Below are 41623 nucleotides of genomic sequence, written 5' to 3' on the forward strand. Positions count from 1 at the left end.
GCGAGCCTGCTCGCGAAGGCGGCCTGCCGGCCGACCTGAATCTGGCGGATGTACCTCGACCCTGTGGGAGCGAGCCTGCTCGCGAAGGCGGCCTGCCGGCCGACCTGAATCTGGCGGATGTACCTCGGCCCTGTGGGAGCGGGCTTGCTCGCGAAGGCGGCCTGCCGGCCGACCCGAATCTGGCGGATGTACCTCGACCCTGTGGGAGCGAGCTTGCTCGCGAAGGCGGCCTGCCGGCCGACCTGAATCTGGCAGATGTACCTCGACCCTGTGGGAGCGGGCTTGCTCGCGAAGGCGGCCTGCCGGCCGACCTGAATCTGGCGGATGTACCTCGGCCCTGTGGGAGCGGGCTTGCTCGCGAAGGCGGCCTACCGGCCGACCTGAATCTGGCGGATGTACCTCGACCCTGTGGGAGCGGGTTTGCTCGCGAAGGCGGCCTGCCGGCCGACCTGAATCTGGCGGATGTACCTCGACCCTGTGGGAGCGAGCTTGCTCGCGATGACGTCCTTCCAGCCAACACATTCCTGTGTAGTTTTCCTCAAATCCCCGGGAAATCTCCGACACGCTTTTCAGGTTGTCCGTCGGAAGCGCGATCTCTAGCCTTTGTCGGTCACTGCAAATTCAGTGATCGGGTTTGGTCGCCCGGGTTTAGAATGGCGCACAGTGCCGCGCGAGCGGCATTTTTGTGCTTGCTTAATGGCGAGCCGTGCGTGGGAGGGCCCAGGCCCTGCCGGGTTTCCATTCCCTGGTCGACCAACCTGCGTACAGTTCGCCACCCTTCTGCTTGGTCGCAGTGATGGCGAACTCCAATCCAAGAATGGAGCTTCACCATGATCAAACCCACCCCAAATCCCCCCAAACAATCTGTCCCCCGCAAACCCAGCACGATGTTCGTCATCGCTCCGGACATCGACACCGATACCCTGCTGGCCCACGCCTGTGAATCACTGGCGTCGGCGAGTGTGATGGCGAGTGATTTCGCGGGGTTTCTGCAGGGCTCGCAGCGCAATACGATGCTGGGGATTGCGCAGGTGATCATGCTGGGTGAGCTGGCGGTGAATCGGGCGCTGGATAATCTCGATCCGCAGGATTAGTGGACAAAGGCCCGACCCAGGGCCGTGAAGCCCGGGCCGGCCAGGACGATCAACAACGCCGGGAAGAGAAACAGCATCATCACGACGGACATCTTGGCGGACATCTTGGAGATGTATTCCTGCAGGCGCGTCAGGCGCCGGTCGTCGAGCAACTGTTTGAGCGCCAGCAGGGACTTCATCGCGCCGCCACCCTGATGGATCAATTGTTGAAGGATCACGCAGGTGTCGGTGAACTCGTCTACCGCAAGCAAGCGGGTGGTCTTGTTCAGCTCTTCGCCCAGTTCCAGGCCTGAATCGACGCGGGTCAGAATCAGGCGCAGTTCATGGGTCAGGGCGGGCAACAACTGCCTGCCCTCCTGGCTCAGTACACGCAGGGATTGCTCCACCGCCATGCCCGATTCGAACAGGGTGCGCAGCAGCGCGATGAAGGTCGAGGTTTCAGTGGCCAGTTGTTTTTGCCGACGCTGTGCAGCGGCGGCCAGCCAGCGCTTGGGCAACAGATAGCCCATGCAGGTGGCGAGCATCGGGGCGATCCAGTGGTTCTCCACATTCGGGTAGAACAGCCCCTGAATCAACAGGCACAAGGACAGCGCCAGCACCGGCACGCCCACCTGCAAGGCGGCGAACAGTGAGCGTTGGCGTACGCTGCGCCAGCCCAGGCGGTTGAGCAGGGTCTGGGTTTCGTTGTCCATCTTGACCGACTGTTGCCCCAGGCGACTGGCGCCCAGGGCTTGCAGCAGTTGGGTTAGGTGGCTATCACCCGGCGCCTTGCCATCGAGTCGCTGGGCCACCTGGCGTGCCCGTCGGCTTTGTTCTAGCAAAGCGCTGAGCAACAACAGTGCAGCCCCGAAAAGCAGCAGTGCGCTCATCAGCAAGAGCATCTTCATAGTCATAGGCTACGCAACATGCGCCAAAGCGCCAGGCAACCGATCACCTGAAATCCGAAGGCACTCGCCAGCATGGTTTGCCCCGAGCTGTCGTGCCACATGGAAAGCAGGTAGGTCGGATTGGTGAGTAGGAAATAGCCTGCGACCGAGACCGGCAGCAGGGCCAGGACCACGGCAGTGATACGGGTTTCGCCGGTCATGGCCTTCAACTGGCGTGCCGCTTGCTCGCGTTCGCGGATCATCTTGATCAGGTTTTCCAGCAGCTCACTGGCGTTGCCGCCGTAACGGTGGTTGACCTTCAAGCCGAGTGCGAGCAGGCGCAGTTCATCTTTTTCGTACAGCTCGGCGAAGTCCGAAGCGGCGTCTGCCAGGTTGACCCCCAGTTGCACATTGCGTTGAATCCGGCCCATGGCATTTTTCAGTGGGTCTTCGGCCGCATCGATGGCGCCGAGGACGGCATCGGCCAGGGTCCGCCCGGACTTCAGGCTGCGCACGGCATGGTCGAGCACCATCGGCAGCTGTTCGATCATGCGACTGAGGCGACGCTGGTAACGCCAGCTGACGAACAGTCGTAACGCCACCGGAGGCACCAGCAGCACCAGCAGCGCGCCGATCCAGCCACCCAGGGCAATTCCCAGCAGCACCCCGAGTATCCAGAACACCAGCCATTGACCCAGGCGTTCGGTGGGGCGTCCGAGTCCGGCGCGCAGGAACGCGCGCTCAAGGCCCGCCCATGACGACTTCTGCTCGACCCGCAGCAGTTGCCCCTGGCTCAGGCGTCCCAGAATCCGTTCGTTGCCGGTCTGGCGCAAGCCGTTATAGAGCAGGCGCAGCGCCAGGCCGAGAAAGATCAGGCAAACGAGGATGAGCAGCGCCGGTTTGAGCATGCCGTGGCCTCAATACGCCGAGGGAGACAGCGCCGAGTCCCGGCGCAGTTTGTCGCCAGCCGGGTTCACAGCTTCGCGCAGGAAACCAAACCCGGTGTGGCGGTCGAAACGGAACAGCGTGTTGGTGACATACACGTCGTCGCGCACACCCACGACTTCCACCACTTCGCTGACGCAGCGGCGGCCGTCGGGCATGCGCGTGAGCTGGATGACCACGTCGAGCGCCGCGCAGATCATCTGCCGCAGGGTGCGCTCGGCGATGCTGCGGCCGGTCAGGCCCACCAGGGTCTCCAGGCGCAGCAAAGCATCCTGGGCATTGTTGGCGTGTACGGTACTCATCGAGCCGTCGTGGCCGGTGTTCATCGCGGTCAACACATCGACCACTTCGACGCCGCGAATCTCGCCGAGGATGATCCGGTCCGGGCGCATCCGCAGGGCGTTGCGAATAAGGTCGCTGGCTTTTACTTCGCCATGGCCTTCGGCATTCGGTGGACGGGTTTCCAGGCGCACGACGTGAGGGTGGCCCAGTTGCAGTTCGGCGACATCTTCGATGGTGACCAGGCGTTCCTGAGGGTTGATCAACTGGCTGAGAATGTTCAGCAGCGTGGTCTTGCCGGTGCCGGTGCCGCCGCTGATCAGGATGTTGCAACGTTTGCCCACGGCTTCCTGAATGAATTCGAAGATCGCGTGATCGATGGTTTGCATCGCCACCAGGTCAGAGCTTTTGAGCATGTCTTGGCGGAACTTGCGGATCGACAGGCACGGACCATCGAGGGCTATCGGCGGAATGATGGCGTTGACCCGGCTGCCGTCCGGCAGGCGCGCGTCGACCATGGGCGAAGACTCGTCGAGCCGTCGGCCCAGGGGCGCGAGAATTCGTTGCATGACACGTTCGACGTGGTGCGAATCGATAAAACGCAAGTCACTCAGATGCAGCAAGCCTTCGCGTTCGACAAATACCCGGTGTGGACCGTTGACCAGAATCTCGGTCACCGCCGGGTCGCGCAGCAGTACTTCCAACGGGCCGAAACCGGTGAGTTCGTCGACGATCTCCTCGGCCAGACGCTCCATCTCATAGCGGGAAATCGCCAGGTGCAAGCGCGCGATGTACTCGGCCACCTTGTCGATCACGAATTGCGACAGCGCCTGGCGCGTGCCTTCCAGCAGGTTTTTCCCCGACTCTTCGATGGCGTCGATGATGTAGCGATGCAGCACCAGTTTCAGACCTTCGTGGTCGGTATTGCCGACCGCGCCGCGATGGGGGGAGCCGAAGAGTTTTTCACTGCTCATTGTGCGCCCCTCAAGCGGTTGAACCAGCCGGTCTTGGGTTTGACCAGGCCTTCGGAGTGCCTGGCCAGGCGCTCGCCGAGTGCGCGCAGACTCTGGGTGAGACCCTCGCGCGGGGCCAGTTCGAACAAGGTGAGGCCCTGGTTCTTGGCGTTGAGCCGCACTTCCGGGCTGTAGGCGAGGGTGGCGATGATCTCCAGGCCAAACGTCTTGCCCAGGGTATCGGAGTCCGGTGCGACGTTGCGCAGGTAGCGGTCCACGAGCAATTTGGCGTGATCGAGCTTCATGCCTTTTTCGCGCCACAAGTTGAGCACCGTGAGGTTGCGGCGGCAGTCGAGCACGTTCTGATCGGTGTACCACAGCAGTTTGTCGCAATGGCTGACGAAGGTGCGCAGCGCTTCACTGTCGGGTTGGCCGGTGAGGTTTACCACGATGTGCTGGAAGTGTTGGCGCAGGGCGCTGAGCAACATGTACAGCTCGGCGGCACTGGTGTGCTCCAGCGGTTCATCGCCAGTGGCGTAGGCGAGGATGCGCAGCCCGGCTTCGCAACTGGTGAAGGCGCTGTCGATCAGCGTCGCGTCCAGGCGTCGCAAGTGGCGCAATGCGTCGCCGAAATGAAACGAGCTTTCAAGGCCCAGCAGCGCCAGGCTATCGCCCCGGGGCAGTCCAAGGTCCAGCAGCAGCGTGTGCTGTCCGCTTTTTTGCACCACTTGCGCCATGTGCGTGGCCAGTAACGCGCCGTCGGCGCTGCTCTGCACGCCATACAGCACGGTCAGGCGGCCCAGGTGCGTGTTCGGCGCGACAGCGGGCAGGCGTTTGCTCAGGCGTCGCACCAGCCCCGCGACTTCACTTGAGCGTGAACCATAGGCCACGAAATCCCTGGCCCCGGCGCGCATCGCATTGAGTACAAGCTGGTTGTCCATGCCGTCGCCCAGCGCGACGATCGCCAGCATCGGCTTGGCTTCCAGCGCGCCTTCGATCAGCGCGCTTTGGGTGACCACGTGGTCGCGGTCCAGGCCGATGAACACCAGGCTGGCGCAGGTCACGTCCACCAGTGCCAACAGTTCGTCGAGGCTGCCGCCACCGGCGCTGACCACCTGGCCCAAGGGCGCAAGGGCGCCTTGCAGCCATTCCAGGTCGGTGCTGTTACGCGTGATCGCGAGGAAGGTTTGACTCAGGTTCTGGCTCATTGCGATAACTCGCTACGTGATATCGCACTTGCCGGCAGGCCGCCGGGCAAAGTGGCCCGGATCAAGCCGTTGAACAATGGCGTAAGAGGTCTGCGCATGGAAAGGCATCCTTGCTCGACTCAGGGTGTTTGTTGAGTGATCTCGTTACCGCGAATGACTTCCACGCTCTGCTTGCGCGGCGCGGCGCCAGGGCTGGTCGTGACAGGTTTGGGTGGCCCGGTCATGGCCAACTGGCTGAATTGCAACAACTCGCGGTTGGCATTGGCCAGGTTGGCGGCAGAGTTGCTTTCGCCGGCCCAGTAGCGCGCCAGGCGTTTCTCATCGGCGCTGCGCACGGCCAGGCGCAGCACGCCGGCCTGGGTCGCGAGCATCAGGCGGCTCACCAGTTGTTCAGGAACGGCGAGCAACACGGTCCTGGCTGCGGCGCGCGATTGATCCTGTTTGAGTTTTTCCTCGGCGTTGCGTGCCGGGCTGGAAGGCTGGCCGTCGTTGGTCAACCCCAACTGTTCGCCGACCCCGAGCACCCGCAAGGCCGGCACCACGAGTTGGGCCGTTGGCTGCGGATTGAGGGTGTCCATGCGCAGGAACAGCAATACATCGACATAGTCGCCCGGCGTCAGTTGCCCGCCGACAATGACCACTTCGTCCGTGGCGACCGCCAGGGCGCGTTCATTGGGGCGGATCATCCGCGACAGCTTGCTGCCGGCTTCGAAGCTTTCGTCGTTGAGCCAGCTGCCGGCGCTGAGGGCGCGCCAAGGGGTGCGGCCAATCGCCTGGTCGAGGCTGGTCAGGCTGCCGGCCGGGGCGGTGTGCAATTGTTCCAGCACGACATCGGCGGCGGTGATCGGCGTATAGGGCGCGACATCGTTGACCAGCACGACCACGGGATGGCGGGTCGGGTCATTTGTCGACAGTGGCGCCTGCGCGATGGCCAGCGGTGCATTGACGGTGGATTGGGCAACGACCTCGGGGGCCGGTTGACGACTCAATGTGAGTCCCCAGTAACCGGTAATGATGGCGCCGACCAGAAACAATCCGGCGAGACCCAGAGTGACACGGCTGTTCATGAAGGCTCTCCCTTTCCTGCTGCGCAAACCCCGTCAATTCCAACGAGACAACTTCGCAATCAGGCAGCTATGAACATGGAACTATTTTGCTATTTGACCGTAGCGCAGGTAGAGCAAAATGCCATTAGCGCGGGGGAAAATATCTAACGAAAGTACAAAGTTGCGAAAAAACGACCCGTTTTTGACGTCAACGAAACGGTTAATACTTTAGTGTTAATGCGTATTTACAGTTGTTGGGCCGCGGAATGCCGACAATGCTGGTGCTGGCACTGGGGAATCATGTTGCGTCCGTGCAACACCCGTCGTCGTCCAGGAGAAATGTCATGTCTTTTTCCAAGCTTGTCGAGAAGGTCAAATCCGGGGTCGCTTTTTACAAGGGCCTGGCCAAGGATACCGAGGGTGCGTCCGGTATCGAGTACGCGATCATTGCCGCCATGGTCGCGGTGGTGCTCGCCGGTTTCAGCCCGGGTGTCCAGAGCGCCATCACGGCCACGTTCAACACTATTCAAGCGGCGCTGTGACAAGGAAGTCGACAATTTGCTGTCGCTTCACAGGGTTTCTAACGCCAGCGCTTCGTCCATTGCAGGTGTCACCTCATGAACGCTCATGCTCAGCCACGCCAACAGCTGCTTCTGGTGGATGACGAAGAGGACGCATTGCTTGAGTTGGCGGAGCTGCTGGAGGGTGAGGGGTTCAATTGTTTTACCGCCACTTCGGTCAAGCTTGCGCTGCAGCATCTGACCCGGCACCCCGACATCGCTTTGGTGATCACTGATTTGCGCATGCCGGAGGAGAGCGGCATGTCGTTGATCAGGCGCTTGCGCGAGCATACGTCTCGCGAACATTTGCCGGTGATTGTGATGTCGGGGCATGCGGGCATGGATGATGTCAGTGATATGTTGCGCTTGCAGGTGCTGGATCTTTTTCGCAAGCCGATTTATCACGTGCGGTTGTTGGAGACGTTGAATAATCTGTTTCCGTTGCCGCAGGTTTATTTGGTCAAGGGGTGATTGGGTGACCTCTGGGTTGAGTACATATCCGGTTCTTCGGTAACGGCGACTTATGGTTTCGCCCTTACGGCGAGTCCCTTTTGTCAAACGACACAAAAGGAACCAAAAAGTCTCGCCCCTTACGTACGGCCCCTCGCTGAGGCTCGGGGTTCCTTCGCTGCGGTATTCATCCGGGGGCATTGCCCTCCGGTCGGCTTCGCTTCGACCTACATGCAATGAGTTCGACTGCGTCGAACGGCGCTGCGCGCCCATCCCCGGATGAACACCTCCGCTCAGCCTGCCGAGGGGGCGGGTGGATCAAGATCAAGAGCTGCAGGCGAGCTAACGCTCGGCCTGATGAGTGGTGAGAAGCGGCGCGGTGTGGGCTGCTCTGCTTTTGCTCTTCTGTGGGAGCGAGCCTGCTCGCGAAGGCGGCTTGAAAGTCGACCTGAACCTGGCGGATGTACCTCGACCCTGTGAGAGCGGGCTTGCTCGCGAAGGCGGCCTGCCGGCCGGCCTGATTATCTGGATGTACGCAGCCCGGCGAGAGCAAGCCCTCGCCACAAACATCGGCCTTGTCAGGCCACCGGCCGCCAGTACCCGACCATGTGCTCCAGCTCTCCGACACCCACCAACTCAAACTCCCCGCTCGCCCCCGGCTCGCTGGCGAGCAACGTCACCTCACTGGGCAGCCGTACCGGCTTCTTGAACTGCACTGCGATCTCGACGTTCGCCACAGGCAGATGCCCGGCCAGTGCCGCCAGTGTGCGCGCCTTGTTCCACAGGCCGTGGGCGATGGCGGTCGGGAAGCCGAAGAGTCGGGCGCTGGCCGCGCTCAGGTGGATCGGGTTGTAGTCGCCGGACACCTTGGCGTATTGCCGACCGATGTCGGAGGGCGCTTTCCAGTGCTCGACTTCGTTCATGTCCAGATTCGTTACCAGGTTCTCCTCAAGCGGTTCGCCCTCGAGTTTGACGCCGCGGCAGAGCATCCGGCTTTGTGCCTCCCACAGCGACCCCAGTTGATCGTCGAGGGTGGTCAGCAAATCGAACGTCGCGCCTTTGGCGTGGGGTTGCAGGTTCTGCACCTGCACGCTGACACGCGCCCGATTCACCCCGCCCATGGGGCGCAGCACGCGAATTCGATTGCTCAGGTGAATCAGGCCCAGCAGCGGGAACGGGAAGTCCCTGGCCGTGAGCAATTGCATCTGCAAGGCAAAGCCGAGGATATGCGGATAGGTCGGCGGCAGCAGGCCGTTGTCGGCGAAGCCACAGACCGTGCGATAGGCCGCCAGGCGTTTGGGATCGACGTCGACCCAGCAGCGCAAACCCGAATCGGGCAGGGTGGTGCCGGTGATTTTTCGCCGTGTCGCCGCTCGAGCGTACAACCCCGGGAGGCTGGGTTCGCGGTTGAGAGTGTGCCAGTCGGTGATCATCCTCAAGCCCCCAGAACGCTTTGCCCGCATACGCGCAACGCTTGCCCGGTGAATGCGCCGGTACCCGGTTGCGCGAGCCAGGCCACGGCTTCGGCGACGTCCTGTGGCAGGCCGCCCTGGCCGAGGGAGCTCATGCGCCGTCCGGCTTCGCGCAGGCCGAAGGGTATGTGCGCGGTCATTTGCGTTTCGATGAATCCGGGTGCCACGGCGTTGATGCTGATGCCGCGCTCGGTGAGCAGCGACGCCCAGGCTTGTGCCAGGCCAATGAGCCCGGCCTTGCTCGCTGCGTAGTTGGTTTGCCCGCGATTGCCGGCGATACCGCTGATGGAGGCCAGCAGAATCACCCGGGCGTTGTCGTGCAGGGTGTTGCTATCGAGCAGGGCTTTGGTCAGCACTTGCGGTGCGTTGAGGTTGACGGCCAGTACGGCGTCCCAGAAGTCCGGGGTCATGTTGGCCAGGGTTTTATCGCGGGTGATGCCGGCGTTGTGCACCACGATGTCGAGGCCGTCGGGCAACTGTTCGATCAACTGCGCGGCGGCGTCTTCGGCGCAGATGTCGAGGCTGATGCTCCGCCCGCCGAGGCGTGCGGCGAGGGCATCAAGGTCGGTTTTGGCCGCCGGCACGTCGAGCAGGATGACGTCGGCACCGTCACGGGCCAGGGTTTCGGCGATGGCGGCACCAATGCCGCGTGCTGCGCCGGTAACCAGTGCCTTGCGCCCGGCGAGCGGGCGCGTCCAGTCGCTGACGGGCGTCGAGCACGGATTCAGGCGAATGACCTGCCCGGACACGAAGGCGCTTTTCGGCGAGAGGAAAAACCGCAGCGGACCTTCCAGTTGCGCCTCGGCCCCTTTGCCGACATAGATCAATTGCAGGGTGCCACCGCTGCGCAGTTCCTTGGCCAGGGAACGGCTGAAACCTTCCAGGGCACGTTGCGCACTGGCGGCGAAGGGGTCACGCAGGGTTTGCGGATCGCGTCCGAGAATCACCAGGTGCGCACAGTGATCGAGGTTCTTCATCAACGGCTGGAAGAACTCGCGCAGTTGCATGAGCTGATCGGTGTGCAGCAGGTCACTGGCGTCGAACACCACGGCCTTGAGTTTCGGTCCGTGGCCGGGAATCCAGGCCGTGGCCATCGAAGGCTCGGTGCCGTAGCTGTAGATCGCGTCGGTCAGGCGGTTGGCGAAAGCGCTGACGTGTTCCGCCAATGGCCCGCCGCCGATCAGCAGCGCACCTTCCACGGGCCGCAGCCGGCCTGCCTGCCAGCGCTCCAGTCGAGTCGGTGTCGGCAACCCCAGGGCACCAACCAGGCGATGGCCGATGGACGAATTGGCGAAGTCGATATAGCGGTCAGACATGGAACGCGCTCCGAAAGCTGGGGTTCAAAGTGTGGACCATGAATGGCGATCAGTCGTTCGATCCACGAGATAAGGCCTACGCTTGGTTACATTGTAGGAGCGAGCTTGCTCGCGATGGCGGTTTATCAGGCATACAAAATTTGACTGACAGACCGCCATCGCGAGCAAGCTCGCTCCCACAGGGGACCTTGCTCACATTTAAAATTTTCCAGAGGCTTTATATGACCCAGCTGCGCCGCGTCGCGATCATCGGCGGTAACCGGATTCCTTTCGCCCGCTCCAACGGCCCCTACGCCACGGCCAGTAACCAGGTGATGCTCACCGCTACCCTCGAAGGCCTGATCGAGCGTTACAATCTGCATGGCCAGCGCATCGGCGAAGTGGTCGCCGGCGCCGTGCTCAAGTTGGCGCGGGACATGAACCTCACACGCGAGTGCGTGCTCGGCTCGCGGTTGTCGCCCGCTACCCCGGCCTATGACATCCAGCAGGCGTGCGGCACCGGGCTGGAAGCGGCGTTGCTGGTGGCGAATAAGATTGCCCTGGGCCAGATCGATTGCGGCATCGCCGGTGGCGTGGACACCACCTCGGATGCACCGATCAGCGTCAGCGAAGGGCTGCGCAAAATCCTCCTGCAAGCCAATCGCGCGAAAACCACCGGCGACAAACTGAAGACCTTCCTGCAATTGCGCCCCAAACATCTGATCCCCGAGTTCCCGCGCAACGGTGAGCCGCGCACGGGGTTGTCCATGGGGCAGCACTGCGAGCTGATGGCCCAGACCTGGAACATCCCTCGCGAAGCCCAGGACCAATTGGCGCTCGAAAGCCATCAGAAACTGGCGGCGTCCTACGCCGAAGGCTGGCACAACGACCTGATGACGCCGTTCCTGGGGCTCACCCGCGACAACAACCTGCGCCCGGATTCGACCCTGGAAAAGCTCGCGGCACTCAAGCCGGCCTACGAGAAAAGCGCCAAGGGCACCCTGACCGCGGGCAACTCCACGCCGCTGACCGACGGGGCGTCACTGGTGCTGCTGGGCAGCGAGGAATGGGCGAAGGCGCGAGGGTTGCCGATTCTTGCCTACTGGCGCGACGGCGAGGCGGCGGCGGTGGATTTCGTCAACGGTGCCGAAGGGTTGTTGATGGCGCCGGTCTACGCCGTGCCGCGCTTGCTCGCGCGCAATGGCCTGACCCTGCAGGACTTCGACTACTACGAAATCCACGAAGCCTTCGCCGCGCAAGTACTGTGCACATTGAAGGCCTGGGAGGATCCGCAGTACTGCAAAACCCGTCTCGGGCTCGATGCACCGTTGGGCTCGATTGACCGCAGTCGGCTCAACGTCAAGGGCAGTTCACTGGCGGCGGGGCATCCGTTTGCCGCCACGGGCGGGCGCATCGTCGCCAACCTGGCGAAGTTGCTGGATGTGGCGGGCAAGGGGCGGGGGCTGATTTCGATTTGCGCGGCGGGCGGGCAGGGGGTGACCGCGATCATCGAACGCTGAGTTAAAACAACTGTGGGAGCGGGCTTGCTCGCGATGAGGCCATCAGCTTCAACATCTATGTTGCCTGATATACCGCCATCGCGAGCAAGCTCGCTCCCACAGGGTTTGGGGGTGTGCCGGCTGATCAGGTACGGAACCTGCGCACCAACCCGTCCAGCTCGTTCGACAGCCCGGCCAGGCTCTGGGAGTCCAGGCGTGCCGAGTTGGCCAGTTCCGCCACCAGTTGCGCATCGCCATGGATCTGGCTGATGTGCCGGTTGATGTCTTCGGCCACTTGATGCTGCTGTTCCGCTGCCGTGGCGATCTGGGTGTTCATGTCGCGGATCACGTCCACCGACTCGCGAATCTGCCCGAAGCTGTTGCGCGCCTCACCGATGCGCGTCACCGATTGCTGGGACACTTCAAGGCTGGCGTGCATCTGTTGGGTCACCTGGCTGGTGCGTTTGGCCAGGTTGCCCAGCAGTCCGTCGATCTCCGCCGTGGAGTCGGCCGTGCGCTTGGCCAGGGCCCGCACTTCGTCGGCCACCACGGCAAAGCCGCGTCCCTGTTCACCGGCCCGTGCCGCTTCGATTGCGGCGTTCAGCGCCAGCAGGTTGGTCTGTTCGGCGATCGACCGGATGGTCCCGAGGATCGACTGAATGTCATTGCTGTCACGCTCCAGTTGTTGCATCGACTGGGCCGACTGTTCGATTTCCTGGCTCAGGCGATCAACGCTGTTCACCGCCGCATCGATCTGTTGCTGACCTTCGCGCGCCTGGCGCTGGCCACTGTCGGCGGACTCCGCCGCCTGGCTGCAAGAGCGCGCAACTTCGTTGGCGGTGGCGACCATTTCGTGGAACGCCGTGGACACCATGTCCACCGCTTCACGCTGGCGTCCGGCGGCTTCGGCCATGTCACTGGAGACCTGGGTCGAACTCTTGGACGTGGCGAGGATCTTGCCCGCTGCGCCGCCGATGTTCTGGATCAGGTTGCGAATCGCGGTCAGGAACTGGTTGAACCAGTTGGCCAGCTGCGCGGTTTCGTCGTTGCCACGGATTTGCAGGTTCTGGGTCAGGTCGCCTTCGCCTTGGGCGATGCCTTCCAGGCCGCTGGCCACGCTGCGGATGGGACGCACGATGAGGCTGGCAAAACTGGCGCCGACGATGGCGAAGATGACGGCCAGGACGGCAGCGATGATGGCGATCAACCAGGTCAACTGGGTCGCGGAACTCATCACGTCGTTCTGTTTGATCAGACCGATGAAGGTCCAGCCCAGTTGCTCCGACGGCCAGACGTTGGCCATGTAGCGCTCGCCGTTCAACTCCACTTCCACCAGGCCCTTGCCGGCCTTGGCCAGTTGCGCGTAGCCGTCGCCCAGGCTGTTCAGCGGTTTGAAGTTGTGTTCTGGTTGTTTCGGATCCACCAGGACCATGCCGGTGTTTTCCAGCAGCATCAGGTAGCCGGTTTCACCGAGCTTGATCTGTTTGACGATTTCGGTGAGCTGCTTGAGCGTCACGTCGATGCTGACCACTCCACCGTTGGTGCCCAGCTTGTTGTCGATGGTGCGCACGGTGCTGACGTAGGTCGCGTCGTCCTGGGCCCAGTAGTAGGCCTCAGTGCGGAACGGCTTGCCCGGTTTGGCCTGGGCGGCCTTGTACCAGGGACGCTGGCGCGGGTCGTAGTTGTTCAGCTTCGGATCATCCGGCCAAGACACGTAGCCGCCCGCCGCCGTGCCGAGGATGGCATAGGCGTAGGCCGGGTGGCTGTTGCCCAGGTCCTGGAGCAGGGTGAAGACTTTCTTGTCCATCTCGCCCTGGGGAACGCTTTCGGCGTTGGCAGCCATGTAAGTCTTGAGGCTGTCGTCGGAGTTTCGGATCAGCGGCTGCTTGGCCAGGTAATCGACGTTCTGGCTGATGCCGTCAAAGAACAATTGCATGGCGTTGCTGACCTGACGAATCTCGCGGGCACTGCCGTCGATAAATTCGTCTCTGGCATCACTGCGCAGGTTCAGCACAACGAGGGTGGCGACCAGCACCACGGGCAGGCAGGCGATGATTGCAAACGCCCAGGTCAACTTCTGTTTGATGTTCATCCGCGCTCCAGATTTTCTTGTAGGCCCACGCAGTGCAGATGACTCGCGGTTTATTGGCAGCCGTAATCGTTCTTGGTCAACCCGGGTCCTTGAGTGCGGCATCGCTTTTGTTGTGGCAGCGATTGTCGGACAAATCACTTTGTCACTAAGGACTTCGGCTGTTCTCGGCGGAAATTGAGGCCTGTTGAGAAAAATCCTACGGAAGGCTAGAGAGGTGGTGTCAGCTTCTGTCGCAATTGCCCTCAATGTCCTTGCACAACAAGTGACGCAGGCTCGGCTATGATCCGGAGCGACCCGTGGCGGTCGTCGGTTTTACCTGTTGAAATCGGCACATTGTGTGCTTGTGCAATGTTCATAAGTCGGCAACCCCTCCCCCCCGTGAGTGGATTGCCGTATAACGAATGACTTTCGCGTGTTTGGTAATAAAGGACCCACAATAAAAGCTGATGAAGACTCCAAAACGCATTGAACCCCTGATCGAGGACGGTCTGGTCGACGAGGTGCTGCGCCCACTCATGAGTGGTAAAGAAGCAGCTGTTTATGTGGTGCGCTGCGGTAACCAGTTACGTTGCGCGAAGGTCTACAAGGAGGCGAACAAACGCAGTTTTCGTCAGGCGGCCGAGTATCAGGAAGGCCGCAAGGTGCGCAACAGCCGTCAGGCCCGGGCGATGGCCAAAGGCTCCAAGTTTGGCCGCAAGGAAACCGAAGACGCTTGGCAGAACGCTGAAGTGGCGGCGCTGTTCCGTCTGGCCAATGCCGGTGTGCGGGTGCCCAAGCCGTATGACTTCCTCGAAGGCGTACTGCTCATGGAACTGGTGGCCGACGAGTACGGTGATGCCGCGCCGCGTCTGAACGATGTGGTGCTGGAACCGGACCAGGCACGGGAATATCACGCGTTCCTGATTTCGCAGATCGTGCTGATGCTGTGTACCGGTCTGGTGCACGGCGATCTGTCCGAGTTCAACGTGCTGCTGACGCCGACCGGCCCGGTGATCATCGACCTGCCACAAGCGGTGGATGCGGCGGGCAACAACCATGCGTTCAGCATGCTGGAGCGCGACGTGGGCAACATGGCGTCCTACTTCGGACGGTTTGCGCCGGAATTGAAAAAGACCAAGTACGCCAAGGAAATGTGGGCCTTGTACGAGGCTGGCACCTTGCACCCGGCCAGCGTCCTGACCGGCGAGTTCGCCGACACGGAGGAGTTGGCCGACGTGGGCGGCATCATGCGCGAAATCGAGGCCGCACGCCTGGATGAAGAGCGCAAGCAAGCGGCACGCGCGGCGGACGATGCGCCGCCGGGCAAGACCGAAGAACCGCCTCCACCGTGGATGCAGTGATCGGCTAAAGAAAAACCCGGCTTCGGCCGGGTTTTTTGTGGGGGCAGATCCAACACCTCTGTCGCCTGGCAGTCCGCCATCGCGGGCAAGCCCGCTCCCACAAGGATCGAGGCTGCCCACACATGTTTCATACATCCACAAACCCTGTGGGAGCGGGCTTGCCCGCGATGGCGGTGGCACATCCACCATCAATGTGTCAGGCCCGAGCCGGTCCAGCACAACACCCCGACTCCAGATTCTTCAGGATCGGGCAATCCGGCCGATGGTCGCCATGGCAGTGCTCAACCAGATCCTGCAACGTATCGCGCAACTGCCCCAGTTCACGGATCTTCCGGTTCAGTTCATCGATATGCTGACGGGCCAAAGCCTTCACATCGGCGCTGGCGCGCTGGCGGTCTTGCCAGAGGGTCAGCAACTTGCCGACTTCCTCCAGGGAAAACCCCAGATCCCGCGAGCGCTTGATGAACGCCAGCGTGTGCAGATCGTCATCGCCATACACCCGATAACCGCTGTCGGTTCGATGGGCCGCCTTGAGCAGGCCGATGGATTCGTAATAACGGATCATCTTTGCGCTCAGGCCACTGTGGCGGGCCGCTTGGCCGATGTTCATCGGTTGTCCTCCAGGTCCTTGGGTTTCCAGGTTTTCAACAGTAGCGCATTGCTTACCACGCTGACGCTCGACAAGGCCATGGCTGCACCGGCCAGCACTGGATTGAGGAAGCCAAACGCCGCCAGCGGAATGCCAATCAGGTTATAGACGAAAGCCCAGAACAGGTTCTGCCGAATCTTGGCGTAGGTCTTGCGGCTGATCTCCAATGCAGCTGGTACCAGTCGCGGATCGCCGCGCATCAGGGTGATGCCGGCCGCGTGCATGGCGACGTCGGTGCCGCCACCCATGGCGATGCCGATGTCGGCGGCGGCCAGTGCCGGGGCGTCATTGATGCCGTCGCCGACCATCGCCACCACGCCGGTTTCTTTCAGGGCGGTGACGGTGGCGGCTTTGTCCGCCGGCAGCACTTCGGCATGCACGTCCTGGATGCCCAGCGCCTCGGCCACCACCTTGGCGCTACCGCGATTGTCGCCGGTCAGCAGGTGGCTGTTGATGTTCCGTGCGCTCAGTTGCTGCACCGCTTGCAGCGCGCCGGGCTTGAGGGTGTCACCGAAGGCGAACAGGCCCAGCACCTGCGGTTCGGGGGATTGTTCGATCAGCCAGGACAAGGTCCGGCCTTCTTGTTCCCACGCGATTGCCGAGTCGGCCAACGATCCGGCGTTCAAGCCGCTGTCCTCCAGCAGGCGACGATTACCCAGGGCCAGGCGACGACCCTCCAGTGTGCCGGCAATGCCGCGGCCGGTCAGGGACTGGCTTTCGCTGACGTCGGCCACCTTCAAGTGGCGTTCGGCGCAGGCATCCAGAACAGCCTTGGCCAACGGATGCTCACTGCCGCGTTGCAGGGCGCCGGCCAGTTGCAGCAGGCTCGCTTCATTGCCGTCGATCGCACTCAGATGAGCAATGCGCGGGGCGCCGGAGGTCAGGGTGCCGGTCTTGTCGAACACCACTGCGCTGACTTCATGGGCGCGCTCCAGGGCTTCGGCGTCCTTGATCAGAATCCCGTAGCGTGCCGCTACGCCGGTGCCGGCCATGATCGCCGTCGGCGTGGCCAGGCCCAGTGCGCAAGGGCAGGCGATCACCAGCACCGCCACGGCGTTGATCAGCGCGGTTTCCATCGGCGCGCCATACAGCAGCCACCCGAGCAAAGTCGCCAAGGCAATCACCAGCACGGTGGGTACGAATACCTGGCTGACTTTATCCACCAGTTTCTGGATCGGTGCCTTTGCGGCCTGGGCGTCTTCCACCAGGCGGATGATCCGTGCCAGTACGGTTTCCGCACCGAGGGCCTGGGTCCGTACCAGCAACCGGCCTTCACCGTTGATCGCGCCGCCCGTGACTTTGTCGCCGGGCTGTTTGGGCACCGGCAGGCTCTCGCCACTGATCAGGGCTTCGTCGGCGTGGCTCTGGCCTTCTATCACTTCGCCATCAACCGGGAAGCGCTCACCGGGTTTGACCATCACCAGGTCATTGAGGCGCAGGGCGCTGATGGCGACTTCCTGCTCGCGGCCATCAAGCACCTGAATCGCTCGCTCCGGGCGCAAGGCTTCGAGGGCGCGGATGGCGCTGGCGGTCTGGCGCTTGGCGCGGCTTTCCAGGTACTTGCCCAGCAATACCAGGGCGATCACCACCGCCGAGGCTTCGAAATACAGGTGCGGCATGCGCCCGGCGGCGGTGGCCCATTCATACACACTCAAGCCATAACCGGCGCTGGTGCCCAGGGCCACCAGCAAATCCATGTTGCCGGCCCCGGCGCGTACGGCTTTCCAGGCCGCGACGTAAAACCGTGCACCGAAGATGAATTGCACCGGCGTGGCCAAGGCGAATTGCGCCCAGGCCGGGAGCATCCAGTGCACGCCGAACGGTTGCAGCAGCATCGGCAAGACCAGCGGCAAGGCGAGGACGATGGCCATGATCAAGGCCAGGCGTTCGCGATGCAGGCGCTGTTGCTGATTGTCGGCCGGCGGGTGTTCGGCTTCCCATACGCTGGCGGCGTAACCGGCCTTGGTCACGGCCGCGATCAAGGTTTGCGGATCGACCTGGCCGAGCAGTTCAAGGTGGGCGCGTTCGTTGGCCAGGTTGACGCTGACGCTTTTCACGCCTGCCACCTTGCCTAGCGCCCGCTCGACCCGACCGACGCAGGACGCGCAGGTCATGCCGTCGATGCTCAGCTCCAGATTTTGCTGCGGCACGCTGTAGCCGGCCTTGGCCACGGCATCCATCAGGGCCGGCAGGCTGTCGCTGGGTGCCTGGACCCGAGCCTGTTCAGTGGCAAGGTTGACGCTGACGGCACTGGCGCCAATGACTTTGCTCAAGGCGCGCTCGACACGCCCGGCGCAACTGGCGCAGGTCATGCCGGCAATCGGCAGGTCGAACGTGGTGGATTCGGACATCGGTCGCACTCCCTGTAGTAGATGACCACAGGATCAACCTTGCCATGCTGGCAAGGTCAAGTGCCAATCTTAGACGTGCCACTGAGTGAATGTGGGAGCGGGCTTGCTCGCGAAGGCGTCGTGTCAGTCGACATCAATGTTGCATGACACACCGCTTTCGCGAGCAAGCCCGCTCCCACAAGGGTTGTGGGTCAGTAGCCGAGACCGGCGCGTTTCAGGTACATGCCTTCCTGCGTCATCGCGATCCGGTACTTGAGCACATCGCCGGCCTTGAGCTGGATGTCCTGCGACCCCGGCGCGAGCATGCCCGGATTGCAACCCGGCATCTGCCCCGGGAGTAACTTGAGGCGCAGCGAGACGACGCCGGGCGGCAGGTTGAACGAGGTGCTCTGCTCCTGAAACAGCCGCGCCGCCAATTGGTCCTGGATGTACACACCGATCTCGCAGCTGGTCGCGACTTCCAGGCGCTCGCGGGAAATGATCAGCACGCCATAATCCTGACCGGCAGCATTGACCGAAGGCACTGCGGCGAAAAGGCTGAGAAAGCCAAACAGGCTGAAAACCGACCAGCGCATGGCTGAATCTCCTGAGTTCGAGTCATTGATGGACGCAGCTTGGCCGAGCGTAGCGCCGATTGCCAGCCCGGCAGCTAACTTCAGAACTTGACCTTGCCATGGTGGCAAGCTCGAAACTGGACTCAACCCTCGGAAAAGGAGTCATCCCATGCAAGTGTTCAACGTTGAAGGCATGTCTTGTGGCCACTGCGTCAAGGCCATCACTCAGGCTGTGCAGGCCAAGGACCCGGCAGCCAGTGTGCGGGTCGATCTGGCGGCTAAAGAGGTCGGTGTCGAAAGTGCGCTGACTGCCCAGCAAGTGATCGAGGCGATCAGCGAAGAGGGGTATGGCGTCAAACTGGCCTGATTTTGATAGTTAGCGAGCTACCGGAATGTTCAAGGCGTCCATGCGCGGCTAGACTGTCGGGCTGCTGACTCCTGCCTCACTGGATGCCTGATGAACTTCCGTACCATTCTGATTCTCGGCGCCTTGAGCGCTTTCGGTCCGCTGGCGATCGATTTCTACCTGCCGGCCTTCCCGGCCATGGCGCTGGCGTTCGGCACGGACGAAAATCACGTCCAGATGACGTTGGCGGCCTACTTCCTCGGCTTGTCCATCGGTCAGTTGGCCTATGGCCCGGTGGCGGATCGTTTCGGGCGACGCATTCCGTTGCTCGCCGGTGTCGGCCTGTTCACTGCTGCCTCGGTGGCGTGCGCCTATGCGCCGAACCTGGAATGGTTGATTGGTGCGCGTTTCGTCCAGGCGTTGGGTGGCTGCGCCGGCATGGTGATTTCCCGGGCGGTGGTCAGCGACAAATGTGATGCGGTGGGCTCGGCGAAAGTCTTTTCCCAGTTGATGCTGGTGATGGGGCTCGCGCCTATCCTCGCGCCCTTGCTGGGTGGGTTGCTGGTCAACACCACTGGCTGGCAGTCGATCTTCCTGGCCTTGACCGGGTTCAGTGCGTTGGCGGGGCTGGCGGTGGCGACGGGATTGCCGGAAAGCTTGCCGGCCCACATACCGCGCCAACCGCTGTCGGGCGCGTTGCGCCAGTACGGTCGGTTGCTGGCCGACCCGATATTTCTTGGCCACGCCTTGACCGGGGGCATCGCCATCGCCGGGATGTTTGCCTATATCGCCGGATCACCTTTCATCATCATCAAGCTCTACGGCGTTCCGGCCGAGCATTTCGGCTGGTTGTTCGGCACCAATGCGGCGGGCTTCATTCTGGTGGCGCAGGTCAACGCGCGGCTGCTGGCCAAACGTGGCCCGACGTTCTTGCTGGCGCGCGCGGTGTGGGTTTATCTCGCGGCCGGTCTGACCCTGCTCGCTGTCAGCGCTCTGCATCCGGCCCAGCTGTGGCCGCTGCTGATTCCATTGTTCATCTGTATTTCCAGCCTCGGTTGCATCAGCCCCAACGCCGCCGCCTGTGCGATGAGCGGGCAGGGCGCACGAGCCGGCAGCGCGTCGGCGCTGCTCGGTTGCCTGCAGTTCAGTGTGGCGGCCGGCGCCTCCGCGCTGGTGGGCATTTTGCACGATGGCAGCGCCGTGCCGATGGCCATGGTCATCAGCCTGTGCGGAGTTCTGGTGGTGAGCGCTGCAGTGCTCACCCGGCGTTTGCAAAATGCCCGGGCGCTGGCGCAAGCCCAGGCTTGAGGCCGGAATCAGCCGGCAGCGCGCTGCGGGTGGAGGATGGGAATCTGGTGAGGAGCCTGGATGCGGGCTTCGAGGGTACGCGTGAAAGCGCGAGCTTCTGCTTCGCTGCGGAACGTCACCGCATGCTGGTCTAAGCGGACTTGCCACTGGGATTTTGCCAATTCTTTTATCAGGATCTTCACAACGGATCACCTCTCGTAAAAGACGTTACGCAAAAGACTGCCTCGCAGGAGATTCGATTGTAGTCCTGAATACGAGCAGCATTGTGACAAGGATCAACTGTCGGACTGACGGTTTGTAACTAAAGAAAACACGACTTTTCGAGGGCACCCACAGGGATTGTCTGCGACCGGGATGTTCCGGTCGCAGACGAAAAAACGCAGAAACAATGAAATCAGGAAGGGTTTTTTTCAGCGTTTCAAAACCCTTCCAGCACAATCTTGCCCTTGGCCTTGCCGCTTTCCAGAAGGGCATGGGCACGGCGCAAATTGGCCGCATTGATCGTGCCGAAGTGTTCGCCCACCGTGGTTTTCAGTGTCCCGGCATCGATCAGCCAGGCGACGCGATTGAGCAGGTTGTGCTGCTCGATCATGTCCGCGGTTTCAAACAGGGAACGGGTGTACATGAACTCCCAGTGCAGCGACAGGCTCTTGCGCTTGAGCTTGGTCACGTCCAGCGACTTGGGGTCATCGATCAGCGCCAGCTTGCCTTGGGGGGCCAATGCCTCGACCAGTTGGTCCAGGTGCTGGTCGGTCTGGGTCAGGCTGGCGACGTGGGTGACCTGATCCACACCGGCCCGCTTGAGTGCTTCGCTCAGTGGCTGGCCATGGTCGATCACCAGGTCGGCACCCAGCTCTTTCACCCAGCTTTGGGTCTGCGCGCGCGAAGCGGTGCCGATGACTTTCAGGGCCGTCAGCTGGTGAGCCAGCTGCGTAAGAATCGAGCCCACGCCACCCGCCGCGCCGACGATCAACAGGCTCTGGCCTTCGTCGGTTTTGCCTTCGCGCACTTGCAGGCGTTCGAACAACAGTTCCCACGCCGTGATCGCGGTCAGCGGCAGGGCGGCGGCCTCGGCGAAACCAAGGGTCTTGGGCATATGGCCGACGATGCGTTCGTCCACCACATGCAATTCGCTGTTGCCGCCCGCCCGGGCGATGGAGCCGGCGTAAAACACCTTGTCGCCGACCGAGAACAGCGTCACATCACTGCCCACGGCCTTGACCACGCCAGCCACGTCCCAGCCCAGCACCTTGGCCGCACCGCCTTCGGGCTGGACGTTCTGGCGCACCTTGGTGTCCACCGGGTTGACCGAGATGGCTTTGACTTCCACCAGCAAGTCGCGAGGGCCGGCAACCGGCTCCGGCAGTTCGATGTCCTGCAGGGCTTTGTCATCACTGATCGGTAACGAGGCGTAGTAGGCAATGGCTTTCATGGGCGACTCCTGAATACTAATAAAGAAGCGATTCGATGGGGGAGATGATTGGCTATTTCTCCTGAAGATAAAACCGGCTAAAAGAGCAGTCTCTTTCAATGTTTTTTTGATAATCGGTGCTCTTGATGCTGCGTTTCGATGACTTGCAGTTGTTTGTCCGGGCGGCGGACCTGGGCAGTCTGTCCGCCGCCGCACGGGGCATGGACATGTCGGCGGCGGTGGCCAGTGCAGCGCTCAAGCGCATCGAACGGCAACTCGGCGCCCGTCTATTGGCCCGTTCGACCCGCAGCTTGCGCCTGACCGCCGAAGGCGAGGGCTTTCTCGAATACGCCCGCGCGGCCCTGAGCAATCTCGACGAGGGCCGGCGATTACTGGCCAGCGGTCAGGACCAGGTCAGCGGGGTTCTGCAACTGTCGGCGCCGTCGGACTTTGGCCGCCATCTGCTGTTGCCCTGGCTTGACCAGTTCCAGCGCGAGCATCCGAAACTGACCGTGCGCCTGCTGCTGGGGGATCGCATCGCCGACCTGTTCCGCCAGCCGGTAGACATTGCCCTGCGCTACGGTGAACCGGAAGACTCCAGCCTGGTGGCGCTGCCTATCGCCCCGCAGAACCGCCGGGTGTTGTGCGCCGCTCCCGACTATCTGGCTCGCCACGGCGAACCGCGGCATCTGGAGCAACTGGCACAGCACAATTGCCTGTTGTACATGCTCGGCAGCAGGGTCCACGATCACTGGAGTTTTCACGACGGCAAACGCGAAGTCAGCCTGACAGTCAGCGGCGATCGCTTCAGTGACGATGCCGATGTCGTTCGGCTTTGGGCCGTTGCCGGTGCCGGGATCGCCTACAAATCCTGGCTCGATGTCGCCGCCGATGTACTGGCCGGCCGCTTGAAGGTGCTGATGCCGGAACTGCTCTGCGAGCGCGCACCGTTGAATCTGTTGTGCGCCCATCGCGCACAACTGAGTAAGCCGGTGAACCTGTTGCGCGAAATGCTTGTCAGCCGATGCGCCCCGTTGAGCAGTCAATTTCCGGGCTTTTCGGATATCGATCATTAGTCGCACAAAAAAAGAGAAATTTCCCTCAGGAACGATCACCACCTATGCCGGGTGGAGGACAGGATCCGCCGACCAACCCGCATATACTAGCGCCCTCATCATGTCAGTAGCGTCGATCCCCCATGGCGGGTCCACGTTCGAGTCGGCCCGGCAGCACGGTCATCCTTCTGGCCTTCGCGGTATCGGCCAGGCAGCGCTAATGGGTGAGCAAGGCGTTGCCGGACTCTTGGCAGTTTCCGCGGATTGGCCGACGACACATTACTGGTCAAGATGTTTCTGGTCAGAAGACGAAACGATTCAACAGGGAGTGAATACATGGAACATGCACCTTGCATCAGCCAGATCGCCACATTGCTGGCTGACCCAAAGCGCAGCGCAATGATGTGGGCCTTGATGGATGGTTCGGCGCGAGCAACCGAAGAGTTGGCATTGCTGGCCGGCCTGTCACCGTCTTCGGCCAGTGCACACCTGGGACGTTTGTCCGCTGGAGGTCTGTTAAGGGTTGAAAACCGTGGCCGCAAACGCTTCTTCCGCCTGGCTGCCCCTGAGGTCGGGGCGGCAATCGAGGCGCTGGCCAGCGCGACCTTCGCCAGCGCGCCCCAGGATATTCCGGAGGTGTTCAAGCGCAATGCGCCACTCGTCAAACCTCGGGCTGTGCGCTCGTCACTGCTGAGTGCCCGGCTGTGCGACGATCACTTGGGGGGGACCCTGTCCGCCGACCTGTATCAGCGGCTGCTGGAAGCCGGCTGGATCGAACATTCGGATCAGCGGGTCACGGTCACGCTCAAGGGCGCGACGGAGTTAGCGGCACGGGGAGTGTTCATCCAGGCGCTGGCCCATCACAACGGCAGGGTTGCCTGTGCGTGCCCTGACTGGAGCGAAAGACGCCCGCACATGGGCGGCTCGCTGGGGGCGGCCTTGTTGCAGCTGTTCATGCAGTCGGGGTGGCTGAGCCTGCCCAACGATTCCCGAGCCTTGCAGGTGACGGCCTCCGGGCAACGCGAAATTCATCGCTTTGCCCTGGAGACCGAGCTGGAAATGGCGTTGTAGGCGCCGGTTTGCCGGCGATGGCGGCCTCCCATCCAGCATCGCTGGCAAGCCAGCTCCTACACGGTTTGCGTTTGCCCTTAGGGTTTCACCAACCGCGCATCGAGGCTGTTCTGCGCCAGGCGTCTGGCCTGGTCCTGGGTCATGCCCAGGTGGGTGTGCAGGGCATGGAAGTTCTCCGTGACATAACCGCCGAAGTACGCCGGGTCATCGGAGTTCACGGTCACTTTCACACCGCGTTCCAGCATGTCGAGTATGTTGTGCTGCGACATGTGATCGAACACGCACAACTTGGTATTCGACAGAGGGCACACGGTCAGCGGGATTTGCTCGTCAATGATCCGCTGCATCAGACGCTCGTCTTCGATGGCACGCACGCCATGGTCGATGCGCTGGATTTTCAGCAGGTCGATGGCTTCCCAGATGTACTCGGGCGGGCCTTCTTCACCAGCGTGGGCGACGGTCAGGAAGCCTTCGTGACGGGCACGGTCGAACACGCGCTGGAACTTGCTCGGCGGGTGCCCCATCTCCGAACTGTCCAGGCCCACGGCGACGAACGCATCGCGGAACGGCAGCGCCTGGTCGAGGGTTTTCTGTGCTTGGTCTTCGCTCAGATGGCGCAGGAAGCTCAGGATCAAACCGCTGGTGATGCCCAGTTGCTGCTCGCCATCCTTCAGCGCGGCGGCGATGCCGTTGAGCACCACTTCGAAGGGGATACCTCGGTCGGTGTGGGTCTGCGGGTCGAAGAACGGTTCGGTGTGAATCACGTTCTGCTCTTTGCAGCGCAGCAGGTATGCCCAGGTCAGGTCATAGAAGTCCTGGGAGGTGCGCAGCACATCGGCACCCCGGTAATACAGGTCGAGGAATTCCTGCAGGTTGTTGAAGGCATACGCCTTGCGCAAGGTTTCGACGTCGCTCCATGGCAAGGCAATCTTGTTGCGCTCGGCCAGGGCGAACAACAGCTCGGGCTCCAGCGAGCCTTCCAGGTGCAGGTGCAGTTCTGCCTTGGGCAGGGCGTTCAGCCAGTCATACATGATTCTTTTCTCATCAGGTGCAATGGTCGCCATTCTACAGAGGGTTGCCGCAACAATTGGTAAAACCTGACCAGGCGGTTCATCACACCGCTTCCTGTTCCCGTCGATAAGCGTAGGTATCGGCGAAGCGCGAGAGCAGGAACCCGGCGCAGGTGGTGGCCGGGTATTTCGCCGGGTGCAATGCATCCTGACAACCGGGCAGGCATTCGATGCGGGTATCCGGGTGCGGCTCGGCGAAGAACGGCATCGAATAGCGATCCACGCCGAGTGGGCTGATCACCCGGTGCGGCGTCGACAGGTAACGATCGTTGCTCCAGCGCGCCATCATGTCGCCGAGGTTGACCACGAACGTACCGTCGATCGGTGGCGCGTCGATCCATTCGCCTTTGACGTTGCGTACCTGCAAGCCACCGGCGGCGTCCTGATAGAGCAGGGTGATGCAGCCGTAGTCGGTATGGGCGCCGGCGCCTTGCTGCTCGGTGGAGCTGGCCGTGTGACGCGGCGGGTAGTGGATCAGGCGCAACACACTGACCGGGTCATTGAAGCGAGTGTCGAAGAAGTCGCGCTCAATTCCCAGCGCAATGGTCATTGCCCGCAACAGCGTTTGTGCGAGGGCCTGCATGTCGATGTAGTGTTGCTCCATCAGCGCTTCCCAACCGGGCAGGGACGGATGGCGATTGGGGCCGCGCAAGGGTTTTTCCGCCAGTACGTCGGGGTGGTCGGCCGGCAGGTGCAGGCCCATGTCGAAGGTTTCCTTGAGGTCGCTGGGTTTGCTCGGGTCCAACTGTTCGGTGGCGATGGCGCCGTAGCCGCGATGATGACGGGTCTGGGTGATGTCGATCTTGAGTTTTTCGGCAGTGGGTTGGGCGAAGAAGCGTTTGGCGTGGTCGAGCAGGGCGTGGATGCGCGCGGCACTGATTGGATGGCCCTTGATGTAGAAGAAACCCCACTCGCGGCAGGCGCGGTCGATGTGTGCGGCCACGGCTGGCCAGGCGTTCTGGTCGTCGTTGTAGAGCGGTGTGATGTCGATGATGGGAAGGCTGGTCATGCGCAATCCTTGAAAACACAATGGTTCCAATGTGGGAGCGGGCTTGCTCGCGAAAAGGCCGGTACATCCAACATCTCCGTTGTCTGACACACCGCATTCGCGAGCAAGCCCGCTCCCACAGGGGGTTGTGTGGTGGTTGAAGTGTTACTTCGGTATTTCCGCCTTCATGCCTTCCACGTAGTAGTTCATCGACGCCAGTTCCGCCGTGGTCGCGCTCACGCCCGCCGGGATTTTTTCGACGCCGGCCTGATCCTTGATCGGCCCGGTGAACGGCTGCAGCGTACCGCTCTTGATATTGGCGATGAGCTGTTCGGCTTCACTTTTCACCGCTGCCGGCACCAGGTCACTGATCGGCAGCTCAACCGTGCCTTCTTTCAAGCCGCCCCAGTAGTCCTGGGACTTCCAGTCATGATCGATCAGGCTTTGGGCTGCCTGAATGTAGTGCGGCCCCCAGTCGTTGACGATGGAGGTCAGCACCGCCTTCGGTCCGAAGTGCGCCATGTCCGAAGCGTAGCCCACCGCATACACGCCGCGACGTTCGGCGGCCTGGATCGGCGCCGGGCTGTCGGTGTGCTGGAACACCACGTCCACGCCCTGATCGATCAGGGCGTTGGCGGCATCCGCTTCCTTGCCCGGATCGAACCAGGAGTTGACCCACACCACCTTGATTTCGGTACCGGGGTTGTATTTGTTCAGGGCCAGCTGGATGGCGTTGATGTCGCGGATCACCTCCGGGATCGGGAACGAGGCGACATAACCGATCTTTCTGGTCTTGGTCATCTTCGCCGCGAGAAAGCCACTGACGTAGCGACCTTCATAGGTACGCGCCAGGTAGGTGCCGAGGTTCTTGTCCTGCTTGTAGCCGGTGGCGTGTTCGAAGGTCACCTGGGGAAACTGTTTGGCGACTTTCACGGTCGGGTTCATATAGCCGAAGGACGTGGTGAAGATCAGGTCGTATTTGTCCTTGGCCATGTTGCGGATCACCCGCTCGGCGTCGGCCCCTTCAGCGACGTTCTCCACGTAGTTGGTGGTGATCTGCGGGCCGAATTTTGCCGCGAGCGCCTTGCGTCCCTGTTCATGCTGATACGTCCAGCCGTGGTCGCCGATCGGGCCGATGTAGACGAAGCCGACTTTCAGCGGGTCGTTGGCACTGGCACTCAGGCTGGCGCCGAGACCGATGGCGGCGGTAACGGCGCAAAGCAGCTTCTTCAACGGACGGTTGTGCATGAATTGGAGCTCCATTTTGTTGTGTGGTTGGCAGGGGCAATGCAAATGGCTGACCAACCGGACAACAAAACCAAAAGATCGCAGCCTTCGGCAGCTCCTACAGAGGTACGCGAAGCCTGTAGGAGCTGCCGAAGGCTGCGATCTTTTTCAACACCAGAACCAACGCAGTGCATCTGACCAAACTCACGCCACCCTCTGGTGCGCTAAGGTAAAACGAAACGTTAACGCCACCCCGCAGTCAGTAGCTCATCGGCACCACTCGGCAAAAAGGCTCGCCATGCTCACCACCCTCAAGCAAGAAGGCTTCCTGCTGTTGGCGTTGATCGCCGCGTGCGTGGCCTATCCGCTGGAGCACTGGATGCTGCACAGCGGCCAGGTCATCGCACTGATCAGCGGGCTGGTGCTGATCGCCTTCATCGTCGCCGCCTCCATGCGCGTTGCCCATCAGGCCGAGTTGCTGGCGGAGAAGGTCGGTGATCCCTACGGCACGATGATCCTGACCCTGGCCGCCGTGCTGGTGGAAGTGGTGATCCTGGCGATCATGATGAGCAACGAAGCCTCGGCCACGCTGGTGCGCGATACGATCTACTCGGCGGTGATGCTCGACATCAATGGCATCCTTGGCCTCGCGGCGTTGATGGGCGGGCTCAAGCATGGCGAACAGTCCTATAACGACGATTCGGCGCGCAGTTACAGCGTGATGATTCTCACCGCCATGGGGGTCTCGATGGTGGTGCCGGAGTTCATTCCCGAAGCGCGATGGAAGCTCTATTCGGCCTTTACCATCGGCACGATGGTGGTGCTCTATGCCTTGTTCCTGCGCATGCAGGTCGGGCCGCACAGTTATTTTTTCAGCTACAGCTACCCGGACAAGCGCCGCAGGAAGGAACCCGGCGCGGAGCCGCAGCCGGTCAATCTGGTGCTCAGTATCGGCACCTTGGTGTTCGGGGTGGTGGTGATTGGCGCACTGGCCGAAGTGATGTCCAGTACCCTTGATCTGGGGCTGGAAGGGACGGGGGCACCGCCGGTGATTACGGCGATCCTGGTGGCGGCGATCTCTGCGGCGCCGGAGATCTTGACCGCGTTGCGCGCGGCATTGGCCAACCGCATGCAGTCGGTGGTCAACATCGCCATGGGCGCGTCACTGTCGACGGTGATCCTGACGGTGCCGGTGATGGAGGCGATGGCGCTCTATACCGGCCAGCCATTCCAGATGGCCATGACCCCGGTGCAGACCGTGATGGTGTTTCTGACCCTGATCGTCAGCGCGATCAATCTCAACGACGGCGAAACCAACGCCATCGAAGGGATGACCCATTTCGTGTTGTTTGCGACGTTTATCATGTTGTCGCTGCTGGGACTCTAAGCACCGCAAAACCAATGTGGGAGCGGGCTTGCTCCGGGCGGCGTTCCGACGAAGGCGTCGTACCAGTCAATACTCATGTGACTGACACTCCGCCTTCGCGAGCAAGCCCGCTCCCACAGTGTTAATCGGTGTTGTGTCAGGTCCCTGCAATCAACTGTCGCGCCGCCTGGCTGTGATCGGCAATCAAGCCCTTCAGGTCCAGCCCCTCGACCTGCCCGTCAATCACCCGCCACTTGCCGCCGACCATCACCCGATCCGCGCGATCGGCGCCGCACAGCAGCAGGGCCGAGACCGGATCATGGCTACCGGAGAAGCGCAGTTCATCGAGCTTGAACAGCGCCAGGTCGGCCTGCTTGCCCACCGCCAGTTCGCCGATATCGGTACGGCCCAACAGGCTGGCGGAGCCTTTGGTCGCCCAGCCGAGCACGCGTTCCGGGGTGATTTTCTCGGCGCCGTAGCGCAGGCGCTGGATGTACAGGGCCTGGCGTGCTTCGAGCATCATGTTCGAGGCATCGTTGGAGGCCGAACCGTCCACGCCCAGCCCCAGCAGGGCGCCGGCGTCAGTCAATTCGATGCTCGGGCAGATGCCCGAGGCCAGGCGCATGTTCGAACTCGGGCAATGGCAGATACCGGTCCCGGCGGCACCGAGGCGGGCGATCTCGTCCGGGTTGAAATGGATGCCATGGGCCAGCCAGGTGCGCGGGCCGAGCCAGCCGACGCTGTCCAGATAGTCCACGGTGCGCAGGCCGAAGCGTTGCAGGCAGAAATCTTCTTCGTCGAGGGTTTCTGCCAGGTGGGTGTGCAGGCGCACGTCGAGTTTGTTTGCCAGTTCGGCACTGGCCGACATGATTTCCGGGGTCACCGAGAACGGCGAGCAGGGTGCCAGGGCGATCTGGATTTGCGCGCCGTCACCGCGTTCGTGGTACTCGGCGATCAGCCGCTGGCTGTCGGCGAGGATCACTTCGCCTTCCTGCACGGTCTGTTGCGGCGGCAGGCCACCGTCCTTTTCACCGAGGCTCATGGAGCCGCGGGTGAGCATGGCGCGCATGCCCAGTTCGCGAACGCTCTCGACTTGCACGTCGATGGCATTTTCCAGGCCTTCCGGGAACAGGTAGTGATGGTCGGCGGCGGTGGTGCAGCCGGACAGCAGCAATTCGGCCAGTGCGACCTTGGTGGCGAGAGCGAGTTTTTCCGGGGTCAGGCGTGCCCAGACCGGGTACAGGGTTTTCAGCCATGGAAACAGCGGCTGATTGACCACCGGCGCCCAGGCGCGGGTCAGGGTTTGATAGAAGTGGTGATGGGTGTTGATCAGGCCCGGCAGGATCACATGCTCGCGAGCATCGAACACTTCATTGCACGGCGCGGATGGTTGTTGACCGGCGCCGAGTACTTCGACGATCAAGCCGTCTTGCAGCACCAGGCCGCCACGGGCATCGAGACCGTTGGAGGTGAAAATGGCGAGGGGATTTTTTAACCAGGTACGGGTCGCAGGCATGTTGGCCGGCTCCTCTGAAAGTTGGGTTCAGGGTTGCCAGCTCAGTGTTGCCCTGTCTGCTGATCCAGGTTCGCCGGGGAGGCGAGGTGGGGAGTTTCGATCAAAACACTGTTATGGGCAAGCCCGGCCCGACAGAACAACTCAAGACCTTGTGGGAGCGAGCTTGCTCGCGATAGCGGTGTGTCAGTCAAATCGTTGGTGGTTGTGCCGCCGTCATCGCGGGCAAGCCCGCTCCCACAGGGTAGTGTGTTGGCGGTAATTACCAGGGAATGGTCTCACCCCGGTAATTGATGAAGTGATGCCCGCCCTTGCCGACGTACGCATTCACCTGATCAACCAGGCCACGGGTGCTGGTTTCGACATCGATGTCCGCGCCTTCACCGCCCATGTCGGTCTTCACCCAACCAGGGTGCAGCGACAGCACAGTGAGCGTTGTGTCGCCCAACTGAGTGACGAAGCTGTTGGTCATGGAATTCAGTGCCGCCTTGCTGGCCTTGTACAGCGCCAGCTCCGGTGCATCGGGCATGGTCACGCTGCCCAGCACCGAACTCATGAACGCCAGCACGCCGCTGTCCGGGCGGATCTGTTCGACAAAACGCTGGGCCAGGTTGATCGGCGCCACGGCGTTGGTGAAAAACAGCTGACCGACGTCGGCCATTGTCGCGCCACCGTTCGGCGTCTGGACATCCGGCCCCTTGACCCCGGCATTGACGAACAACAGGTCAAACACCTCGCCCTTGAGTTGTTGGCTCAGGGCGGACACCGCGGGCTGATCGTCCATGTCGAGCTGTTCGATCCGCACCTTGCCCAGGGCCTGCAAGGCCTCGGCCTTTTGCGGGTCGCGCACGGTGGCGGTGACTTGCCAGCCATCGGCCAGCAGGGTTTTCACCAGCCCGAGGCCAAGCCCCCGGGAGGCGCCGATGATGAGTGCGGTTTTTGCCTTGGACATGCGTGGCTTCCTTGAAAGTTCAGGATCGTGGATTCAATGGACACTGTTGCCCGAGCCGTTGTTGCAATTCTTCGCGTAGCGCGCCGAGTTCGGCCATGCGGGCTTCGATCAGTTTGAGTTTGTCTTGCAGCCGTTGCGTGACGGCGCTGGCCCGGGCTGATTCACCGATGCACATCAGGACGTCTCGAAGGGGCTTGACCCTGGAGCATACTCCAGGCTTTAGCCTTGTTGCTCCCTGAATTGATGGAGCAATGACGATGTGGACTACAGCGCAATATCGCCGGTTGGTGCAAGGCAGTGCCTGGTATGACTTGTTGGTGACGATGGCGTTTGTCACGCCGTGGAGTTTTGCGGCGTTGCATGGAGTTTTGACTGCGCTGAGCCAGGCATTGAGTTTGCCGGGTGAGCTGCCACCGTTCGAACCGGTGCACATGTTGATGGCGAATCTGTTGGGCTCGATCGTCTGCGTATGGTCGGTGCTGCGGATTCGTGATCCGCAGCAGGCTTTCGGGCGGTATGACGCCGTGGCCAGATTTCTGTTCTCGGCCTGGCAGGCTTATGCCTTGATCCAGAGTGCGAGTTCATTGTTGGTGGTTTTTCTGGTGTTTGAATTGGCGTGGGGCGTGGCTCAGGTGTTGCCTGTTCGGGCCCCTTCGCGGGCAAGCCCGCTCCCACAGGGATTGCGCCGGACTCGGTTATGTGGGAGCGAGCCTGCTCGCGAAGAGGCCCGCCCAGGCACAGCCTAATGCCCAGCCTGCCACGGCTGCCCCAACGACACCGGCGCATACAACCGTGTCCGCAGCGCATCCCGTGACAACAGCACCAGTACCACAATGGTCGCGACATACGGCAGCATCGCCAGCAGGCTCGACGGAATCGCCAGCCCCAATCCCTGCGCCACCAGGTGCAGGATGCTGGCGAGTCCGAACAGGTACGCGCCGAGCAGCAGGCGCCACACCCGCCAACTGGCAAACACCACCAGCGCCAGGGCAATCCAGCCGCGCCCGGCGCTCATGTTCTCCGCCCACATCGGTGTGTACGCCAGGGACAGATAGGCCCCGGCCAACCCGGCCATCGCGCCACCAAACAACACCGCCAACGTACGCACTGACAACACCGGCAAACCCATGGCACTGGCGGCAGCGGGATTTTCTCCAACGGCTTGAATGATCAGCCCGACTCGGCTTTTCAGAAGGACCCAGGCCACCAGCGCAAACAGTGCGAACGACAGATAGACCAACAGGTCCTGGGCAAACAGCATCCGCCCGATCAGCGGGATCTCGCTCAGATAGGGAATCGCCAAGGGTTCGAAACCCGCCAGCGGTTTGCCGACCCAGGCCGCACCGACAAAAGTCGAGAGGCCCACACCGAAAATCGTCAGGGCCAGACCGGTGGCCACCTGATTGGCATTGAACACCAACGCCACCAGCGCAAACAGCGATGACAGCAGCATCCCGGCGAGCATCGCCAGCACTACGCCGAGCCACAGGTGCCCGGTATTGAACGCGACGATGAAACCGATCACCGCGCCAAACAGCATCATGCCTTCCTGGCCCAGGTTGAGGACGCCGCTTTTCTCGCAGATCAGTTCCCCCAGCGCCACCAACAGCAACGGCGTACCGCAGCGGACCATGGCGTAGAAAATATTGCTCAGCAGATCGATATCCATCACAACGCTCCTGCATGTACGGCGGTGGCTTGGGCGCGGCGGGTCCAGCGCAGGTTCAGGCGCGGCCGGTAGAGAATCAGCACGTCACTGGCCAGCAGGAAAAACAGCATCATGCCCTGGAACAATTGGGTGATCGCTTGCGGCAGGTTCAGGCTCATTTGTGCGCTTTCGCCGCCGATGTACAGCAGCGCCATCAACAGGCTGGAAAACAGGATCCCGAGCGGATTCAGGCGGCCGAGAAACGCCACGGTGATCGCCGCATAGCCGTAGCCCGGCGAGACCTGCGGCACCAACTGACCGATCGGCCCGGTGACTTCGCACACACCGGCAAGGCCAGCCAAGCCGCCGCTGATCAACAGCGCGAGCCAGATCAAACGCTTCTCGCGAAAGCCGACGAATCCGGCGGCCCGCTTGTCCAGCCCGAGCACCTTGATCTGGAAACCGACGAAGCTTTTCTGCAACAGCACCCACACCGCCACCAAGGCGAGCAGGGCGAAATACACCCCGGCATGAACCCGTCCATCCTCCATCAGGAGCGGCAAGCGGCTGGCATCCCCGAACATCGCTGACTCGGGGAAATTGAACCCGGCGGGATCCTTCAACGGACCGTGAACGCAGAACAGCAACAGGTTCAGCGCGATGTAGTTGAGCATGATGCTGGTCAGGATTTCATTGGCGTTGAAGCGCGTGCGCAACCACGCCGTCAGCCCGGCCCAGGCAGCACCGGCCAGGGTGCCGGTAAGCAGGATCAGCACTAGCGCCCAGCGGCTTTGCATATCGATGATATTGACTGCCAGCGCACTGCCGGCCAATGCACCGAGCAGCAGTTGACCTTCGGCACCGATGTTCCAGATGCGCGCCTGGTAGGCGACGGCCAGGCCCAATGCGCACAGCAGGATCGGCAGGGCTTTGACCAGCAATTCAGAGACGCCATACAGGTCGCTGACCGGCGCGATCAGCAGCGTGTGCAAGGTCAGCAGCGGGTCATGCCCGAGCGCGATGAACAACAACGATCCACAGCCCAGGGTCAGCGCAGCCGCCAGCAACGGCGAGCACCACAGCATCAGCCGCGATTGCTGGCCGCGGGGTTCAAGAGAAAGCAGCATGTGACACTCCGTTAGCGCGTGGCGGATGCGAGTGATTGAGGGGCTGCGAACTGGCCGGCCATCCAGCCGCCGACATCGCTCAGGCGCGTATCGACCGTGGCGTGGAGCGCCGACAGTCGACCGCCGCACAAGGCGCCGAGGCGGTCGCTGATCTGGAACAGTTCGTCGAGGTCTTCGGAAATCACCAGGATCGCCGCGCCGGCATCGCGCAAGGCAATCAAGGCGCGATGAATGGTGGCGGCCGCGCCGACGTCCACCCCCCAGGTCGGGTGCGCGGCGACCAGTAGTTTGGGTTGCTGAAGGATTTCCCGGCCGAGGATGAACTTCTGCAGGTTGCCACCGGACAGGCTGCGGGCCGGGGTCTGGCTATCGGGTGCCTTGACCCCGAAACGGCGGATGATTTCCTCGGCCAGCGTTTCGACTCTGCTGCGCCGGATCAGACCCTTGCTCACCAGACCTTGCTGGAAAGCGGTCAATAGCGCGTTGTCTGCCAGGCTCAACTCCGGCACCGCGCCATGGCCCAGGCGTTCGGCGGGGACAAAGCTCAGGCCCAGTCTGCGACGTGCGTCGGGGTGTAAATGGGCAACCGGTTCCTGGCCAAAGCGCAGGGTTGCGCCTTCGTTGCGATTGAGGCGTTGTTCGCCGCTGAGCAAGGCCAGCAGCTCGTCCTGGCCATTGCCCGCGACACCGGCGATGCCGACGATTTCGCCGCTGCGCACTTCAAGATTGATGTCCTTGAGCGAGCACCCGAACGGGTCCGGGTTGTGCCAGGACAATCCGCGTACCTCAAGGAACGCATCACTCCCGGTCACCTTCGGGTAGTTTGCGTTCAGCTCGGCCGCCTCACCGACCATCAGGCGCGCCAGTTGCTGATCCGTACAGTCGGCTGGCACGCAATGTCCGGTCACGCGCCCGCCGCGCAGTACCGTCGCGCTCTGGCACAACGCGCGGACTTCCCCGAGCTTGTGGCTGATGAACAAAATGCTGCAGCCCTCGGCGGCGAGCCGGCGCAGGGTGACGAACAAGTCGTCGGCCTCTTGCGGCGTCAGCACCGAAGTCGGTTCATCGAGAATCAACAGGCGGATGTCCTGCATCAGGCAGCGAATGATTTCCACCCGTTGCCGTTCCCCGATCGACAGGCTGTGGACAAGTCGCTCCGGTTCCAGCGCCATGCCATAGCGCCGGGACACCTCGCGAATCTTTGGCTCAAGTTGTTTGGGTGTGCCTGCCGCCGCGCCCATGGCCAGGGCGATGTTCTGTGCCACGCTCAAGGTTTCGAACAGCGAGAAGTGCTGGAACACCATGCCGATGCCCAAACTCCGGGCCTGGGCCGGGTTGCGCAGGGTTACCCGCTGACCTTGCCAGATCACCTCGCCCGAATCGGCCTGGGTGACGCCGTAGATGATTTTCATCAGCGTGCTTTTGCCTGCGCCGTTTTCCCCAAGCAGGGCATGGATCTCGCCAGGGGCAATGGTCAGGTCGATGGCATCGTTGGCCAGGCAACCGGGGTAGCGTTTGCTGATCCTGCGCAGTTGCAGGCGCGGAACCGGATCCGGGATTGGAGCGTGATTGGGCATGACAGGCTCGGTGCTGTTGGACTTGTGCCTGTGGATAAAGCAATTTTCTGGCCATCAGGTCAGGAAAATACTCAGGTCCTGTGAGCCGAGGCGTTGAGCCCGCAGCTTTCAAATGTGCCACGCAGAGCCCGGCACCACATAGGGGCAACGGCGCAAATCAAGCCCCGATTTTGCTCGTGGGCTTTTGCTTAAAAAATGATCAATCGACCACAAGCCATACCGTGCAGGGTGCCGAGACGGCCATGAACGGGTTATCCACAGATTGCTCCACAGTATTTGTGCGCAAGCTCAAGGCAAGGGCATAAGCACTGGGTGGCTTTCTTCTAAAGGTGATAAATCGCCGTAACTGCTTGTTTTTACTTGAATTTGATGTGCTTGATGGCAGATTGGACGAAAATTGAGCAAAGTCCGCAAAGCCGCATGACAGAAGGGTTACAGCGGTATGTGCTCAGGTTATCCACAGCCGGGTGCACAGCAGATGTGGGCAAATATGGAATAAGTGCATAAACGGCGTGCCCCAAAAGATCGCAGCACGATCCCATGTAGGAGCTGCCGAAGGCTGCGATCTTTTGCTCTTGTTTTCAGCGCTGCAAAAGAATGCGTCCACGACTCAAATCGGCCAGCTGTGACTGCAAGGTATCGATCTGCGCATCGCCTACCGCCAACTGCAACTCGACACCGTTGGCGGTGAAGCTTTCATCCACAACCAGTCCACCTGCTTCCGCCACCCGCAGCTTGACCAGGGCCAGCTCGGCAAACCCGCAAGCGCAACGCAACGGCACCCGGCTGATCAACTCAAGCTTTGGCGCCGCTTGCAGGCATTTGTTCGCACCGCCGCCATAGGCCCGGGCGAGACCACCGGTGCCCAGTTGGATGCCGCCGTACCAGCGAATCACCAGCACCGCGACCTGATCACAATCCTGTGCCTCTATCGCCGCCAGAATCGGCCGACCTGCAGTGCCGCCGGGTTCGCCATCATCGGTGCTGCGATATTGATCGCCGAGCCTCCACGCCCAGCAGTTGTGCGAGGCATTCAAGTCACTGTGCTGCTCAATGAACGCCTGGGCCTCGGCCGGGCTGGAGATCGGCGCGGCGAAGGTGATGAAGCGGCTCTTGCGAATCTCTTCGCGGTATTCGCAAAAACCGCTGAGGGTAAAAGGCATATGTATTTAGATGGCAGGTTTCAGGCCGCAGCCCTTGAGGATGATGCGGATCAGGTTGTCCCCGGCGTCTTCCATGTCCTGTTTGGTCAACCGGGTGCGCCCGGTGACGCGGCAGATCTGCGTGGCGAAGTCGGCGTAATGCTGGGTGCTGCCCCACAACAGGAAGATCAGGTGCACCGGATCGACCGGGTCCATTTTACCGGCGTCGATCCAGGCCTGGAACACGCCCGCACGGCCCTGGAACCAGGCGCGATAGTCCTGGTTGAAATACTCGGTCAGGCATTCACCGCCACTGATGACTTCCATGGCGAAAATCCGCGAGGCTTGCGGCTGGCGGCGGGAGAACTCCATTTTCGCGCGAATGTAACGGGTCAAGGCCTCGGTCGGATCATCCTCGGCCGTAAGGGTGTTGAAAGTGCTGTCCCACAACTCGATGATGTTGCTCAGCACCGCCACGTACAAACCGAGCTTGTTGGTGAAGTAGTAATGCAGGTTTGCCTTGGGCAGCCCGGCGTTCTGGGCGATGGTGTTCATGCTCGTGCCTTTGTACCCGTGACGGGCGAACTCGTCTTCGGCGGCTTTGATGATGGTCTCTTCGTTCTTCTGACGAATGCGGCTGACGGGTTTTCCGCCGTGGGCTGGGACTTCAAAGGTCATAAGCACTTCCGAACAGGTAGGTGGGACGGCCAGTGCGTTGATAGCGTACCCACCGACTTCAAACAAGTCCTCACACAATAAAACCCTACACCACAATCCACTGTGGGAGCGGGCTTGCTCGCGAAGGCGGTGTGTCAGCTATGCAGATATCGACTGACACGGCCTCTTCGCGAGCAAGCCCGCTCCCACAGTTTTTCAGCGAGTCGCGGCCAGGCTCTCGAGAAAACTCTCCAGCACCAGATGCGGTCGACGGCCCTTGCGTGTGACCGACGCCAGGCTCAGGTCATAGAAGCGCGTTTTGGCTTTCAACGCTCGCAACCGGCCCTGCTGCACCCAAAGACTTGCATAGTGATCCGGCAGATAACCGATATAGCGTCCGGTCAGGATCAGGAACGCCATACCCTCGCGGTCCGAGGCACTGGCGGTGCAATTGAGCGCCTGGTAGTGAGCCTGGATTTCCGCCGGTAAGCGGAAGGTGGGGGCGATGGCGTCCTGACTGTTCAGGCGCTCGTCGTCCAGTTGTTTGTCGTCGACATAAAACAGCGGATGGCCGACCGCGCAGTACAGCAGCGAGCGTTCGCTATACAGCGGTTGATATTCCAGCCCGGAAAGCGCGCTGGCCTGCGGCACCACGCCGACGTGCAGGCGGCCGTCGAGCACGCCTTGTTCGACTTCATTGGGCGCGATCATGCGGATCTGGATCTGCACGTCCGGGCCGCGCTCTTTCAACTGCGCGAGGGCATGGGTGATGCGCATGTGTGGCAGGGTGACCAGGTTATCCGTCAGGCCAATGATCAATTCGCCACGCAAGTGCTGGTGCAGGCCGTTGACCTCGGTGCGGAAGCTTTCCAGCGCACTTAACAGTTGCAGTGCCGATTGATAGACCTCGCGGCCTTCTTCGGTCAGGGAAAAACCGGCGCGTCCACGTTGGCACAGGCGCAGGCCGAGGCGTTGCTCCAGATCGCTCATCTGCTGGCTGATCGCTGAACGACCGATGCCCAGCACGGTTTCCGCTGCGGAGAAGCCGCCGCATTCCACCACACTGCGAAAGATCCTCAGCAGGCGAATATCAAAGTCGCTGACCTGGGCCAGCGGATCGGGACGGCGAGTGCTCATGCGGGTTACTCGAAAGTTTAGCGATTGGCTGACTGAACATTAGAAGAGTTGCATTTCACCGACTTTATCCCCGTGGCAATTTAGCTGCAACAACGGTTTTCAATCATTACGCCGCTTATTGCCTTGCGAGGTTTTGCCCATGAACTTGCCTGAAAACGCCCCGACTTCGCTGGCCAGCCAGCTCAAGCTCGATGCTCACTGGATGCCTTACACCGCCAACCGCAACTTCCAGCGCGACCCGCGCCTGATCGTTGGCGCCGAAGGCAGCTGGCTGATCGACGACAAGGGCCGCAAGGTGTATGACTCGCTGTCGGGTCTGTGGACCTGTGGCGCCGGCCACACCCGCAAGGAAATCCAGGAAGCGGTCGCCAGGCAACTGGGCACGCTCGATTACTCGCCAGGCTTCCAGTACGGTCATCCGCTGTCGTTCCAGCTGGCCGAGAAAATCACCGACCTGACCCCGGGCAACCTGAACCACGTGTTCTTCACCGACTCGGGCTCCGAGTGTGCTGACACCGCGGTGAAGATGGTCCGTGCCTACTGGCGCCTGAAAGGCCAATCGACCAAAACCAAGATGATCGGCCGTGCCCGTGGCTACCACGGTGTGAACATCGCCGGCACCAGCCTCGGCGGCGTGAACGGCAACCGCAAACTGTTCGGTCAGGCGATGATGGACGTCGACCACCTGCCGCACACTCTGCTGGCAAGCAACGCCTACTCCCGTGGCATGCCGGAGCAGGGTGGCATCGCCCTGGCTGACGAACTGCTCAAGCTGATCGAACTGCACGATGCGTCTAACATCGCGGCGGTATTCGTCGAGCCATTGGCCGGTTCCGCTGGCGTGCTGGTTCCGCCACAGGGTTACCTCAAGCGTCTGCGTGAAATCTGCGACCAGCACAACATCCTGTTGGTGTTCGACGAAGTGATCACCGGTTTCGGCCGTACCGGCACCATGTTCGGCGCCACCACCTTCGGCGTGACCCCGGACCTGATGTGCATTGCCAAGCAAGTCACCAACGGCGCGATCCCGATGGGCGCGGTGATTGCCAGCTCCGAGATCTACCAGACCTTCATGAATCAGCCGACGCCTGAGTACGCGGTTGAGTTCCCCCATGGCTACACCTATTCGGCACACCCGGTGGCTTGCGCCGCTGGCCTGGCAGCACTCGACCTGCTGCAAAAGGAAAACCTGGTACAGAGCGTGGCCGACGTCGCACCGCATTTCGAAAATGCGCTGCACGGCCTCAAAGGCACCAAGAACATTATCGACATCCGCAACTTCGGCCTGGCCGGTGCGATCCAGATCGCACCACGTGACGGCGATGCGATCGTGCGTCCGTTCGAAGCCGGCATGGCGCTGTGGAAAGCCGGGTTCTACGTACGCTTCGGCGGCGACACCCTGCAGTTCGGCCCAACCTTCAACAGCAAGCCGCAGGACCTGGATCGTCTGTTCGACGCGGTCGGCGAAGTGCTGAGCAAGATCGACTGATTTCTCCTTCTATATACCTATAAACAACGGGCGTCCGGGAACGGGCGCCTGTGGACAACTTTTCAGGAGCTTCCATGAGCGTTATTCCGCATTTGATCAATGGCGAACTGGTGACCGAGAACGGTCGCGCGGTTGATGTGTTCAACCCGTCTACCGGCCAGGCTATTCACAAGTTGCCGCTGGCGACCCGCGAAACCATCCAGAGCGCCATCGACGCGGCCAAGGCTGCATTCCCGGCCTGGCGCAACACGCCGCCGGCCAAGCGTGCCCAGGTGATGTTCCGCTTCAAGCAACTGCTGGAGCAGAACGAAGCTCGTATCGCGCAACTGATCAGCGAAGAGCACGGCAAGACCCTGGAAGATGCTGCCGGTGAACTGAAGCGCGGCATCGAGAACGTCGAGTTCGCTTGCGCGGCTCCGGAAATCCTCAAGGGCGAGTACAGCCGCAACGTCGGCCCGAACATCGATGCCTGGTCTGACTTCCAGCCGTTGGGCGTTGTCGCCGGCATCACGCCGTTCAACTTCCCGGCCATGGTGCCGCTGTGGATGTACCCGCTGGCGATCGTCTGCGGCAACTGCTTCATCCTCAAGCCGTCCGAGCGTGACCCGAGCTCGACGCTGCTGATTGCCCAGTTGCTGCTGGAAGCCGGTTTGCCTAAAGGCGTACTGAGCGTGGTGCACGGCGACAAGACTGCGGTGGATGCGTTGATCGAAGCGCCGGAAGTCAAGGCGCTGAGCTTTGTCGGTTCTACGCCGATTGCCGAATACATCTACTCCGAAGGCACCAAGCGCGGCAAACGCGTTCAGGCCCTGGGTGGGGCGAAGAACCACGCCGTGCTGATGCCGGATGCGGATCTGGACAACGCTGTCAGCGCACTGATGGGCGCGGCTTACGGTTCTTGCGGTGAGCGCTGCATGGCGATCTCCGTGGCCGTGTGTGTCGGTGACCAGGTCGCAGACGCCCTGGTGGCCAAACTGGTTCCGCAAATCCAGGCGCTGAAAATCGGTGCCGGTACTTCCTGCGGTCTGGACATGGGCCCTCTGGTGACTGGCCAGGCTCGTGACAAAGTCAGCGGTTATGTAGAAGACGGCGTAGCCGCCGGCGCGACGCTGGTGGTGGATGGTCGCGGCCTGACCGTGGCCGGTCATGAAGAAGGCTTCTTCCTGGGTGGTTGCCTGTTCGACAACGTCACGCCAGAGATGCGTATCTATAAAGAAGAGATCTTCGGGCCGGTGTTGTGCGTTGTTCGGGTCAACAGCCTGGAAGAAGCCATGCAGCTGATCAACGATCACGAGTATGGCAACGGCACCTGCATCTTCACCCGTGACGGCGAAGCGGCGCGGTTGTTCTGCGACGAGATCGAAGTCGGCATGGTCGGCGTCAACGTACCGTTGCCGGTGCCGGTCGCCTATCACAGCTTCGGCGGCTGGAAGCGTTCGCTGTTCGGCGACCTGCATGCCTACGGCCCGGATGGCGTGCGTTTCTACACCCGCCGCAAGGCCATCACCCAGCGCTGGCCGCAGCGTGCGAGCCATGAAGCTTCGCAGTTCGCGTTCCCTAGCTTGTAAGTAGAAGGGCGTAGAAGGCCGACCCATTGGGTCGGCCTTTTTGTTTTAGAGGCTTTTTTGACCTATATGACAGATTTGTGAAAAACAGTGCTTGACGGCAGATTCTGGAGGCCTATAATTCGCCCCACTTCCGGCGCAGTCGAAACGGAAAACTCCTTGGTAAACAAAGAGTTACGCAGTTTTCGGCAGCGGGTTGCTTCAGGTCATCGAAGCCGAAAGGAAGTTGAAAAAGAGGTGTTGACAGCAGCGAGTAACGCTGTAGAATTCGCCTCCCGCTGACGAGAGATCGAAAGCGCAAGTGGTTGAAGTTGTTAAGGA

Annotated in this window: 38 protein-coding genes and 1 pseudogene; 13 read left to right on the forward strand and 26 right to left on the reverse strand. The window is 61.7% G+C overall.

The features are described 5' to 3' along the window. Positions 1–830: 830 nt before the first annotated feature. Complete coding sequence (locus KW841_RS28875; RefSeq protein WP_218480692.1) at positions 831–1094, forward strand: DUF6124 family protein; 264 nt, start codon at positions 831–833, stop codon at positions 1092–1094. Here the strand turns inward: KW841_RS28875 and KW841_RS28880 are convergent. The 5 genes from KW841_RS28880 to cpaB form a co-directional block, all read right to left on the reverse strand. Continuing rightward, positions 1091–1981: a type II secretion system F family protein gene (locus KW841_RS28880; RefSeq protein WP_218480714.1), complete on the reverse strand. Its 891-nt coding sequence runs from the start codon at positions 1979–1981 to the stop codon at positions 1091–1093. The two genes, KW841_RS28875 and KW841_RS28880, sit on opposite strands and share 4 nt — an antisense overlap. A gap of 2 nt (positions 1982–1983) precedes the next feature. Next, positions 1984–2868, reverse strand: coding sequence for a type II secretion system F family protein (locus tag KW841_RS28885; RefSeq protein ID WP_218480693.1), 885 nt, complete (start codon positions 2866–2868; stop codon positions 1984–1986). A 9-nt stretch (positions 2869–2877) separates the two neighbouring features. Continuing rightward, positions 2878–4158, reverse strand: a complete 1281-nt coding sequence (locus KW841_RS28890) for a CpaF family protein (RefSeq protein WP_007980918.1) — start codon at positions 4156–4158, stop codon at positions 2878–2880. Next, complete coding sequence (locus KW841_RS28895; protein WP_218480694.1) at positions 4155–5345, reverse strand: pilus assembly protein; 1191 nt, start codon at positions 5343–5345, stop codon at positions 4155–4157. The genes KW841_RS28890 and KW841_RS28895 overlap by 4 nt, the downstream gene beginning before the upstream one ends. A 119-nt stretch (positions 5346–5464) precedes the next feature. Further along, positions 5465–6412 (reverse strand): Flp pilus assembly protein CpaB, encoded by a 948-nt coding sequence (cpaB, locus tag KW841_RS28900; RefSeq protein ID WP_218480695.1) that lies wholly within the window; start codon positions 6410–6412, stop codon positions 5465–5467. A gap of 323 nt (positions 6413–6735) precedes the next feature. Between cpaB and KW841_RS28905 the strand changes: the two genes are divergently transcribed. Both KW841_RS28905 and KW841_RS28910 read left to right on the forward strand, forming a co-directional pair. Further along, the gene (locus KW841_RS28905; protein WP_218480696.1) at positions 6736–6933 is read left to right on the forward strand and encodes a Flp family type IVb pilin; all 198 of its coding nucleotides are present in this window, start codon (positions 6736–6738) and stop codon (positions 6931–6933) included. A gap of 75 nt (positions 6934–7008) precedes the next feature. Next, complete coding sequence (locus KW841_RS28910) at positions 7009–7422, forward strand: response regulator (RefSeq protein WP_007980910.1); 414 nt, start codon at positions 7009–7011, stop codon at positions 7420–7422. A 557-nt stretch (positions 7423–7979) separates the two neighbouring features. Here KW841_RS28910 and KW841_RS28915 read toward each other — a convergent pair. Continuing rightward, complete coding sequence (locus KW841_RS28915; protein ID WP_218480697.1) at positions 7980–8834, reverse strand: MaoC/PaaZ C-terminal domain-containing protein; 855 nt, start codon at positions 8832–8834, stop codon at positions 7980–7982. A 2-nt stretch (positions 8835–8836) separates the two neighbouring features. After that, positions 8837–10189 (reverse strand): 3-oxoacyl-ACP reductase, encoded by a 1353-nt coding sequence (locus tag KW841_RS28920; RefSeq protein ID WP_218480698.1) that lies wholly within the window; start codon positions 10187–10189, stop codon positions 8837–8839. A gap of 221 nt (positions 10190–10410) precedes the next feature. On the opposite strand from KW841_RS28920, the gene KW841_RS28925 reads away from it, so the two are divergent. Then, positions 10411–11688 (forward strand): acetyl-CoA C-acetyltransferase, encoded by a 1278-nt coding sequence (locus KW841_RS28925; protein ID WP_218480699.1) that lies wholly within the window; start codon positions 10411–10413, stop codon positions 11686–11688. Positions 11689–11812: 124 nt separating this feature from the next. On the opposite strand, the gene KW841_RS30185 is transcribed toward KW841_RS28925, so the two are convergent. Together KW841_RS30185 and KW841_RS30190 are read right to left on the reverse strand one after the other, a co-directional pair. Next, positions 11813–12580 (reverse strand): methyl-accepting chemotaxis protein, encoded by a 768-nt coding sequence (locus tag KW841_RS30185; RefSeq protein WP_371319548.1) that lies wholly within the window; start codon positions 12578–12580, stop codon positions 11813–11815. A gap of 90 nt (positions 12581–12670) precedes the next feature. Further along, positions 12671–13861 (reverse strand): annotated as a pseudogene (locus KW841_RS30190) (cache domain-containing protein); the annotation flags it as partial. 344 nt (positions 13862–14205) lie between these two features. On the opposite strand from KW841_RS30190, the gene KW841_RS28935 reads away from it, so the two are divergent. After that, positions 14206–15099, forward strand: coding sequence for a PA4780 family RIO1-like protein kinase (locus KW841_RS28935; RefSeq protein WP_007980900.1), 894 nt, complete (start codon positions 14206–14208; stop codon positions 15097–15099). Between the two features lie 196 nt (positions 15100–15295). Here KW841_RS28935 and cueR read toward each other — a convergent pair whose 3' ends face one another. The 3 genes from cueR to KW841_RS28950 form a co-directional block, all read right to left on the reverse strand. Further along, positions 15296–15709 (reverse strand): Cu(I)-responsive transcriptional regulator, encoded by a 414-nt coding sequence (gene cueR, locus KW841_RS28940; protein ID WP_007971839.1) that lies wholly within the window; start codon positions 15707–15709, stop codon positions 15296–15298. Continuing rightward, on the reverse strand, positions 15706–18099 hold the full coding sequence (locus tag KW841_RS28945) for a heavy metal translocating P-type ATPase (RefSeq protein ID WP_218480701.1): 2394 nt from the start codon (positions 18097–18099) through the stop codon (positions 15706–15708). The genes cueR and KW841_RS28945 overlap by 4 nt, the downstream gene beginning before the upstream one ends. Positions 18100–18290: 191 nt before the next feature. Beyond that, positions 18291–18674: a hypothetical protein gene (locus tag KW841_RS28950; RefSeq protein WP_007971844.1), complete on the reverse strand. Its 384-nt coding sequence runs from the start codon at positions 18672–18674 to the stop codon at positions 18291–18293. A gap of 148 nt (positions 18675–18822) precedes the next feature. Here KW841_RS28950 and KW841_RS28955 point away from each other — a divergent pair, with 148 nt between their 5' ends. Both KW841_RS28955 and KW841_RS28960 read left to right on the forward strand, forming a co-directional pair. Next, complete coding sequence (locus tag KW841_RS28955) at positions 18823–19020, forward strand: cation transporter (RefSeq protein WP_007996466.1); 198 nt, start codon at positions 18823–18825, stop codon at positions 19018–19020. 90 nt (positions 19021–19110) lie between these two features. After that, entirely contained in the window at positions 19111–20307 is a 1197-nt protein-coding gene (locus KW841_RS28960) for a multidrug effflux MFS transporter (RefSeq protein WP_116582414.1), read from the forward strand. Between the two features lie 8 nt (positions 20308–20315). Here KW841_RS28960 and KW841_RS28965 read toward each other — a convergent pair whose 3' ends face one another. Together KW841_RS28965 and KW841_RS28970 are read right to left on the reverse strand one after the other, a co-directional pair. Then, on the reverse strand, positions 20316–20489 hold the full coding sequence (locus KW841_RS28965; protein ID WP_007971850.1) for a hypothetical protein: 174 nt from the start codon (positions 20487–20489) through the stop codon (positions 20316–20318). 236 nt (positions 20490–20725) lie between these two features. Further along, positions 20726–21739: a zinc-binding alcohol dehydrogenase family protein gene (locus tag KW841_RS28970; protein WP_218480702.1), complete on the reverse strand. Its 1014-nt coding sequence runs from the start codon at positions 21737–21739 to the stop codon at positions 20726–20728. Between the two features lie 125 nt (positions 21740–21864). On the opposite strand from KW841_RS28970, the gene KW841_RS28975 reads away from it, so the two are divergent. Both KW841_RS28975 and KW841_RS28980 read left to right on the forward strand, forming a co-directional pair. Continuing rightward, the gene (locus KW841_RS28975) at positions 21865–22794 is read left to right on the forward strand and encodes a LysR family transcriptional regulator (protein WP_007971855.1); all 930 of its coding nucleotides are present in this window, start codon (positions 21865–21867) and stop codon (positions 22792–22794) included. A gap of 315 nt (positions 22795–23109) precedes the next feature. Further along, positions 23110–23844, forward strand: a complete 735-nt coding sequence (locus KW841_RS28980; protein WP_007971857.1) for a helix-turn-helix transcriptional regulator — start codon at positions 23110–23112, stop codon at positions 23842–23844. Between the two features lie 77 nt (positions 23845–23921). On the opposite strand, the gene KW841_RS28985 is transcribed toward KW841_RS28980, so the two are convergent. The 3 genes from KW841_RS28985 to KW841_RS28995 all read right to left on the reverse strand — a co-directional run bounded on the left by KW841_RS28985 (position 23922) and on the right by KW841_RS28995 (position 27150). Further along, positions 23922–24875 carry an adenosine deaminase gene (locus tag KW841_RS28985; RefSeq protein WP_116582411.1) on the reverse strand — a complete coding sequence of 318 codons (954 nt, stop codon included), beginning with the start codon at positions 24873–24875 and terminating at the stop codon, positions 23922–23924. Positions 24876–24957: 82 nt separating this feature from the next. Continuing rightward, complete coding sequence (locus KW841_RS28990; protein WP_218480703.1) at positions 24958–25923, reverse strand: isopenicillin N synthase family oxygenase; 966 nt, start codon at positions 25921–25923, stop codon at positions 24958–24960. 144 nt (positions 25924–26067) lie between these two features. Further along, entirely contained in the window at positions 26068–27150 is a 1083-nt protein-coding gene (locus KW841_RS28995; RefSeq protein ID WP_218480704.1) for a BMP family ABC transporter substrate-binding protein, read from the reverse strand. A 277-nt stretch (positions 27151–27427) separates the two neighbouring features. On the opposite strand from KW841_RS28995, the gene KW841_RS29000 reads away from it, so the two are divergent. Then, complete coding sequence (locus tag KW841_RS29000) at positions 27428–28516, forward strand: calcium:proton antiporter (protein ID WP_218480705.1); 1089 nt, start codon at positions 27428–27430, stop codon at positions 28514–28516. A gap of 136 nt (positions 28517–28652) precedes the next feature. On the opposite strand, the gene KW841_RS29005 is transcribed toward KW841_RS29000, so the two are convergent. The 3 genes from KW841_RS29005 to KW841_RS29015 form a co-directional block, all read right to left on the reverse strand. Further along, complete coding sequence (locus KW841_RS29005) at positions 28653–30011, reverse strand: 8-oxoguanine deaminase (RefSeq protein WP_104451454.1); 1359 nt, start codon at positions 30009–30011, stop codon at positions 28653–28655. Positions 30012–30270: 259 nt separating this feature from the next. Beyond that, positions 30271–30960, reverse strand: a complete 690-nt coding sequence (locus KW841_RS29010) for an SDR family oxidoreductase (protein ID WP_218480706.1) — start codon at positions 30958–30960, stop codon at positions 30271–30273. Positions 30961–30979: 19 nt separating this feature from the next. After that, positions 30980–31135: a hypothetical protein gene (locus tag KW841_RS29015; RefSeq protein WP_218480715.1), complete on the reverse strand. Its 156-nt coding sequence runs from the start codon at positions 31133–31135 to the stop codon at positions 30980–30982. Positions 31136–31217: 82 nt separating this feature from the next. On the opposite strand from KW841_RS29015, the gene KW841_RS29020 reads away from it, so the two are divergent. Continuing rightward, positions 31218–31706: a hypothetical protein gene (locus KW841_RS29020; RefSeq protein ID WP_218480707.1), complete on the forward strand. Its 489-nt coding sequence runs from the start codon at positions 31218–31220 to the stop codon at positions 31704–31706. Here the strand turns inward: KW841_RS29020 and KW841_RS29025 are convergent. The 6 genes from KW841_RS29025 to KW841_RS29050 all read right to left on the reverse strand — a co-directional run bounded on the left by KW841_RS29025 (position 31703) and on the right by KW841_RS29050 (position 38248). Further along, the gene (locus KW841_RS29025; protein ID WP_218480708.1) at positions 31703–32629 is read right to left on the reverse strand and encodes an ABC transporter permease; all 927 of its coding nucleotides are present in this window, start codon (positions 32627–32629) and stop codon (positions 31703–31705) included. The genes KW841_RS29020 and KW841_RS29025 overlap by 4 nt on opposite strands. Next, positions 32629–33735 carry an ABC transporter permease gene (locus KW841_RS29030; protein WP_218480709.1) on the reverse strand — a complete coding sequence of 369 codons (1107 nt, stop codon included), beginning with the start codon at positions 33733–33735 and terminating at the stop codon, positions 32629–32631. Before KW841_RS29030 ends, KW841_RS29025 begins: the two co-directional genes overlap by 1 nt. Before the next feature lie 11 nt (positions 33736–33746). After that, positions 33747–35312, reverse strand: coding sequence for an ABC transporter ATP-binding protein (locus KW841_RS29035; protein ID WP_218480710.1), 1566 nt, complete (start codon positions 35310–35312; stop codon positions 33747–33749). A gap of 581 nt (positions 35313–35893) precedes the next feature. Then, positions 35894–36475 (reverse strand): YigZ family protein, encoded by a 582-nt coding sequence (locus KW841_RS29040; RefSeq protein ID WP_218480711.1) that lies wholly within the window; start codon positions 36473–36475, stop codon positions 35894–35896. Positions 36476–36481: 6 nt separating this feature from the next. After that, a complete protein-coding gene (locus tag KW841_RS29045) occupies positions 36482–37132 on the reverse strand; it encodes a TetR/AcrR family transcriptional regulator (protein WP_218480712.1) in 651 nt (216 codons plus the stop codon). Positions 37133–37327: 195 nt separating this feature from the next. Next, positions 37328–38248 carry a LysR family transcriptional regulator gene (locus KW841_RS29050; protein ID WP_007971880.1) on the reverse strand — a complete coding sequence of 307 codons (921 nt, stop codon included), beginning with the start codon at positions 38246–38248 and terminating at the stop codon, positions 37328–37330. A gap of 139 nt (positions 38249–38387) precedes the next feature. Here KW841_RS29050 and KW841_RS29055 point away from each other — a divergent pair, with 139 nt between their 5' ends. Both KW841_RS29055 and KW841_RS29060 read left to right on the forward strand, forming a co-directional pair. Then, positions 38388–39737 (forward strand): aspartate aminotransferase family protein, encoded by a 1350-nt coding sequence (locus KW841_RS29055; RefSeq protein ID WP_218480713.1) that lies wholly within the window; start codon positions 38388–38390, stop codon positions 39735–39737. A gap of 74 nt (positions 39738–39811) precedes the next feature. Then, a complete protein-coding gene (locus KW841_RS29060) occupies positions 39812–41305 on the forward strand; it encodes a CoA-acylating methylmalonate-semialdehyde dehydrogenase (protein WP_008021905.1) in 1494 nt (497 codons plus the stop codon). The last annotated feature ends 318 nt before the right edge of the window (positions 41306–41623 follow it).

Origin of the sequence: Pseudomonas sp. PDM28, assembly GCF_019219115.1 — a bacterium.
In the GTDB taxonomy this organism is placed as follows: Bacteria; Pseudomonadota; Gammaproteobacteria; order Pseudomonadales; family Pseudomonadaceae; genus Aquipseudomonas; species Aquipseudomonas laurylsulfatiphila.

Coding starts and splice junctions, on each gene's coding strand:
- KW841_RS28875 (WP_218480692.1), top strand. CDS start 831: ATGATCAAACCCACCCCAAATCCCCCCAAACAATCTGTCCCCCGCAAA.
- KW841_RS28880 (WP_218480714.1), bottom strand. CDS start 1,981: ATGAAGATGCTCTTGCTGATGAGCGCACTGCTGCTTTTCGGGGCTGCA.
- KW841_RS28885 (WP_218480693.1), bottom strand. CDS start 2,868: ATGCTCAAACCGGCGCTGCTCATCCTCGTTTGCCTGATCTTTCTCGGC.
- KW841_RS28890 (WP_007980918.1), bottom strand. CDS start 4,158: ATGAGCAGTGAAAAACTCTTCGGCTCCCCCCATCGCGGCGCGGTCGGC.
- KW841_RS28895 (WP_218480694.1), bottom strand. CDS start 5,345: ATGAGCCAGAACCTGAGTCAAACCTTCCTCGCGATCACGCGTAACAGC.
- cpaB (WP_218480695.1), bottom strand. CDS start 6,412: ATGAACAGCCGTGTCACTCTGGGTCTCGCCGGATTGTTTCTGGTCGGC.
- KW841_RS28905 (WP_218480696.1), top strand. CDS start 6,736: ATGTCTTTTTCCAAGCTTGTCGAGAAGGTCAAATCCGGGGTCGCTTTT.
- KW841_RS28910 (WP_007980910.1), top strand. CDS start 7,009: ATGAACGCTCATGCTCAGCCACGCCAACAGCTGCTTCTGGTGGATGAC.
- KW841_RS28915 (WP_218480697.1), bottom strand. CDS start 8,834: ATGATCACCGACTGGCACACTCTCAACCGCGAACCCAGCCTCCCGGGG.
- KW841_RS28920 (WP_218480698.1), bottom strand. CDS start 10,189: ATGTCTGACCGCTATATCGACTTCGCCAATTCGTCCATCGGCCATCGC.
- KW841_RS28925 (WP_218480699.1), top strand. CDS start 10,411: ATGACCCAGCTGCGCCGCGTCGCGATCATCGGCGGTAACCGGATTCCT.
- KW841_RS30185 (WP_371319548.1), bottom strand. CDS start 12,580: ATGGCCGAAGCCGCCGGACGCCAGCGTGAAGCGGTGGACATGGTGTCC.
- KW841_RS28935 (WP_007980900.1), top strand. CDS start 14,206: ATGAAGACTCCAAAACGCATTGAACCCCTGATCGAGGACGGTCTGGTC.
- cueR (WP_007971839.1), bottom strand. CDS start 15,709: ATGAACATCGGCCAAGCGGCCCGCCACAGTGGCCTGAGCGCAAAGATG.
- KW841_RS28945 (WP_218480701.1), bottom strand. CDS start 18,099: ATGTCCGAATCCACCACGTTCGACCTGCCGATTGCCGGCATGACCTGC.
- KW841_RS28950 (WP_007971844.1), bottom strand. CDS start 18,674: ATGCGCTGGTCGGTTTTCAGCCTGTTTGGCTTTCTCAGCCTTTTCGCC.
- KW841_RS28955 (WP_007996466.1), top strand. CDS start 18,823: ATGCAAGTGTTCAACGTTGAAGGCATGTCTTGTGGCCACTGCGTCAAG.
- KW841_RS28960 (WP_116582414.1), top strand. CDS start 19,111: ATGAACTTCCGTACCATTCTGATTCTCGGCGCCTTGAGCGCTTTCGGT.
- KW841_RS28970 (WP_218480702.1), bottom strand. CDS start 21,739: ATGAAAGCCATTGCCTACTACGCCTCGTTACCGATCAGTGATGACAAA.
- KW841_RS28975 (WP_007971855.1), top strand. CDS start 21,865: ATGCTGCGTTTCGATGACTTGCAGTTGTTTGTCCGGGCGGCGGACCTG.
- KW841_RS28980 (WP_007971857.1), top strand. CDS start 23,110: ATGGAACATGCACCTTGCATCAGCCAGATCGCCACATTGCTGGCTGAC.
- KW841_RS28985 (WP_116582411.1), bottom strand. CDS start 24,875: ATGTATGACTGGCTGAACGCCCTGCCCAAGGCAGAACTGCACCTGCAC.
- KW841_RS28990 (WP_218480703.1), bottom strand. CDS start 25,923: ATGACCAGCCTTCCCATCATCGACATCACACCGCTCTACAACGACGAC.
- KW841_RS28995 (WP_218480704.1), bottom strand. CDS start 27,150: ATGCACAACCGTCCGTTGAAGAAGCTGCTTTGCGCCGTTACCGCCGCC.
- KW841_RS29000 (WP_218480705.1), top strand. CDS start 27,428: ATGCTCACCACCCTCAAGCAAGAAGGCTTCCTGCTGTTGGCGTTGATC.
- KW841_RS29005 (WP_104451454.1), bottom strand. CDS start 30,011: ATGCCTGCGACCCGTACCTGGTTAAAAAATCCCCTCGCCATTTTCACC.
- KW841_RS29010 (WP_218480706.1), bottom strand. CDS start 30,960: ATGTCCAAGGCAAAAACCGCACTCATCATCGGCGCCTCCCGGGGGCTT.
- KW841_RS29015 (WP_218480715.1), bottom strand. CDS start 31,135: ATGTGCATCGGTGAATCAGCCCGGGCCAGCGCCGTCACGCAACGGCTG.
- KW841_RS29020 (WP_218480707.1), top strand. CDS start 31,218: ATGTGGACTACAGCGCAATATCGCCGGTTGGTGCAAGGCAGTGCCTGG.
- KW841_RS29025 (WP_218480708.1), bottom strand. CDS start 32,629: ATGGATATCGATCTGCTGAGCAATATTTTCTACGCCATGGTCCGCTGC.
- KW841_RS29030 (WP_218480709.1), bottom strand. CDS start 33,735: ATGCTGCTTTCTCTTGAACCCCGCGGCCAGCAATCGCGGCTGATGCTG.
- KW841_RS29035 (WP_218480710.1), bottom strand. CDS start 35,312: ATGCCCAATCACGCTCCAATCCCGGATCCGGTTCCGCGCCTGCAACTG.
- KW841_RS29040 (WP_218480711.1), bottom strand. CDS start 36,475: ATGCCTTTTACCCTCAGCGGTTTTTGCGAATACCGCGAAGAGATTCGC.
- KW841_RS29045 (WP_218480712.1), bottom strand. CDS start 37,132: ATGACCTTTGAAGTCCCAGCCCACGGCGGAAAACCCGTCAGCCGCATT.
- KW841_RS29050 (WP_007971880.1), bottom strand. CDS start 38,248: ATGAGCACTCGCCGTCCCGATCCGCTGGCCCAGGTCAGCGACTTTGAT.
- KW841_RS29055 (WP_218480713.1), top strand. CDS start 38,388: ATGAACTTGCCTGAAAACGCCCCGACTTCGCTGGCCAGCCAGCTCAAG.
- KW841_RS29060 (WP_008021905.1), top strand. CDS start 39,812: ATGAGCGTTATTCCGCATTTGATCAATGGCGAACTGGTGACCGAGAAC.